The sequence below is a fragment of the Undibacterium paludis genome (assembly GCF_022568815.1).
GTDB lineage: Bacteria > Pseudomonadota > Gammaproteobacteria > Burkholderiales > Burkholderiaceae_D > Undibacterium.
This window is the reverse complement of record NZ_JAKZHX010000010.1, coordinates 57,196-114,615: the sequence shown is the minus strand read 5'-3', so window position 1 is coordinate 114,615 and position 57,420 is coordinate 57,196. Positions and strand designations below refer to the sequence as shown.

Here is a 57,420-nt window from a genome sequence, read left to right as displayed (position 1 = left end):
TGTGTTTTGCGGGCCGACGATACTGCCATAGAAAGCACCCACCCGCTTGCTGATGCTGGGTTCAATATGGCCGCCGCCTGTGATCTCCAATAGCTCTACTTGCAGCTTGTTGGAATGTTCACCCCACAGCATGCGTCTGGCGCTGGTGGGATTTGCCGTATCATCGTGCGGGAAAGTATGGACTGCTGGTGTGTCTGGTAATCGTGCGAGTTTGCTCCAGTACTCCGCGCTGTCTTCTGCACTGAGCACGCTGCCGCGTGAACGTGACCGGGCAAAGCGTATCTCGCCACCTGCATAGGGCATGACGGGGTCTTTGGTGCCGGCTACGAGCATGACGGAGAGCGGGGTCTCTGGCAGGCTACATTTGCTTAGTGCCGCCATGGCCGCACCGACGGTGGCGACACCAGCCAGCCTGGGGGCGATTTCGCCGGCCAGGCGCAAAGCCATCAAGCCGCCATTTGACATGCCCATGACATAGACCCTGGCCGGGTCCACATCGTGCTCTGCTATCGCTTTGTCGATCATGCTGCTGATCAGGGCGCTGTCATCGCTATTGGGGTTGCTTGATGCATCGCGCCTGCAATCATTCCATCCCTGGATACTGTCGCTTCCCTTGCTGCCATCCGGAGCCATGATGACGATTTGTTCCCGGTCAGCGATAGGCAGCCATAAAGACAAGGGGGCGGCCAGTCTCCCCTGTCCCAGCAGTTGTGCGGCAGTACCGCCATGGCCATGCAACAGGATGAGCAAAGCGTGTTTGCCGGGTAAAGGAGGCTGCGGCAGCGCCAGCAGGTAATGCCGCTGACCCTCGGGCCGTTCCAGGTAAACTGAACTGACGGTGGCCGCCAGAGCTGGTGTCGCAGCAAAGCTGACGCAAGCAGTCAGCATGAACAAAATACGATTCAACATGGCGGAACCTATGGAGTGATCGGGACCTGCAAGAGCGTGTTTTGCCAGCTCCTGCGATTGTATTGCTGACATGATAGCGCAAGCAGATACCTGCAATCCCGAAAGCAAGCAATATAACCACTCTGGCGTCGTACGACATGGTGAAAGAAGCACATGGTCTGCTTTTACTGACACTGCACAGAACTTGCAGAAATCTGCCCGCATAAAAAAGCCCCGCTTTTTGCGGGGCTTGGGTTCTGGTTTGCTTCAAATCATTAGTGCATCAAATCAATACATTAATAATCGCATTACCTATCCCTATCAAAGCTGCACCAGAGATCAAGCCGGCACAGATAGGTTCGCAGCCTTCTACCCAGAAATCATGGCCTTTGCTGCCGGGCGTACTGTTCTTGCGGCCCATCCACCAGAAAATGGCAGCGCCTATCCACATGGCCAGACAGGACTCTGGCGGCAGGATGACGCCCAGGCCAATGGAGACTGCAGACAGCGGGAAACGGCCCTTGGTGAAAATTCGGGCAACTTCGATCATGATGGCTGCAATGGCTGCCACGATGATGGCGGTAATCGCGGATGATGGCAGACTGCTGAAGCCTTTGGCGATCAGTTCCGCCACGCCTTTCCACTGCATTGCGCCAGGGAAGGCAAATTTGTCAGACACGATGGTGGCGGTAGAGCGCACGCCATTGGCATCTGGCGGCAAAAACAGCAGAAAGTACAGCGGTACACAAGCCAGCGCGCCAGAGAAAATGCCGATCAGGTGGCCTATTGCCTGCTGTCTCGGTTTTGCACCTAGCATATAGCCGGGCTTGATGTCAGAAAGCAGGTTGGATGCATTCGACGCCACTTCTGCCGTCATGCCGGCAGGGATCAGATTATTGGCCGGGTTGGCATTGTCGATGGCGCCCATGCTGAACTGGGTGATCTTGGACAGGGTGCTCGTTGGTGTCCACGAGGTCAGCGCCATCGCATTGGCGCAGATGATGGTCAGGATGAACACCAGGGGCAGGGTAATGATGGACATCAGCCAGGGCACGCCAAAGAATTCGTGGGTAGTCCAGGCCGCCAGTACACTGAAAATGGGGATGCCGATGTAGGAAATGATCAGCGGTACTTCGATATGATCAAGGATATTGCTACCCTTGTCGGCGACTTTATTCTTGTCTGCTTTTTTGAAGATACTGGTAAACAGCTCCGGCTTGGCCGCCAGGCTGATAAAGGACGCCACCACCATCATCGAGACAGCCCACCACAGACCCCACTGGTTGACGATTTCAGTGCGTGAGATAGGTACGATCTTGCCGCTGGGGGCGATACGTTCAATGATGTCGCCACGCTGTATCATCCATGGCGCCAAAAAGACGAAATTGATAATGGTACCGAGCATGATGCTGCTGGCTACCCGTATGCCCATCAGGCCACCAACGCCGAGCATGGCGGCATCGAGGGTAAAGCGCAGGCCCAGGGCGCGGAAATCAACACCAAGGATTTTGGGGATCAGCAAATCATATTTAACGGCGGCTGTGTAATAGTAATGATCGATGCGTTCCTGTAGATGCCAGGCTTCAGTCATGCTGGTCCATTTATCCATGCGCAGGATCTTGAACTGGATCAGCTTCATCCAGCCGTCACTGGTGATCATCTGGTAAAACGCCGTCCACATGGCGGTAAAAGCCATCAGGCGAGCCTTGTACATACCGCTGGCCGCTTCACCGGTATAGACCGCATCAAGCACCACGCCGCAGGCGCGACCTTCGGGGAAGGGGAGCTGGTCTTCATTGATGAAACGGCGTTTCATCGGGAAGGCCACCAGTACACCCAATACGGAGCAGATACTCATCCACACCACCAGGTGCCACCAGGTCACTACTGTGCCGCTGATGAGCATATAGGCAGACAGCGCCGTATTGAGCGGCATGGTCATGTAACCGGCTGCGGTGGCGATGGACTGGGTACAGTTGTTTTCCAGTATCGTGAAGTCTTTGGCCAGGCCCAGGTTGGCCAGCATCTTGAAAATACCGAAAGCCAGGATAACTGCAGTCAGACCTACACCGATGGTGATGCCAGTCTTGGCGCCGATGTACAGCGCAGTTGCAGACAATATGCCGCCGAGTAAAAAGCCGGTGAAGGCAGAGCGCAGGGTCAATTGCGCCATGTCACCCCGGTAAATATTGGCGAACCACCACTCGTCCTTCTGGGCGCGGGTCCAGGTCCGTATTTGCTCGTCGCTTAATTGTTGCAGCGCCATATTTTCTCCAACGCGGGTTATTTTGCTTGATGGTGATGCCAGCCCGTTTCAAATTGGCAAGATCATTGCAAATATGAAACTTAACGCTGGAAATATGAAAATTTTCTTTCAAGTGCGGCAGTATCCAAGCGGCGGAGGTTTTCTGTCAAGCGGACTGAAGGAAAAAAACTGCCTGCTATCGCGCCACTTGACTTGCGTCGTCCTGATCGACATGATCAGGACGACGTTTCTGGCCTGTAAATGCAGGCTATCAGTGTTTGTTCAACGCTAATGCTGTCTTGCGAACAGCGGCAGCGATGTCGTTGCTGATGTCGGGGTTCTGCACTGCCCTGGCAAGCGTGACGCCGCCAACCAATAGCGCTAGCAGGGCAATTGCTTCTTCACGTTTGGCGTCAGGCTGTCCGTCCAGGCCTGCAGCCACTGTCTCTATAATGGCTTGTAATTCTCTTTCATACGCTATCCGGGTTTCTTCTGTGGCCCGTGCCACTTCGGTCGATAGACTTTGCAATGCGCAACTGTCTGCCAAATCGCAAGTGCGACGCTCCCCAAGGTAAAAATCGATGAATGCCGTGCGCCAACCGCTCCCAAGTTGCTCGCGGGCCTGGCTTACCCCCAGTTTCAGGTCTTCGAGGCCAGCAACTACCGCCTCACGAAAAGCAACTGCCTTTGATTTGAAATGGGCATAGAAAGCCCCCGAGGTCACCTCTGCATCCTTGGCCAGCCCGTCGACACCAGAGCCACCAAATCCCCGGCTACGGAAGCCCCGGCCTGCGCTTTTGAGTATCTTTGCCTTGCTTTCTTCTTTTTGTCCCACCCGATGTGCCATGTAAAAAAACCTCGAGAATAAAAATAATATTTAAGACTTTACAAAATAACGATCGTTATGTGATGATGTGCTACATCACGACCGTTATATAACGCCCGTGATGCGGGAGTCAAGAGCTGGTCTCCGACTCGGCCATTCATTTTTATCAGGGAGTTAAGTTATGCCTATCTCAGTTCAAGTCACCACCGGTCTTCTCACTCAGGATGGGGAGCGTGAAGTGCTCCCTCTCGTCGCAGACGCGCTGTTGCGCGTGCATGGGTTGACTGGCAACAAATTCATGACGCCGAATGTCGTCGGTCATCTGGTCGTGAGCCCGGAGGCGCGCAGCTATGCTGGTGGCAAACTGCAGTCTCTGGCTGTTATCGAAGTCAAGGTTCCCGCAGTCACTTTCCCGAATGCTGACGTCAAGCAGGCTTTTATCAGCGAGGTCACGGACATCATAGACAGGCTCAAGAAGGGCACACATCCGCAAGAGAGGACGTATGTCAACGTGACTTATGCAGTTGATGGTACCTGGGGTATCGCGGGCAAGGCTTATTCCAATTCAGAGATGGGTGAGGCTGTGCAGCAAGGGTTTTATTGATGCAAATTGTTCAGGAGTAGACACATGCAACAATCAAATTACCTGTTTTTTACAACGCAATGCGAGCAGGCCCTGGATTTTTACACGCAATGTGGTCTGGGAAGTGTGACCGACATGCTGCGTCATGGTGAGGGCGGGATGTCGTTGAGGAACGAGGCCATGCGCGGCAAGATCATGCATGCGAGATTCGAGGGACCGGGTGTGCTTTTTTATGCTTCAGACAACGATGACGCGGAACCTATGCGAGGTTCTGCCCATATCCTGATGATGGATAGCCGTGAGCAGACCGACCAACTGTTTGCACTGATGAGCGAGGGAGCAAACGTGACTACGTCGCTGGCTGTGCAAATCTGGGGAGACTATTTTGGCAAGCTGACCGACCAGTTTGGCGTTCAGTGGATGTTCAACTGTGCTGCCTGAGTGGGGTGTTGTCGAAGTGGATAAACCCTGAGGAGTAATAAAAAACCCCGCAACTTGCGTTGCGGGGTTTTGTGCAGTGCGACTCTGAATGAGTAGCGGTACGGCTATTACATCATGCCGCCCATGCCACCCATACCGCCCATGCCACCCATATCACCGCCGCCCATTGCTGGCTTGTCTTCAGCCAGTTCAGCAACCAGTGCGTCAGTAGTCAGGATCAGGCCAGCAACAGACGCTGCATTTTGCAATGCAGAGCGTGTTACTTTAGCTGGGTCCAGGATACCCATTTCTATCATGTCGCCATATGTGTCATTGGCAGCATTGAAGCCGTAGTTGCCTTTGCCATTCAGGATGGCGTTCACAACAACGCTAGGTTCGCCACCAGCGTTAGCAACGATTTCACGCAGAGGTGCTTCGATTGCTTTCAACACCAGCTTGATACCGGCTTCCTGATCAGCATTGTCGCCTTTGATTGCGCCAGCAGCTTCACGTGCGCGCAGCAGGGCAACGCCACCGCCAGGAACAACACCTTCTTCAACCGCAGCGCGGGTAGCGTGCAGGGCATCTTCAACGCGTGCTTTTTTCTCTTTCATTTCAACTTCAGTTGCAGCACCAACCTTGATGACAGCAACACCGCCTGCCAGTTTGGCAACGCGTTCTTGCAGTTTTTCGCGGTCGTAGTCAGAAGTTGCTTCTTCGATTTGCGCGCGGATTTGTTTAACGCGTGCTTCAATGCCAACAGCCTGGCCAGCGCCGTCGATAACGGTGGTGTTTTCTTTACCGATTTCGATGCGTTTAGCTTGGCCCAGATCAGCCAGAGTTGCTTTTTCCAGTGTCAGGCCAACTTCTTCAGCAATCACTTGACCACCGGTCAGGATGGCGATGTCTTCCAGCATGGCTTTGCGACGGTCGCCGAAGCCTGGAGCCTTGACAGCGGCAGTTTTCAGGATGCCACGGATGTTGTTGACAACCAGGGTTGCCAGCGCTTCGCCATCTACATCTTCAGCGATGATCAGCAGTGGGCGGCCGGATTTTGCAACTTGTTCCAGTACTGGCAGCAGGTCACGGATGTTCGAGATTTTTTTGTCGAACAACAGGATGAACGGGTTTTCCAGGATAACGGCTTGTTTGTCCGGATTGTTGATGAAGTATGGGGACAGATAGCCACGGTCAAACTGCATACCTTCAACGATGTCGAGTTCGTTGTTCAAGGACTTGCCGTCTTCAACAGTGATTACGCCTTCTTTGCCGACTTTGTCCATCGCGTTGGCGATGATTTCACCGATGTCAGCATCAGAGTTGGCAGAAATGGAGCCAACCTGGGCGATTTCTTTGGAAGTGGTTGTTGGCTTGGACAGGGTTTTGATTTCTGCAACCAGAGCAGTCACTGCCTTGTCGATACCGCGTTTCAGGTCAGTCGGGTTGAAACCGGCTGCAACGTATTTGAAGCCTTCGCGAACGATAGCCTGTGCCAGCACAGTTGCTGTCGTAGTACCGTCACCGGCGTTGTCAGAAGTTTTGGACGCCACTTCTTTCACGAGCTGCGCGCCCATGTTTTCCAGTTTGTCTTTCAGTTCGATTTCTTTAGCTACGGATACACCGTCTTTAGTGACTGTAGGTGCGCCGAAAGAGCGTTCCAGAACTACGTTACGGCCTTTAGGGCCCAGGGTTACTTTGACTGCGTTTGCCAGGACATTGACGCCATTGACGATCTTCGCACGTGCGTCATCGCCAAAAATTACTTGTTTAGCTGCCATATTAATTCTCCGAATTCTTTAATTGATATCGTGGATGCGATTACTTCTGTACGATCGCGAAGATGTCTTCTTCACGCATCACCAGAACTTCGTTGCCGTCAACCTTGACAGCTTGACCAGAATATTTACCGAACAAAACGCGGTCGCCAACTTTAACGTCCAGGGCGCGCACAGTGCCATTGTCCAGCAACTTGCCAGGACCAACTGCCAGTACTTCGCCTTGATCTGGCTTTTCAGCAGCAGCGTCAGGCAGAACGATACCGGATGCGGTTTTTGTTTCTTGATCCAGGCGTTTCACGATCAGGCGATCATGCAGAGGACGAAGGTTCATACTAGCTCCTTTAAATTTGCGAGTAATTACTATTGGAATTCAATCAAGCTGGGGAAAGACTTTGTTAGCACTCTCTCCCAACGAGTGCTAAGTATATGGGCGAGGGTAAGGCTTTTCAAGAGCTAAAAATTGGATAAACTAATATTTCTTTAATAATCAATGGCTTGTAAATTAATTTTGCCGATGATTGCAATGATTTTCGTGGCTGTAACCAGTCAGAGTGACAAAAATAAATACAAGTTACCGTCTTGATGAAATTATTTTGGTTGCTGATAGTGCAATTTTTTTGCGTCTTCTTGTATGGATATCCGATCGCTTCCATGGCGATGACAGCGTGTGTAGTGAATGCTCAGAATCAAATCATGGGGGGGCCAGTACCCGCGCAAGCTATGGTGAAGACAATCAGGCAATTGCGGTTGAACTGTGTTTGCCTGCATAAATCCTGGCAGTGCTTCATCTGTGAAGATCTGTTCGAAGAATAATTTGGTTAATTGACCAAATTATTCTTGCACCTTATCAGCTGTCGGGATAATATTGGTTGATCGACCAAATAATGGAAATTTGAATTGACAGTCCTGAATAAAAAGCCCCGACATGAACGCTTCCTCAATTGCTTTGCCTGACAATGTCAGGCGTCCACATGTCGTGCTGCTGACCGGCGCCATCGGTAGCGGCAAATCATGTGCTGCGGCCTGTTTTGCGGCAAAAGGTGTGCCGGTTATTGATGTCGACGTGGTTGCCAGGGCAATCCATCAAGACCCGCAACATCCCGCGATGGCACAGATTGCACAGGAGTTGCCCCAACTGCTTGCTGGTGATGGTCGCCTGCAACGTGGTATCTTGCGCACGGTACTGGTCAATGACGCACCTGCCAATCGCCGTTTGCAGTGTCTGCTGAAACCTCATGTGCTGGCAGCGATGCAGCGGTGGACGACTCAGCAAACCGCAGCCTATGTGATCTGGGAGTCAGCCCTGTTGCCTGATGAAGCTGGCGGCTTCATGTACGATAGCGCTTTGCTGGTGCATGCCGATGCTGAAATTCGCCTGCAACGTGTTCGACGGCGCAATCCCGGCTGGACGGAGACGGAAATCAGGCAGGTTTTCAAAATGCAAGCTACGGCAGATGAGTACAGGAGGCATGCCAATGCCCTGATCATCAACCATGCTGGCTCCACCGAACTGGAACAGGCGGTCTTGCAGCAACACCTTACTTATATGTCGCACTGGAGCACATTATGAAAAAAATCGCATTCTCTGGCACGCTGGACCCGATCACCAATGGTCATTTATGGGTGATACAAGAGGCCCGCGCCCTGGCGGATGAAGTAGTGGTTTTTATTTCTGAAAACCCGGTCAAGAAGCCACAGTTTGATGCGATCGAACGCAAGGATATTATTGAGCGCAGCGTGGCTGAATGCGGCTGGGACAATGTCAGCGTTGTCATCGTCAAGGGCGATTACACAGCCCGTGCGGCCAAGCGCCATGGCATAGAATATCTGGTGCGCGGCATACGCAATACTGCAGACTTCGATTATGAAAACCTGATACAACAAACCAATGTCGATGTGCTGGGTGGCGCCAAGACCATCTTTGTGATGCCGCCGCGTGACCTCGGTTCGGTCAGTTCCAGCTTTGTGCGTGCCTTGCAGGGGCCGGTGGGCTGGCACTGGACAGTCAAAAAATTCATGCCTGTGCCAGCTTATATTGCCTGGATCAAAAGCTGGTTGCGCACCGACTGGGAAAAACTGTGGGCAGGTGAGCCGGCAGTTGACAAGGCCAGGCTGCAGCACTGGTTTGATTACCTGACGGGCGAACAGTCTTACGGCGCCGCCCGCCGTCCCTATCACAATCTTGATCATCTGGTGCATGGCCTCAGTGAGATTGCTGCGTGGGCCAGCAATACCGGTGCTGCCAGCCAGGACGTGGCGACGCTCAAAAAGGCTTTCTGGTTTCATGATGCCGTGTACGGCACCAGCCAGGCTGATCATGCTGCGCTATCCAATGAAGAGCAAAGCGCCAGGCTGTGGCTGAGTGCGGGTCTGGGTACGCAGGATGTACAGGGTGCACAGGACGTTGCCGACCTGATTCGCGTGACCGATCATTTCCAGTGTGCCAGCTTGCATCATCCGTTGAAGGATGCCATGCTCAGCGTTGATCTGGCCATACTGGGTCAGGCTACTGATACCTATGACGCTTATGCCAGGGCTGTGCGCAGTGAATATGGCGAGGTGGATGATGTCGCCTACAGCAATGGCAGGGGCAGGGTGCTCAGTTATTTTGAAGCCCAGGCAGAGGCGGGCAAGCTGTATGCCGATAACTGGTTTTCTGATCTGTACACCAGCCAGGCACTGGAAAATATCAGGCGTGAAAAAGCAAAAATCTGAACATTGCTACGCAGTTTTCAGGCAGGGGGGCAGGCCCTGCCTGCAGGCTGAATAAATGTGATTTTTTGTGAATGAGCAACATTTCTTTTTCAAAACCGCCAAAATAGAGTCTGAAGATAAACGTTCTGCACATGCTGTCGAAATGGCAAGCGCAGGCGGACTTGTCCTATCTGCTGCCCTGGCCGGCGCAGGACAGGACGCGCGGAGGCAAAAGTGTGGATTTATCGTTTGGGCTTGCTGCTTGCGGGCTGGTTTTATCTGGCAGTTTCTTTTGCCGCTCCCGGCATGTCGGTCACGTTTCTCAATCCAGGTAAATCGGACGAGGTCTATTGGGTCACTGCTACCAATTGCATGACGGCTGCAGCACGCAGCCTGGGTGTGCAACTTGATGTCATGTATGCCGAACGTGACCACCTGAAAACCGTTGAATTTGCCAGGCAGATTGCCGCACGGCCCAAGGCTGGACGGCCCGACTATGTGATCCTGTCAAATGACTATGGTGTTGGCGCTGAGGTCTTGCGAATACTGGATGCAGCGCAAATCAAGACTTTCTTTGCCTATAGCGGCATCATCGACAAGGTCGAAAGGCAGATGCTGGGGCAACCACGACAGTCATACAAGGGCTGGCTTGGCGGCCTGGAGCCCAGGGCGGAGGATGCGGGTTACCTGACTGCACGCGCCTTGATACAGCGAGGCATGACAGAAAAACTAGTGGGCAGTGACGGTAAATTGCATATGCTGGCGGTAGCTGGCGACCGGTCTACCACGACGTCGTACAAACGCAATGAAGGTATGCGCCGCGCCGTGGCAGAGGCAAAAAATGTCGTTATAGACCAAGTGATATATGGTGACTGGAAGCGGAGCAAGGCACAGGAGCAAAGCACCTGGCTATACCAGCGTTATCCCGGCACAAGGTTGATCTGGGCTGGCAATGACCTGATGGCTTTTGGCGCCATGGAAAGCTGGCGCACCCGTGGCGGCAAACCTGGTCGCGATGCTTTCTTCAGTGGCATCAATACTTCAAACGAAGCTTTGACCTCGCTGGTGTCGGGCGAGCTGAGCGCTCTGGCTGGCGGTCATTTTGTGGCAGGAGCATTCAGCCTGGTAATGTTGTACGACTATCATCACGGCAAGGATTTTTCCGATGAGGGGCTGGAACTGGAAAGACCGATGTTTATACTCTTCAGTGTTGAAGAAGCACAGCGATTCCAGCAGCTTTTTGGTAATTTGAATTTCACGCAAATTGATTTTAAAAAATTCAGCAAGGCCATCAATCCGGCAATCAAAAAATATGATTTCAGTTTTCGTCAATTGCTGAAGTAAGCACACCGGAATCAGCGGATCGAGAGCTGTAAATAGAAACAAGCAGAGTTGCCTACATGAGCGATACACCTTTACAGCCCATTGCCAGTTTGTTGATACATCGAGTCTTCAAATGGGTGATCCTGTGTGTGGTACTGGTCAGCAGCCTGCAGGCCTGGTTCAATTACCGCGCCATCGAAGATAATTTCGATATGGCGATCAATGATGTGGCGCAGGCACATTTGCCGCTGTTGTCAGTCACGCTCTGGGACATAGAACTGCAAACCATACAAAAGCAGATACGCCTGATATTGAAAAATACGTCGATAGCCTACGTCAACATACGGGCCAGTACTGGTCAGCAATTCAATGGCGGCGATGTCAAGCGTGCAGTGGGTGGCCAGCGCATGGTGTTTGATATACCGGCCCCGGCTGACCCCGGCAGGTCGCTTGGTTCGGTCGAGTTTGTCATTGACAAAAGCGTATTGCGGCGTGAATTGCTGCGCAGTTTTATTGTCGTCCTGGCAGAAACCCTGGTGCTGTCGGTTTTCATTTATGTGGCCGTGGTGGCGATACTGCGGCATTATCTCGAAAAACCCATGCGTCAGCTGGCTGATTTTGTCAAGAATCTGCAAGCCGACCAGTTATCGACCAAGCTGGAACTCAAGCGTCGACCGGCAAATTCTTATAATGAAATTGACCTGGTCGTTGATGGTTTTCGCACCATGCAGGACAGCCTGCAAAAACACATTACCAATCAGGATGCACTGGTGGCAGAGCGCACCAGTCAGCTGGAAGAAGCAATGCGCGCCCTCAAGCAACTGGCGATCACCGATGGTCTGACCGGTTGCTACAACCGCCTGTTGTTCAATGAACGCATGCCAGGTGAAATGCAGAGGGCGATTCGTTATCAGCGACATTTATCGGTATTGTTTTGCGATATCGATAATTTCAAGTCTGTCAATGACCTATATGGACATGCTATAGGCGACAAGGTATTGATCGCCTTTGCCCAAAGCCTGAAAAATGCCTTGCGCAGCGAGGTTGACTGGGTAGTGCGTTATGGTGGAGAGGAGTTCATCCTGATCCTGCCGGAAACGGCCTTTACCGCTGCCGTTGAAGTGGCAGAGCGTATCCGGCAGCAGGTCGAGCAGCATTTGTCCGTCAGCCTGGCTGAGGGGCAGGTACTGCATGTCACGGCGAGCTTTGGGGTGGCAGAACTGAGGGCGGCAGACAGCATGGAAAGCCTGGTCCAGCGGGCAGATCAATGGTTGTATTTTGCCAAGTCGCATGGCCGTAACCAGGTGCAACCCAATGCGGCCTCAAGTGCTGCCCTTGATTTGCATCAGAGCGCTTCTGGCTTTGTTGACCAGGGTGGCTGACAAGCGCGCCAGGCGCGGCGTCTGCACCTTCCAGTGATGCCAGTACAGGGCTACGTCAACTGCATATGCCGGCATCAGCCTGACCAGCGGGTTTTGTTCTTCCAGTGTCGCCAGCATGAGCTCGGGTATTACGCCCCAGCCCAGTCCCAGCAGGATGGCGCGGTTATAGGGCGTGGTGGCCGGTACATAGTGGGTCGAATAGGCCTGCTCTGTCAGGCCGAAATGTTCCAGCAATATCTGTGACTGCAACTTGTCCTTGCGGTTGAAGGTCAGCACGGGGGCCAGTCTTGCCGCTTCGCGTGTCATGCCCTGCGGGAACCAGCGGTCGCAATAGGCCTGGCTGGCTACCAGTTGATACCGCATGACGCCCAGGGACACTGCCTGGCAGCCACGCATGGCTTGCGGTTCGGCAGAGATGCAGCCCAGCACCATGCCGCTTTCCAGCAGGTCATGGGTATGATCCTGATCATCAATCGCCACATCGAGCAGGATGTTTTCTGCGATCAGAAAGTCAGACAGGGCTGGCAGCAGCCAGCTGTCCAGGCTGTCGGCATTGACTGCCAGTGCGATGCGTATGGCGGCGCTTTGCTGACCAGAGAATTCACTCTGCAAATCCTGCTCAAGCTCGGCAACCCGACGCAGATGCTGCACCAGCTTTTGCCCGGCACTGGTAGCGCGGCAAGGGCGGCTGCGTACCAGGAGGGTGGTGCCAAGTTCCATTTCCAGTGCCTTGATGCGCTGTGAAACGGCAGAACTGGTCAGTGTCAATGCCTGCGCAGCCAGCTCCAGGCTGCCGCAGTCGATGACGCTGAGAAAGGCTTCACACTGGCGGCTGTCTAGTCGTGATTGCATTTTTCTATGGTTATATCTTGAATCCGTGGTGTTCTCAGTGCAGACCTCTAAACACGGCGCTGCAAAGGAATTCAGGTGCGTTTATTAAATTAAGAAATTTTAATGAATTCGGAAATATTTTAAATTCACTTCATATTAAACCTTTTCTTGCCCAAAATCCCTGCATCAACAAACAGGAGGCGGATGATGTTGGCTTTTATACTCAAGGGCATGGGCATGAGCGCGGGTTTGATCATGGCAATCGGTTCGCAGAATGCGCATGTCTTGCGCATGGGATTGCGCAGGCAACATGTGGCGCTGACGGTGATGATCTGTGTCGTCTGCGAAATGCTGCTGATACTGGCCGGGGTGGCAGGCGTGGGTGGCATCATTCAAAGCCAGCCCTTCTTGCTCTCCATGGCGCGTTGGGGTGGGGCGGCATTCCTGATCTGGTATGGCGTGCGGTCCTTGCGCGCTGCCGCCAGCCAGCAAAGCCTGGTGGCAGAAACCGGGGGCGCGGGCCTGACGGCGGGCAAGGCGGCTTTGGCTGTGCTGGGCGTGACCTTGCTTAACCCCCACGTCTATCTGGATACGGTGGTCCTGCTGGGGGCGATAGGCGGACAGCAGGCGGGTGATGGCAAGTACTGGTTTGCCATGGGTGCTGGCCTGAATGCGCTGATCTGGTTTGTGGCCCTGGGTTTTGGTGCGCGCCTGCTGGCTCCCTTGTTTGCCAGGCCAAAAGCCTGGCGCATACTTGATAGCCTGATTGGTGTGGTGATGCTGTTGCTTGCTGTGAACTTGCTGTTGGGTTAGTGTTTTGTTAAGTTTCGATGTGTTCATTTGTTGAAAAACCGGATTTGTGATAAGTTCGCTGCATGAAAAAGTCCTGGCGTCTGCTGATTGCTTGCTGCTTACTGGTACTGCTGCCCTTGCAGGGCTTTGCCGTGGCCAGCGGTTTTGGCTGCGCCATGGGCATGTCGGGCAAGCTGGCAGCCATGCAATCTGCCGTTGCTGACAACCCGCATTGCCAGAACATGGATGGCAAAGGCGCTACTGCGGACGCGCTGGTCAAGCAAGGTAAAGTCCACGATCACTGTAAGTCTGCTTCCCCTTGTTGCATGGGCATGGCACTGATGCCTGCAGCGCAATTACCCGTATTCACACCTGTGCACAATGATGTGCAGGTCCTGCCCGTACTGTTACCCGCCTCGGTATCAGCCAGCACGCTTGAACGCCCACCCAGGTATTCCCACACCTGAACAGGCGACGGCATGACGTTTCATGCCACTTGCCATCGTAAATACCAATGATCTTTTTGACCTCCCTATTGAGCGGGGTCACAGGTTTTCACGTGAGGACATCATGTTGCATCTTTCTTATCGATATCTGTTGCCGGCCATGCTGGTACTGACTGGCTGCGCTAGCGCAGATATTGAACAAAGTACACAAAATATCAACCGCGACTATGGCGGTTTTACCCAGGGCCAGCTCAAGCTGGCCGGCCAGGCCGGCCAGCGTGTCGATATGCAGGCCAGGGCCAATGGTTTATTGCATCAGGCTTTATCACAAGACGATGCGGTACAACTGGCCCTGCTCAACAGCCCGGCCCTGCAAGCCTTGCTGGCCAGCCATCAGGCGAACATGGCCAATGCAGCGCAGGGTGGACGCATCAGCAATCCCTTGTTTAACTTCGAGCGCAGCCGCCAGACCGGTGAGCTTGAAATAGGCCGCATGCTGAGCATGGGCTTGCTTGATATCCTGAGCCTGCCACAGCGGCAGAAAATGGCACAACATGATATTGCGCAGGCGCAGACGCAACTGAGCATGGATGTCATAGAACGCGTCAGTCAGGTGCGCATGGCCTGGGTCAAGGCCGTGGCGGCCCGGCAAAGCATGGTGTATGCACAGCAGGTGATGGAGGCTGCTGACGCCAGCGCAGAACTGGCAGGGCGCATGCGCAAGGCGGGCAATTTCAATACGCTGCAGGAAGCGCGCCAGCAGGCGTTTCATGCAGATGCCGTAGCCCAGTTCAATCTGGCCAGTCATACCAGCCTGGCTACACGTGAAGAGCTGGTGCGCCTGCTGGGGCTCAATGATGAACAGGAAAAAAAACTGACGCTGCCAGAACGCCTGCCGGATTTGCCAGCTGCGCCGCGCCCGGCGCAGGATGTGGCTACGCTGGCGACAAAAAACCGTCTCGACATACGTCTGGCGCAGCAAGAGTTTGATGCCGCTGCCGCTCGCCAGGGCCTGAACCTGGTCAGCAGCTTTACCGATATCGAGCTTGGCGTCAGGCGTAATACCATTTTTGATGATGCTGGCAAGGCTGAAATCAAACGCGGTGTGGAAGTCAGCATCAGATTGCCGGTATTCGATTGGGGCGATGCCAGGCGCACCGCCATGAATGCCAGCACCCTGGCAGCCAGCTACCGATTGCAGGAGACTGTCAACAATGCCGGCTCACACCTGCGTGTCAGCTACTCGGCCTACAGGACCATGTATGACATCGCCAGACAATACCGTGATGAGGTCGTGCCGTTGCGCAAGCGTATCTCGGCAGAGAATCAGCTACGTTACAACGGCATGTTCATCAGCGTGTTTGAACTGCTGGCGGACACGCGTGAACAAATCAACAGCGTAATGGCCGCCATCAATGCCGAACAACAATTCTGGCTGACTGATGCTGCCTTGCAGGCCGAACTGGTCGGCAAACCATCTGTGACCACTGTGACAGGCGTCAAATCATCTGCCACACCGGAAGCTGCGCATTGAATGCGGCTTGATGTCGCTACAAGACCAAGAGGATTACCATGAACAACAGAAGAAATTTTTTCAAGATGGCTGGCATCGCTGGCGGAGCACTTGCGGCTGCCAGTGTCAGTAAAGTCGCTTTGGCTGGTTTGCCGGAAGAAGTCACGCAAGTCAGCCCGGACACCATGCCACCATTACAACCAAAGAATGGCCGTCCGTATAACCCGGTTGTCACCCTCAACGGCTGGACCCTGCCATGGCGCATGAATAATGGCGTCAAGGAATTCCATCTGGTGGCCGAACCCGTTGTGCGTGAAATGGCTCCCGGCATGAAGGCTCACCTGTGGGGTTATAACGGCCAAAGCCCTGGCCCAACCATAGAAGTGGTGGAAGGCGACAGGGTGCGCATTTTTGTCACTAACCGCCTGCCAGAACATACCAGCATGCACTGGCATGGACAACGCCTGCCCAATGGCATGGATGGTGTGTCAGGTCTGACGCAGCCATCGATACAGCCGGGCAAGACCTTTGTCTATGAATTTGTGGCACGTCGCCCCGGCACTTTCATGTATCACCCGCATGCCGATGAAATGACGCAGATGGCCATGGGCATGATGGGATCATGGGTTACACATCCCAAAAATAAACATCCGCAGATAGATGAAGTGGACAGGGATTTTATTTTCCTGCTCAGTGCTTATGACATAGAGCCCGGTGCATTCAAGCCTAACATCATGACCATGACGGAATTTAATCTGTGGACATGGAACAGCCGTGTTTTCCCCGGCATTGATACCCTGAATGTACGCAAGAACGACAGGGTCAGGATACGTGTGGGCAATCTGACGATGACCAATCACCCCATCCATATTCATGGTCATGAATTCACCGTGACCGGCACGGATGGCGGCCCCATGCCGAGGACTGCTCGCTGGCCCGAGGTGACCACGGACATCGCCGTAGGCCAGATGCGTCAGGTGGAGTTTGTGGCGGATGAAGAGGGGGACTGGTCCTTCCATTGTCACAAGAGTCATCACACCATGAATGCCATGGGACACACTGTGCCAACGATGATAGGGGTGGACCACAAGGACGTGGCAGACAAGATCAGCAAGCTCGTTCCTTCCTACATGACCATGGGTGACAAGGGCATGGCTGATATGGGGGCGATGGAAATGCCCCTGCCTGACAACACCCTGCCCATGATGACGGGCGAGGGGCCGTTTGGCGGGCTGGAAATGGGCGGCATGTTCAGCGTCGTCAAAGTGCGCAAGGACCAAAAGCCGGGTGACTATAAAGACCCGGGCTGGTTCCGTCACCCCAAGGGAACTGTCGCGTATGAATATGATGGCCCCGTGGCTGATGCACCACGTCAGCCTGCTGATCCACACGCAGGGGTGAGACAGGGCACACATGCCGCACCAGAGGTAGAAGTGCAGGTACGCAAGCCACAAGGTCATGGCGGACATTAAAAGAGTATGGCCGCAGGCAATGGAAATCTCCAAAGTCAATGCACAAAAGGCGGAGCATTGTGCCTCGCCTTTTGTGTTTGCTTGATCGCTTGGTTGATAGTCTCAACAGAGATTTCAGTTGATCGTGATAGGTACGCTGGCAGTTGCCTTTCTTCCCAGATTGTCAGTCACGGTAATAAGCATGGTGTAGCTGCCTTTTACAGGGCTGGCCCAGCTGGTTGCAATGCTCAGCCCACTCATTGAAAACCCCAGGCCAAGAGGCGCACCCGTGATAGAGATGGAAATCGAGGTCGCACCTGGTGCGTTGATAGTGATGCTGCCCGTGAGCGCCTTGCCTGCAGTCCCTGTCATTGCGGGGGCGTTGATGCTCAAGCCTGATGCTACAACGCTGATGCTGATGACCGCCTGACCGCTCAAGCCCGTCTTGCTGTCTTTGGCAAGTACTGTGACAGCATAATTTCCTGCAACAGGACTAGCCCAGCTGATCATGCCAGAGCTGCTGATAGTCAGTCCGGCTGGCGCGCCAGTCAGTGTATAGGTGACGGGATTCGATGACTTGACAGCTACTGTGTATGACAGCGCAGTGCCAACCGTCCCATTGACCGTCGCCGCAGTCACGACAGGGGCCGGTTGCTGAGCAATTACAACGGTATATACGGCTTTGCCCGTCAAACCTGTCTTGCTGTCCGTTGCATTGACTGTGACTGAATATGTGCCAAGAACAGGGGAGGCCCAGCTTACAGTTCCTGTAGCGCTTATCGTCATTCCAGTTGGCGCACCTGTCAGGCTATATGTCATTGCGTTGGCAGATGTTGCTGTTACGTTGAAAGTCAATGCTGTTGCCGCCACGCCATTGATCGTTGCCGCAGTAACGACTGGAGGTGTTGCAGCAGCAATCACAACGGTAAAGACAGCTTTGCTGCTCAATCCGGTTTTTGTGTCGAGTGCAGTCGCCGTTACTGAGTAAGTTCCTGCAATTGGAGTTGGCCAGGATACAGCACCCGCAGAAGTAGCCGTCATGCCGCTTGGTGCGCCAGTGATGCTATAGGTCAGCGGATTGGTGGAAGTTGCCGTTATATTGAAGGTAAGTGCCGTACCTGCTTTTCCATTGATGGTGGTGGCAGAAATCGCTGGTGGCACAGGAGCCGAAATAACGATCGTATAAGTGCCTTTACCGCTCAGCCCCGTTTTTGCATCCAGCGCAGTAACGACCACCGTGTATGTACCTGCTACAGGCGTGGCCCAGCTGACAATGCCGCTGCTGTTGATGCTCATGCCAGCCGGGTTGCCACTCAAGGTATAGGTGAGTGGATTATCTGCGGTTGCCGATACGGTAAAACTCAATGCAGTCCCAACTTGCCCACTGATGCCTGCCGATGTCACGGTTGGTGCTGTCGCAATGACTGTGCCACCTAATGTGCTTAATAAACTGGTGACATTGGGTGTACCAAGACCGGTCAGTTGGTCATGTCCGGTTTTTGCAACGCAGCTTGCGCAAGTGCCATTGCTACCTTTGGCGATGTCGGCAAAACTGCTGGCATAACTGCCAGGCGTTGTCGCAATTTTGTTATACAGGACCGCATGCGGTGCACCCAAAACAGATTTTCCTGCCTGAGCCAAAGTCGCATTGGCGATGGCAATCACCCCGGCCCATTGTGGCGTGGACAAGCTGGTGCCACCTGCACTGACCCAGTTTACAACGCTACTTCCCGGCGTCATGACGGCGACATATTGCCCGGTGTTTGGGTCAGCATTCATTGATACGTCAGCCACGGTTCTGCGCACAGGCGTGCCCACACCCGGCACGGTATTGTTCTGATAGCTTGGTGTCGCCGTGTATGCGCTAACGCCACCTCCGGTATTTGACCAGGCTACCTCCGTGCGAGTTGTCCCCGAGTAGGTGAGACTGGTGCCACCAACTGCAACGACATTGGGAGAAACTGCCGGCCACTCGACAGCTGGACCGTTATCACCAGTTGCAGCCAGATAAGTCATTTTGGCGGTAGTGAATGTACTTTCCAATCCAGCTGTCCAGCTACCTTCGTTTGAACCAAAACTCATGGAGACTACGCCAGGTCCCATTGCATTGGCCAGCTTGATTCCTCCTACCATGTTATTCATGGAAGAGTCCGCAGCTTCAATCAAAATGATACGGGCCAATGGTGCGGTGGCATGCGCCCATTGCACGTCAAGCGCGATTTCCGTAGCCCAGCCAGAATCGAATGCTGGCGTGCTACTGGTCATGCCACCTGCACTGGTGCTGTAGACGACAGAAAACTCACACGTGCTGCCTGATGCAGCTGGTAAAGGTAAAGCTGTACTTGCAGGTATGCTCTTTACCGTGCATGCTGGCAGACCAAATTTTTGATTAAAAGCATTCAGCTCTGCAACAATATTGGGATCGTGATTTGCGTTAACAATATAAATCGTCTGACCTGCACCAAGCTGTGCAGTCTGGCTTGCTGTCAGGCCACTGGTACTTGCCGGAAGCGCAGGGAGACTGTATGCAGCACGGATTTGCGCAGGTGTGTAGGTTGAAACGACAGAGGTACCAGCCATAGGTTGAGCATTCTCACCGGCTGGTGGTGGTGCAAGCTGTGGTCGTGGCAAGGAACGTATTGCTCCTACTGTCAAACCACGTCCGCGCACGCCTTGCAGTTCTCTCGGTATGGCCAGAGCCGCCGCTGGCAGGCGAGCTGATCTGCTACTGTCGATGCTGTCTGTATCTGCTGGGGCATCAAGCAAGACAGGTGCCAGATGAAAGGTTGGAATGACAGCTTGCGCAGCGATATCAGGTGGTAATACAGGTAGTGTGGCCTCCAGGGTTGTGATGCCTGTTGCTGTCGGCGCCGGCGGCAAGGCTGTGCTTGACTGGCTGAGTTGGGTATTGTCACCACCACATGCCGCAAGCATTGTTGCAGTAGTGAAAGAAATCATCCAGGCAAAAAGCCGGTGTGATGTGGACTTGGTTTTTGTTTTGATGATCACGAAAGCACTCCAATGTATGTAGAGGGCTGTGATTCTGTAGTTCATATTTTTGCTGAAATCAAAAAGACAATTCAGCATGAACCAGCAACCCCGCTACCATGGCGCGTCAGCGCTACAGGCCGGTGGCTTTGCGTCCCCGTTTTTCAACGGGTTTGCCCTCAAAAATTTTTTTATCGAAAACTGCAATCACAGGTTAGTGGGAAATTTTTGTATTGAAAAGGGCTGAAATGTCAGGGATTGTGGAATCGATGGCACTTAAATATTGAATGATTTCAGAGTGATAATGGAATGAGATTTTCTGTCTGAAAATACTTTTCAAGGATGCATGTAAAAAGAAGAAGAGTTTAAATTTGTAAAACAATTTCACATAAATGCGTTGCTGTGTCAGCATCGCGGCTTCTTTTTTTAGCGCTTGATTTTGATATGTTTGAAAGCCATTAAAAAAGATCACGCACATTCAATTATCCGGGCTATTCATGAATAAATTATTTGCTTTCCGTTGCAGTGCCTTATTGTTTTTCCTGATGACTTCTGGCGTCAGTGCCCATGCTGAAAAAGTCAGTCTTGACGATTGTAATCTCTTGCTGGCCAAACCGGTTCGCGCAGATCTTCAGGCCTTGTTGAACAAAAACCGCAGACTGGCGGCAGAGGGTAATGCAGATGCAAAAAAACTGCTGGCGGCAGAAGCAAGTAATCGCCTGGCCTGCTTTGAAGAAAAGCTGACAGAAAATTCCGGCTGGGCAGTCACGATGACTTCGACAGATGGCAGCAGCGAAACATTATCGACACCAGGCATACCAAATATCAAGAAGAATCCTGAGGCATTTGCGGCATTGAAAGATGCGGTGAAATACACCCATGACGCCGGTGCTGGTGATCCCGCCTATCGCGACATGTCGGCGCAAATCGTGTTGCGTTACCTGAGTACACTTCCTGAATCGCTGGAGACTGCTTACGAAGATATCGCCGGCGCCAATCACCTTGAATGTGTACTCAAGCGCAAGTTTGGCAAGCGTGACACGAAATTTGTCTGCGCATCCCAGCGCAGCAGCCTGGCGCAACTGAGCGTGAAACTGCCTGCCGATCGCCGTGCAGCGCTGGATGCCAGGGCGCAGCAATGGGCTGAAAATCTTTCTGCCAAATAGTTGTTTCCTTGTGTTTTTGCTAAAGTAGTATTGAGGCTTACCGACCCAAAAAATGAAGTGTGTGTTGACGTACAGACAGTGGAATAAATCAGCGGCAGGCTTGTCAGATGTAAAAAAAGAGGGCTCAGTCAACAGATTGCAGGTTAAAACGTTAAGAGACAATGGACGCACCCATAGCGCTTAGCGAAAACTGCCAGAGTAGAAGTTATGCTTTATATATTTTTAACTTGACTTCAACTTAGCTTCAATTCAGACAGTTAAAAAAAGGAGTAAAAAATGAAAATCGCCACAGTTAAAACAATCCTGCTGACAGCTGGTAGTTGCCTGAGCTTGCTTTTGGCCGGGCAAACACAGGCGCAGAATGTTGGCGTATCCGTACAATTCGGGCAACCTGGTTTTTACGGGCAAGTCAATATAGGCGAGTTTCCGCAGCCGCAAGTGATTTACCGTGAACCTCGCATCGTTGAAAGGGTGCGCGTTGTCCAGGAGCCGCTTTATCTGGTTGTGCCGCCCGGCCACAGAAACAAGTGGGAAAAACACTGCTACCGCTACGATGCCTGCGGCCGTCCCGTCTATTTCGTGCAAGAGAACTGGTATAACACCCAGGTCGTCCCGCGCTATCGTGATGGACGTTATCGCGAAGATCATGATTATCGACGCGACGGCTATGAACGCTCAAATGGCGAACGTCATGGCCATGGTCACGGTCATGGCAAGGATGATTGATTTACATTAAGAGGTTGTTGCGAAATTACGATGGCTAGGCTAACGCGCTATGGAAGCACCCCTTGCAAGGGGTGCCCGTTACGTCGGCAGACAATATATTGTCTGAAACCCCGACTACACCGTCGCCGACGCAGGCAGTACTTTAGTACCGGGTTTTACGTTCGGGAGGCGCAACAACGCCAGGTTAATTTTGCAACAGCCTCTAAGAAATTCGTGTCATGCAAAGGGGGAGGCTCTGCGCGCCCTTTTGCTATAGGAATTTTTCTCGCCAGGCAGGTATGGCCTTGCTCCAGAAAGTAGCGATGTCGTCAACACTGTCATCCATCTTCAGACCAAGAAACCTGGCTGCCGGTAGCAGAGCTTCATGCAGGATGTCGACTCCATCGCGGTCAAAAGCCAGAGCCCCGGTTTGCTTGGACAGTTTTTCGCCATGGGCATTGGTGACGACAGGCACATGCAGATAGGTTGGTGTTGGCAATCCCAACAGCTTTTGCAGGTATATTTGCCGTGCAGTGGAGTCGATCAGATCGGCGCCGCGCACCACGTCGGTGATGCCCTGGGCGGCATCGTCGACGACGACAGCCAGTTGATAGGCCCAAAAACCATCAGCGCGCTTCAATACAAAATCCCCCACTTCCTGCGCCAGGTTCTGGCTTAGTTTTCCGCACAAGCGATCAGTGAATGCAATGACCTGATCCGGTACTTGCAAGCGCCAGGCGCGTGCGACCTTGCCGGGGGCGATGCCTTGACGGCAGGTACCGGGGTAAACCTGGCTGGCGGCTTCACCCATGCGCAGACGCGAATCAGCGATTTCCTTGCGCGAACAGGCGCAGGGATAGACATTATTCCCAAGTTTCTGCAAAGCGGTCTCATACAGGGCCTGGCGCTGGCTTTGCCAGGTGACTTCGCCGTCCCATTGCATGCCGCAGCGCTCCAAGGATTGCAGGATGTGCTGGTCGGCGCCTTTGACATTGCGGTCAAAATCAAGATCTTCCATGCGCAATAACCAGATGCCGTCATGTGCTTTGGCATCGAGGTAACTGGCCATGGCAGCGACCAGCGAACCCATGTGCAGCGGGCCGGTTGGAGAGGGCGCGAAACGTCCGGTATAAATTTGATGTTTTGTTTTATGCCTTGTCATGCCTGACATTCTTCAGTTATCACTCAGTTACCCAGCAGCATGCGCTGTACAACAGGATCATTCAGTTTTTGCAAAAACCAGTGCAGTGCCTTGCCCTTGTTGGCGCTGCGCCAGACCACGCGATTATCACCCGAAGGGCGGCTGGCGACAGTCTGTTTTTCTATCAGGGCGCCGCTGCGCAAATGTGGCAGGGCCATGCGGCGCGGCAAATGGCCGCAACCCAGGCCGGCCAGTTGTGCTGCCAGCTTGGCTTGCATGGTCGGGACGGTCAGGGTGTCCTGGCCTATCAACAGCCCGGCAGTCATCGATGGCAGGGTCAGGCCGGTGTCGCCAATGGCGATGGCCCTGTGTACCTGCAGGACTTCCGGGTTCAGGGGTTCGGTGACCTTGGCCAGAGGATGTTGTGGCGCTACGGCAAACACCCAGTCCACATTGCCAAGCAGGCGGGTCTGGAATTCACCGCGCATGCGTATGGCGTCTGGCCCGTCAAAGGCTGCCCCTATGGCCAGGTCGGCACGACCCTGGACCATGCTTTCCCACACGCCGGACAATATCTCCTGGGTGATGCGTATGCGGGTGCCACAGCCCTGTAACTCAAATTCCTTGATCAGGGGGATCAGGTCATCAAACTGTATGATGCCGTCGAGTACGATGCGCAGATCGGCTTCCCAACCGGTGGCAGCACGTTTCACCCGGTTTTCCAGCTCTTGGGCGGCATTGAGCAGGTTGCGGCCCTGTGCCAGCAATTCTTCACCGGCGATAGTCAGTTTGGCCCTGTGACCGCGCCTGTCGTAGAGCAGCACATCAAGGTCTTCTTCCAGCTTGCGTATGCTGTAGGTGATGGCTGACGGCACTTTGTCGAGCGCCGCTGCCGCTGCCGCAAAGCTGCCCTTGCGGTCTATGGCGTCAAGGATTTGCAGTGCTTCCAGAGTCAGGTTCACGATTGTTCAATTAATTTGAATGAGTTGTCGGAAATTTTACCCTTATCCCAATCTTTTTGCTCATATATAGTACGTACATCGACTGACCATGTAGGTCAGGAAATTTGAAGGAATAAAAATGATTGCTATCAGACCATCACAAGAACGCGGCTATGCCGAGCACGGCTGGCTGAAGTCTTATCACAGCTTTTCTTTTGCAGAATATTATGATCCAGAGCATATGGGCTTTGGTCCGCTGCGTGTCATCAATGATGACTGGATTGCGCCTGCCATGGGTTTTGGCACCCACCCTCACCAGAACATGGAAATCATCACCTATGTCCTGGAAGGGGCGATTGCGCACAAAGACAGCATGGGTAATGGCAGCACCATACGTCCGGGCAATGTGCAGTACATGAGTGCCGGCACTGGTGTGCGCCATTCCGAGTTCAATCCGGCCAATACCGAGCACACGCGTTTGCTGCAAATCTGGATACAGCCGGATCAATTGGGTGGCGAGCCCCTGTACGGTGAAAAAGAGTTCAGCCGTGAAGAAAAACAGGGGCGCCTGCGCCTGGTGGTATCGGGTGATGGCGCTGAATCATCGATACGGATACGTCAGGATGCACGTCTCTATGTCGGCCTGTTTGATGCAGGCCAGCGGGCAGAAATGACCCTGGATAAAAATCGCCTGAGCTATGTACATATAGCCCGTGGTGAGCTGACTGTAAATGGTCAGTCCCTGAAAGAGGGGGACGCCCTGATGCTGGCGGCAGAAGAAAAACTGGTGCTGGAGCAGGGCAATCAGGCAGAAGTGCTGGTATTTGATCTGCCACATTGATCTACTGTTTTGATTGAAGACTGGCATCAGCCAGTCTTCAGAATGAAATTTAATCTTCCAAACCTGGAGTAATGACATGACTAAAGTTGCTATCGTTTACCATTCCGGCTACGGCCACACGACCAAGGCTGCCGAAGCCGTACAGACCGGTGTTGGCATGGGCGGCGCAGAAGTTGAGATGATCAAGATTGATGCAGAAGGCAATATTACTGACGCACAATGGGCCAGCCTGGCAGCAGCCGATGCCATCGTCTTTGGTTCGCCAACCTATATGGGTACAGTATCCTGGCAGTTCAAGAAATTTGCCGATGCCTCATCCAAGCCCTGGTACAGCCAGGTCTGGAAAGACAAGATTGCCGCAGGCTTTACCAATTCTGCATCGATGAACGGCGATAAACTGTCGACCCTGCATTATCTGTTCACCCTGTCACAACAGCATTCCATGATCTGGGTAGGCACGGGCCTGATGCCTGCAAATAGCAAGGCAGCGCAACGCAATGATATTAACTATGTCGCCAGTTTCGCTGGTTTGATGACGCAATCACCTTCTGATTCCACTCCGGAAGAAGGTCCTTTGCCAGGCGACCTGGAAACAGCAAAGCTGTTTGGCAAGCGGATTGCAGAAGTTACTAAGAAGTTTAAGTGAACTGAAACTGAAATAATACAGCCCACCAGGTCACAGATTTGATGGGCTTTTTTTATGTGAGTATGCTTAAAAACATCGATATGCAATCACGATGAATCTGAATTAATTCTTGAAATAGCTCACCAGGAAAGCCTTTGGATTCCAGCTAAAAACACTCTGGAATGACGACTTTGAGTATGTGATTAATTGACCAATACCCTATTGCATAAGCAACTCAAAGAACACGAAAGAACCCGAATTTACTACAGCTTCTCCTTCAAAAACTGCAACAGGCGCGGTGCGAGATATCCAGAATCCGTCCCGGGAATTTTGATGGGCTCAGAAGCCCAATAGTGCCCCGCATTCTTCAATACCACAGAACTCACAGAATATCCCGCCTGCTTCAAGGCATGCATGAATGCAATCGACTGTCCTTGTGGATCAACAAACTTGTCCTTCGCGCCCCAGCTCAACAAAAACTGCGTTTGATTGTTGTCCCGCGTCACATAAGACAGTGGAGACGCTTCAAAATAGATTTTGCGGTTATCAATCAGGCTGCTGCCCAGAAAACCTTGTGCAATATTATTGTCAGGGAAGTAGCGATTTGAATGCTCCCATTTTGAAGTCAAATCATAGCTGCCATAAATACCTATGCAAACCTTGACCCTGGTAGTGGGACTCATGCCATCCGAGAATGGTGGCTGATCGCCAGCCAGTGCCACCAGTGTTGCGAGCTGGGCTCCGGCAGAATCGCCCATCAGGCCCATGTGTTCCGGATCAAGCTGGTAGGTCTCTGCCTGTTGCCGCAAGAATTGCACGGCTGCGCGCACATCATGTACTGCAGTTGGATAAAGATTGTTCTTGTCTTTGACCAGGCGGTAATTAACGGCAAAAACGGCATAACCGTTTTTTGCCAGATACGGCCCCCAATGCTTGTACAGACTGGCATCAGCAAAGCGCCAGTCGCCGCCATGGACAGCGATCACTACCGGATATTTGCCATTTCCCCTGGGTTTGTATAAGTCACCAGTCAGGGTTTCATCACCCACATGCTGATAAATGATGTCGCGCTGGACTTCATATTCTTGTGCTGGCATGGCCGCATGTGCCGAAGCTGTCATCAATAAAACCAGACTGACGCAGGACAAGGCAAGTCTGCTGACATCATTGATCAAGTGACACAATAGAGTGTGCACCTTGAACAGGGCGTGTGAGCGGCATAACCGGAAGAGAATTTCCATTTTGTATTCCATGCAAATTGAGGATATGTACTGGTATATGTGTTGTCTCACAGAACCAGACAGAACAGAACCAGTATGCCGCGTCAGCAAGAGCAGGTGACAGGAATTGTGACCAAGCATGCATCTGCCGTGACGAATTGCATGATGGGGAAATGGCGTACATTAAAAAACCGCCTGAGCAGGCAGGCGGTTTGATACATCAGGCAGGCTTGCGCTGATTTATTTGCATTCACCTTCTGCGACCATGTGTACCAATTCCCAGCCATGGCCATCGATATCGTGGAAGCCATGTCCATACATGAATCCATGGTCTATCGGCTCTTTAGGTACGGTGGCGCCCGCAGCCTTTGCCCTGGCGACGAGGTTGTCTACCTGTTCGCGGCTGTCGCAGGAAAGGCAGTTCAGCACTTCAGTACGTTCACGTGCATCGCTGATGGGTTTGTTGGTAAAGCCGGCGAAGAATTCTTCGACCAGCAGCATGACGAACAGGTTTTCACCGAGTATCATGCAGGCGCCCTTGTCATTGGTAAATTTAGGCTCAAAACTATAACCGAGACTGCTCCAGAATTCTTTGGAACGCGGCAGGTCTTTTACAGACAGGTTTACAAAAATTTGCTTGTGCATGTTGTCTTCCTTTAATTTGTTGTACTGGTAGGGGTGGGGGCAGCGCATTGTGCCGCCTTATTGGCATTGGGCTTAAGGTGTCATCGCACAGCAATTCCAGCCATGGCCATCAATGTCATAGAAACCCTGTGCGTACATGAAACCGTGGTCTTCTGCTTCATCAGGCACGGTGGCGCCTGCGGCCCTGGCTTTGGCGATCAGGCTGTCCACATGTTCACGGTTGTCACAAGAGACGGCATGCAGGACCTCGACACGCTCATGGGCGTCACAGACAGGTTTGTGGGCGAAACTGGCAAACAGCTCCTCAACCAGCAACATGACCAGGATGTTTTCACTGAAGATGATACAGGCGGCCTTGTCACTGGAAAATTTGGGGTCAAAGCTGTAACCAAGGCTGCTCCAGAATTGTTTGGAGCGGGCCAGGTCTTTCACGGGCAGGTTTACAAAGATTTGCTTGTGCATGTTGTCATCCTTTAATGTGCGCTTGGAATTGCCGCCGTCGCAGGCAGGTCCAGCGTGCGTACGGGGCGCACTTCTATGCTGCCATGCTGGGCGGGCGGGATTTTTGAAGCCAGGTGTATGGCTTCATTCAAATCTCGCGCATCGATCAGGTAAAAGCCGGCCAGCAATTCCTTGGTTTCGGCAAAGGGTCCGTCGGTGACCGACAATTGCCCGTTCCTGACCCTGACGGTGGTGGCCGTGTGCACCGGGTGCAGGGGTTCTGCTGCCAGCATGTGACCGCTGTCCATCAGACCCTGGGCATAGGCGGCGCACTTTTCATCGGGGCAGGCATTCCAGTGTTCATTGTCGAGATAAACCAGGCAAAGGTATTTCATGTTGGCTCCAGGCGGACTTGAATGTTGATGTCAATATTGGTCAATATTGGTCAATATTGGTCAATATTAAACCGGAAGAGGTTCACCATTGATGATCCAGGGTGTGCCATATTTGTCGACCAGCATGCCCCAGCTCTTGGCCCAGAATGCACCCTGCATGGGCATGGTGATCTGCCCGCCATCGGCCAGTGCATTGAATATCTTCTGGGCTTCTTCCACCGTGTCATAGTTGAGCGTGAAAGACACACCCTTGATGCCTTCATAGGCTTGCTGTTGTGGGCAGTCGCCAGCGAAAATCAGTCCGCCGCCAGGCAATTCCAGACGGGCATGCAGGATGCGGTGGGCAGATTCTGCCGGTATCATCGCCGCCATGGGCGATTCTGCGCCGCTCATCATGATGGTGATCTTGCCGCCCAGGGTTCTTTCATAAAAACGCATGGCTTCTTTGGTGTTACCGTCAAAAGCCAGGTAAGGGATAGGATGCAGCATGGTATTTCCTTTCGGTTGATTTTATGTAACAGGTTAGTGGCGTTTATCATCTCCACATCCCATAGTCGAATGGCCAGACAACAAATCGACATGACGTCAAAAATATTTTTAAAAAAATTCAAAAATCTTTTATTCGGTCTTTAATCCGGTCTTTAATTTGGTCTTTAATTCGGCATTCAACTCAGCCAGCTTACGTTCCATGAACCGCTGCTCCGGTTCTTGTTTACACAGGCCCAGGGCGCGTTCATAAGACAATTTTGCCTGTAGTAAATTATTGCTGCGTCTGCATAGATCAGCCCTGGCGGCATGGGCAAGATGGTAGCCCTGCATCTCTTCTTTTTCCAGCAAGACATCAATGAGTCGCAAGCCGTGCTGCAAACCGCCATCGCACATGGAGATGGCAATTGCCCGGTTCAATTCAATGACCGGGCTTGGTTCTATCCTCAACAGTGCGTCATACAGGCCGACAATTTGTGGCCAGTCAGTGGCGGCATAAGTTGCTGCTTCGGCATGGACGGCAGAGATGGCTGCCTGCAGGGTATAGGCGGCAAAGCGGCCCGAGCGCAGGGCGCTTTCCACCATGGCCGAGCCTTGTTGTATCAGTGCCTGGTCCCAAAGCTGACGGTCTTGCTGTTCCAGCGAAATCAGTTCACCTGCTGCACTGGTACGCGCCGGGCGGCGCGATTCATGCAGCAACATCAGCGCCAGCAAGCCTGTCACTTCAGGCTCCGGCAATAATTGTTGCAGCAATTGTGTCAGCCTGATTGCTTCAGCGGCGAGATCGTGCCGCAAAGCCGCCTGTCCTGCCGAGCTGGAATAGCCTTCGTTAAAGACCAGGTAAATCACCTTGAGCACGCTGTGCAGACGCGCTGGCAATTCTTCTTTAGCGGGGACCTGGTAGGGTATTCTTGCATCACGTATTTTTGCCTTGGCCCTGACGATGCGTTGCGCCAGGGTAGGGGCAGGTATCAGGAAGGCATGGGCAATCTCTTCGGTATTGAGCCCGCAGACTTCGCGCAAAGTCAGGGCGACCTGGGCATCGGCGGCCAGTGCCGGATGGCAGCAGGTGAAGATCAGACGCAACCTGTCGTCCTCCATGAGGATAGCGTCATCTGTTGTGACGTTCTCATCGACCAGTGATTCAAGCGTATCAATATGCTCGTCAAGCGGGTCAAAGCGCTTTTGCCTGCGTAGATGGTCTATGGCCTTGAAGCGCCCGGCGGACACCAGCCAGGTGTAGTGATTGTCAGGCAGTCCCTTGGATGGCCACTGTTCAAGCGCTGCCTTGAAGGCTTCATGCAGGGCTTCTTCCGCCTGGTCAAAATCCCCCAGCAGATGCACCAGTGTTGCGAACACCCGGCGCGACTCTTGCTGATAGACATGCCTGATGTGCTGATTTATTTCGTTGTTTGAATTCATCACTCTGCAAACTGGGTAAGCGGGTGTGCTTCGCGGCAGGCTTGTAAAAAAACAGATCAGTGATTCTAGCTCACCCCAGGCTGGTCCTGCTTAAAAACATTAATGTAAAGTAAATTTTTTGATGATGCCGGCAGGAAATACATCATTCCTGTATTGCGCATGGTGCATGATGTTTTTAGGACGAGTGTGCTTTTTTTACCACTATCAAGGCGTCATCCTGTTTGACTGCTCAGGTTTTTGCTTGTGCACATGAAACGGTCCCATGGCGATGGCCCTCGTTGCTGTCTGTGTCTGAGACAGATCATTTTTCCTGCTTTTTCAGCATACAGAAAGTTTCTGAAAATCAAATTTTGTGCCAGAAACTTAGATTAAAAATTCTACCAAATCTCATAGACGGTGTTGTCGGACTTTCATTAATGTAGTTAAAGCGACATTTCAAAATGACAAGACTGAATTTTAACGCATTGACTTGCATCAATGGAGACATCAAACGATGAGCATGGCCCCAAACATGTATACCGACCGCATCGCCAAACTGGTGCAGTTATCCCGTGAACGTCATGTATTCAGCTTCACCCGCTTTGACTGGGTGGACGACATCAGCGAAAGCGACTGGTGGGTCAGCCCTGAATTGCTGACGATTTATGGCACACCCTATTATGAACAGGCCAGTGAACAGCAGCGCAAGCTGCTGAGCAAATGGGAATGCATTAATCTTTTCAGCCTGAATGTGACCGGGGAGCAGGAACTGATTGCAGGCGTGGCTGAACTCTTGCATACACCCTTGCTGAAAGAGGCCAATGACTACCTGCATCACTTCATCGACGAAGAAAACCAGCACATGTGGTACTTCGCCAAATTCTGTGAAAACTATGCAGGCAAGATTTACGGCAACAAGAAGCTGCAGCTGACCGAGCTCAAGCTTGATCCCAGACTGGCCGTTCTGGTGCGCTTTGCGCAGATTTTCATCTTCGAAGAAGTCGGCCATTACTACAACCTGAAAATTGCTCTTGATGAGCGTGTCCACCCCTTCATACGCGAAATCAATGAAGCGCATCGTAATGACGAATCGCGTCATATCACGTTTGGCCGTGCATTGTTGGCCAGGCTCGCCGATGGCATCACGACCGACTATGCACCAGAAGTGCTGCAGCAGGTCTCGACCCATTTGCGCAAATACGTGCAGGTCACCATCGAATCCCTGTACAACCCGGCCATGTACCGCGACGCTGGCTTTGCCAGCGGCATGGCAGTCCGCAGCGCCTTGCTCAGTGACCGCAACCGGCAAGAATTTCATTCACGCGAGTTGCTGAAAAAAGTCCTGGCGCTGCTGGCAGATACCCATTTATTAAAAGAGGAGACAAGTTTTGAACCCGCTTATCAGTCTTGACAAGATCAATGAAATCAAACAGTGGCTGCTGTCGAAGAAAAAATACCTGAACGATATTCCACTTGATCTTGACCTGATCGAAAACGACGTCGTCGATTCCCTGAGTTTTGTGGAATACGTGCTCATTATCGAAGAAATCAGCGGCAGGGAAGTCGTGGTCGACGACACTGTGCTCGACAAGGTCAGGACGCTGGACAGGGTGCAACTGCATTACCTGCAATAAGTTGCAGTGGCACTGCCGGCATCACAAAAGACAATGCAAGATACAACATAAGATACAACACAAGAAAATTAAGGAAACCATGATGGAACACCAACTGAATGACTATCGCTATGGCGACTTGCTGGAACTGACCAAGCGTTACCGCAACGAGACAAAAAATATCGTCCTGACCGGCGCTACCGGTTTTCTCGGCAGTAATTTCCTGTTCTGGCGTTTGCGCCAGAGCGGCAAGATTTATGTATTGGTCAGGGGGGAATCGCAAGAGCATGCCAGGCAGCGCGTGCACGAGGCGCTGGCAGTATGTGCCTCGGCTTATAACCAGCCCATTCCCAAGGCTGACATCGACAGCAAGCTGGAATACATACTCGGTGACATGACCGAGACCATGTGCGCGATCAGTAAAAGCGATCTGGAAAAACTCATGGCTGCAGGCATCAGCGAATTCTGGCACTGTGCAGCCAGCCTGAAATTTGAAGATCGCCACAAGGAAGAAATCTACCACCACAACATCAATGGCACACAGAATGTAATGGACCTGGCACGCCGTGTCCATTGCAAACATTACCTGCACATTTCTACTGCCTACACGTCGGGTCGCATGGCCGGGGAAATACCTGAGAGCCTGCATGCCGTCGATATCGATTACAACAATTTCTACGAGAGTAGCAAGAACGAAGGCGAGCATGAGGTTGCCAGGTACTGCGATGCCAACGGGCTCGATTACCGCATCCTGCGTCCCGCCATCATCATGGGGCCGCTGGCTTCACGTCGCAGTGGTGGTACGCGCTTTGGCATCTACGGCCTGACACAGGAAATGTATCGTTTGCGTGATACTCTGAGCAAATTGCAGACACCTTTGCGCCTGATCGGCGATCTGTCTGCTGCCGGTAATCTGGTGCCGGTTGATCAATGCGTGTTCGACATGATCTACCTCAGCAATATTGGCTTTGGCGACCAGAAGGTCTACCACCTGACCAATTCCAGTGACCTCAATGTCAAGACCATGCTGGAAAAAATTGATACTGCACTTGGCATGAAAAGCATCAATTTCGTCCCTGAACGCGATACACCGGCTACCGCGATAGAAGAACTGTTTGACAGGCGCACGGTGTTTTATGGCGGCTACTACCGCACCATCAAGAACTTTGCCCGTAGCCTGCCCAGGCATGTGGGCTTGAGCTGGGCTGATTATGGCACTTACCTGACAGCCTTTATCAAAGAGCTTGATGAACAAAAGAACGGCACAACCTTCAACCGCACACAAGTTACAGCGAATGACGGCACGGAGTTGTGTGTGCTGACCCTGGGCAGCAGCGACAAGCCCGCGCTGGTGCTGGCCAATGCTTATGGCATGCCATCCGACTTTATGTTCCCGCTGGCACAACGTCTGTCTGACCAGTTTCACGTCATTACCTGGGAAAGCCGCTGGGTACCTGCCATTACCCACGACTTTGACCTGGAAAAATGCCACTCGCTGACCCATGCAACAGACATGGTGGCGATACTCGATCACTTTGGCATAGCCAAAGCGGCCATTGCCGGCTGGAGCAGCGGCGCCCAGGTTTGCCTGCGCAGCATGGCTGCTTTCCCCGAACGTATTTCGTCTGCGGTATTGCTCAATGGCGGGGTCTCCCTGCCAGCCTCTGACAAGATCATGATCACCGATTTTGAAAAGAACATACGCGCGCTCTTCCCCAAGATTGCGGCCAACTACCGCTTTGCCCAAAAGTATTGCGACCTGATTTATGGCGCCCATGCCACGTCGGAAGATGGTGAAGACCGCAAGATGATTTCGACCATCCTGACCAGTACCGATCCTTTCCTGCTGTATATGACCAGCGTGCCTTTCCGTACCCCGGAGTCGCTGTTCCGCTACGCCAATATGATGAATGGCCTGTTCAATGAAAGGGACGACGCCTGGACGGCGGATATCCCGCATCCGGTACTGGTGCATGTCGGCGGCAAAGACCTGGTCACCCATGCGGATGTCGGGCGCTTCCTGGTCGCTGGTCTGAAGCAGGGCGTATTGTCTTTTGATGAAAATGGTGACCACTTCTCGCATTTTTATGATGAAGACCTGGCGACCATGATCAGGCAATTCGTCGCGCAGCATCAGCACCAGTCTGCGGATGCATTGAGCGTGAACTGATTTCTCCCGGGTGATGATGGGGATGCCCTGTCCGGATTGGTGACAGGGTATTGCTGCAACGATGTCCATGCTAGAGAACTATGGCCTTGGCAATGGCCAGGGGGAGGGTTTTATATGAAGAAAGAACGGAAATTACTGGTCGCAGGCTTTCTTGACGCCGCCAGAAGTCAAGCTAACAGCAATGCCTTGTGGGTCGACGAGCAGGTATACACCTATGCGGAATTGCTGCTGCGGGTTGCCAGGATTACCCGTACACTGACACGTGAAAACAAGGATTGCAGTAAACAACGCTGCGCCCTGCTGGTTGACCGCAGTGTCACGGCCTATGCTTCTGTGCTCGGCAGTTTGCTGGCCGGTATGAGCTATGTGCCCTTGAATGCCAAATTTCCCGTGCAGCGGAATTTGCGCATGGTGGAATTGTCTTCATCCACATCCATCGTCGTTGACGAGCGTTCCATGGATGCAGCCAAAGACTTGTTGCAAGCCTACCCTGATCCGCTCACGGTGATCATGCCGGAGACCGAGATCTTGCCGGTATGGGCGGCCAGCGCCAGCCAGCACACTTATATTCTCAGGCGGCAGATGGCCGACGCAGACGTGGCCACGCTGGGATTGCCAGTGAAAGCCAATCCTGTTGCCTATATCCTGTTTACCTCAGGCAGTACAGGTTTGCCCAAAGGGGTGGCGGTAACGAACGACAATGCCAGTACCTATGTCGCCAGTATTATTGCCAGATACCAGCCGGGGCCGGGTGACCGTTTCACGCAGTTTTTTGACTTTACCTTTGATTTGTCCGTGCATGATGTTTTTGTCAGTCTGAGCGCAGGCGCCTGCTTGTACAGTGTGCCAGCCAAAGTGATGATGATGCCGCTCAAGTTTGTGCAGCAACATGAGTTAACGCACTGGTTTTCCGTGCCTTCCCTGGCTGCCTGTCTGAAACGCTATAACGCCTTGCGCCCGGATACGCTGCCCAGCCTGAGGTGCACGCTGTTTTGTGGTGAGGCACTGCCGACCAGCCTGGTGAAGGACTGGCGGCCGGCAGCCCCCAATTCCATCGTGGAAAATCTTTATGGACCGACCGAGGCAACCATCGCCTTTACCGTTTACCCCTACCCGGCAGATGACGCACGTATTGCAGCCTTGCCCGTCGTTCCCATAGGCCAGCCTTTGCCGGGGCAGGAAACCATCATCCTCAATGAGCAATTCCAGCCTGTTGCGGATGGTGAGATCGGCGAATTGTACCTGGGCGGGTCACAATTGGCCCAGTCGTATTGGGAAAATGCCGAGCTGACGCGTCAGCGCTTTCTCAATCTGCGTTTTGAAGGCAGGCTGGCACAGCGCTGGTATCGTACCGGTGACCTGGCTTGCATCGATGTGCATGCTGGTTTGCTGTATTGCGGTCGTATCGATAACCAGGTCAAGATTCGCGGTTACCGGGTAGAGGTCCAGGAAGTGGAAGCCGTGATACGCCGCCTGGGCGGCTCTGACCTGGTTGCCGTTGTTCCATGGCCCGTGGCGGACGATGGCAGTGTGCAGGGGCTGCTTGCCTATGGCTGTGGTTTTACCATATCATCAAGAGACATACTCAAGGCCTGTACTTTGCATCTGCCTGCCTATATGGTGCCGCAGGACGTGATTGAATTGCGCAAGATGCCATTCAATGCCAATGGCAAGATTGATTATCCTGCCCTGCAAAAACTGGCAAAAGACAGCAATGGACAGCAATTGGAAAAAGCCATACCGGGACCCTGATCTCTGAACCAGATAACAGGATACGAACCCGTCCTGCGTGGCGGGTTTTTTCATGGACAGGGCGTGACGTACAACAAGGAGGGAATGTGGCTGACAAACATGCATGCATATTTTGTGAAATACTGGACGGACGCAGCGCAGCAGCGGTGGTGTATCGCGACGAGCATTGTATTGCCATACTTGATGCCTTTCCATTGACGCGCGGACATTTGCTGGTCATTCCATCGCAACATCAGCAGCATATAGAAGAATTACCTGCAGAGACGGTGGCGCATCTGTTTGCCATGGGCAGCCGGTTCTCATCGGCGTTGCGCCTGGGTGGCGAGAGTGAAGCAACGGCTGTCTTGCTCAATAATGGCAAGGCAGCCAACCAGCATGTCGCCCATGTACACCTGCATGTCATCCCGCGTCGCAAGGGGGATACTGCCTTGATGGTGTGGCGCTATCTGACACGCTTCATCAATCCGTGGTCATATATAGGGCGTAACAAGCGACTGTCCCAGCAGGCAGCGCGCTGGCAGGCATTGATCAAGTCGGCTGCATAGCGAAAAAAAACGCCTGGCTATGCAGGCGTTTTTCATGAGTAATGCCGCGCCAATCTGGTGGCCTGGCAACTGGGCTATCAGGCTGCTTTTTTCTCGTCGCGCAATTCACGTCGCAAGATCTTGCCTACGTTGGACTTTGGCAGCTCGGTACGGAACTCGATGTACTTGGGTTTCTTGTACGAAGTCAGTTGTTCCTTGCAATAGCTCATCAGCATTTCATCAGTCAGTCGCTGGTCTTTCTTGACGACATACAGTTTGACGGCTTCACCTGAATTGGCATCTGGCACACCGATACAGGCGCACTCCAGCACACCGGGGTGGCCCGCCACCACACCTTCAATTTCATTTGGATATACATTGAAGCCGGATACCAGGATCATGTCCTTCTTGCGGTCAACAACGCGGATATAACCATTGGCTTCCATGATGCCGATATCGCCGGATTTGAAAAAACCATCTGGCGTCATGACCTTTTCGGTTTCATCGGGGCGGTTCCAGTAACCCGTCATGGTTTGTGGGCCGCGTATGGCGATTTCACCAGATTCACCGAGCGCCACCGGCTGGCCATGGTCGTCAAGAATGGCAATCTCTGTTGATGGCAGGGGCAGGCCTATGGTGCCGCTGAAATCACTGGTATCCGTAGGATTGCAGGTGGCAACAGGAGACGTCTCTGACATGCCATAGCCTTCGATGATGGGGCAACCTGTCACCTTTTTCCAGCGTTCGGCCACTGCGGGTTGTACAGCAGTGCCGCCGCCATTGCAGGCTTTCAGTAAAGAAAAATCGAGTTTGGCGAAATCAGTATTGTTGAGCAAACCGTTGTAGAGCGTATTGACGGCGGGCAGCATGCTGATCTTATGTGCCGAGAGTGTCTTGACCAGGCCGGGAATATCACGCGGATTGGGGATCAGGATATTCATGCCGCCCAGGCGTGCGCCCATCAGGTAGCAACTGGTCAGCGCAAAGATATGGTACAGGGGCAGGGCGCAGACGATGGTCATGGACTCTACCTTGGGCGCCCGGTTCAGCGCAGGTTGCGCCCATGCTTCGTTTTGCAGTACATTGGCCGTCACATTGCGATGTGTCAGTGTGGCGCCCTTGGATACACCTGTCGTACCGCCGGTATATTGCAGGAAGGCGACATCATCATGGGTAATCTTGACCGTCTGCAATTGCAGGCGTGCGCCTTCTGCTAATACCTGTTTGAAACTGATGGCTGTCGGGAGCGAGAATTCCGGCACCATTTTCTTGATATGGCGTACGGCGAAATTGACGACCAGGCCTTTGACGCCGCCCATCAGCTCGCCCATGCTGGTCACGATCACATGTTTGATCCTGGTTTTGCTCAATACCTGTTGCAGCGTGGTAGCGAAATTTTCCAGGATGATGATGGCTTCTGCCCCCGAATCATTGAGCTGATGTTCCAGTTCGCGCGGCGTATATAAGGGGTTGACATTGACTACCACATAGCCAGCTCGCAAGACTGCGGCGACTGCTACAGGGTATTGCAGGATGTTGGGCATCATGATGGCGACCCTCGCCCCTTTTTCCAGGCCCTTGCTTTGCAGCCAGGCTGCAAATTTTTTCGACAGGCCATCGACCTCGGCATAGCTCAGGTATTTGTCCATGCAGACATAGGCTTTACGGTCTGCATATTTCTGGAAAGATTCTTCCAGCAAGTGCACGAGTGAGCTGTATTGTTTGTAGTCGATTTCTGAGGGAACACCCTGGGGGTAGGATTGCAGCCAAAACTTTTCCATGCTTTACCTTTGTCTCTGGTTTTATAAAAATCGGGTCGCGCCAGGCATGATGTGCACACTGCATGCGCACACAATGCGCGCTGGCGGCATTCTGATATTTGCAAACTTATTATTATTTTCTGCCCATGCTAACGGGCAGGGGAATCGCAGGCAAGACTTAAAGCTGACATTTGAATAAGTCCACTAATCGATACATTTGTGGTTTCTCCTCCATCGTCCAGCTGTGAGAGAGATTGTTTTAAACAGCTGCCAGCAAGTCGCCGAGACAGGCTGGCGCTGTTGTTTTTTATGTGTTGATCCTGACGACCAGTTTGCCCCTGGCAACGGAGGCTTCCATCATTTCGTGCGCTGTGCGTATCTGTTCAAACTCAAACACGCCTGCTGGAGCGGCCTGGTAAGTGCCTTTTTCAGCAAGCTGTATGATCTCTTGAAAAGGGATGGCCGACAGCGGATATTCAGGTGTCCCCAGCATGAAGCTGGCAAAGAAACTCAGGTAGACATCGCAGGGCATGTCACGGATGGGATTGAAGTCGGCAATCGGCGCCGGACCTCCTAAGAAACCGGCCAGGCAGGCGCGGCCATATCGTTTAAGACTGCGCAGGCTATCAAGTATGCTGCTGTTGCCAATCAGGTCGAGCACAGCATCGAGGCCCTGTGGGTACAGGTCACGGATGTCCTGGGTAATCTGACCTCGCTCCAGTATGACTTGTCTTGCACCAAGGGATGTCAGCTGCTCTGCCTTCTCCGGTGAGCGGGTGGTGGCGATGATGCTGACACCGGCATTGGCTGCGATATTGATGGCGGCTTGCCCCAAGGCAGAACTGGCGCCACGTATCAACAATGTCTGCCCCGGCTGTATATCCAGGCTGCCATGCAGGCAGCTCCAGGCGGTGGCATAGGATTCGGGCAGGGCGGCCAGGCTTTCCCACGACATGCCGGTTTCCACGGCAACGACATTGCTGGCCGGGACACAAGTGTATTCGGCATAGCTGCCATTGATACTGCGCCCCATGCCGCCCATCAGGGCGAGCACTTTCTGGCCTTGCTGCCAGCGGCCGCTTGGGTCTTCGGCAACCACGCCAGTGCATTCTATGCCACTGACCCTGGCGACATCGCCCCAGCTCCCCTGGCGCATATAGAGTTCAGCACGGTTCAGGCCAAAGGCTTTTACCTGTATCAGCACCTGCCCGGGATTGGGGGCTGGTATTGGCAGCTCCTGTATATCCAGTTGCTCTGTACCGCCGTATTGCTTGATGATGATTGCTCGCATTAATTGACTCCTTCATGTGGTTGAAAAGTGAAGAGCAGTGTATTTTTTAAATATGTAGATTAAAATTACAAAATAATTACAATTAATGTAGATATTAATTACAAAGAAAATGAATGACCTGAGCCTGCAAGAACTGCTTTGTCTGAATGCGGTCGTGGAAGAAGGGAGTTTCCAGGCGGCGGCTGACAGATTGCATCGCACCCATCCCACGGTCTTCAATGCCATCAAGAACCTGGAAAGCCGCCTGGGCCTGCGCTTGCTTGATCGTAGTGGCTATCGCGTCAGCCTGACGACAGAAGGCAAGTCATTTCATCTCAAGGCCAGGCAGGTACTGGATAATGTCGCGGCCTTGCAAAAGCATGCGCAGTTCCTGGCGGCGGGGGAAGAGACGGAGCTACGTGTCGTCATCGGCGACCTGTGTCATCTGCCCGACATGCTGGCCAGGTTGAAACGATTCTTTGATGATTGCCCCGCCACACGCCTGCATTTACAGTTCGAGACACTGACCGGCCCGGTCGAGCGCCTGATGGATGGTGAGGCTGACCTGATCCTGCATCATATCGATGAGGCCGATGCGCGCATGGAATTCATCAGGCTGGGCAAGGTGAAACTGGTGCCGGTCGTGGCGCCAGGCTTTTTAAGATTTGCCATCCATGGTGCGATCACACCTGAACAGATGCGCGACTATGTGCAGTGCATCTTGCGTGACACCGCTACTCATACACAGCACCGCGAATATCATCTGATACCGGGCGCCCATAGCTGGACAGTCAGTGACCAGTTCATGAAAAAGGAACTGATCCTGCAAGGCATGGGCTGGGGCAACATGCCTTATCATCTGGTGCAGGATGAGCTTGCGGACGGCAGACTGCTGTCGATACGCGGCCGCTATTTCAAGGAGAGTCAATTGCGACTGGTGGCAGCCCGTCGCAGCGACGTCATGCACGGGCCGGTAGCGGGCCGCTTGTGGGAATACCTGCAATCCTGATTCTGGCGACGATGCCTGTTCAGGGCTATTGGCTGAGCACGATTTTCTGTGCCCTGGGGTCTCTGGCCGTCATGAAGCGGACGATGGATTCCACCGTCACCGTGTCTATCTGTCCGGCCATGCGCCGGTCAAAGGGATGGTCATCAAACGCCACATTGGCGCGGAACATGCGCGCACCCAGCCTGGTCAGTGCCGGAATGTTCAGGGTGTCTGGCTGATAGGATGCTGACTTCAGCCAGGCCTGTGCCTGGCTGCGGTTCTCTATCCTGAAATCATTTGCCTGGGCGGCAGCCAGCACTTCCAGCGCCCATTGATTGGAATTCTGATAGGTGGTGGAAAACGCATAGGACAGCATGTTATAGCGAGCTGCATGCAGGTTCTTTGCACGACCATCACCCATCACCTGCAGTATCCTGGCTTGCAGCTCAGGACTGGGGACAAGGATCAGGGTTTCAAAGGAGAACATGTCATCAAGGAAGAAGTTGCCCAGGCCTTCCCTGAACAGGTTGGAAGTGGCAGTGCCGCAATCATTGAGTTCATGCATGACCGACCAGCTGCCATCAGGCAGGTGCTCGACCAGCCCCAGATGGGAGTAGCGCAGCTTGTATTTCGACAGATCCTGCCCAACTCTGGCGATGATGGCGACATCAGGCTTGATATCGTCGAGCCTGAGTTTGGTCTTGTTGGCAAATTCCAGCGCCTGCATGACTTTGTTGGCGTCATGTGCAGTTTCATCGCATGGGCGCCCGGCAAATGCGGTACCGCTGAATGCCAGACCTGCGACCATGATGACCAGGAAAAGATGGTGGACTTTACCCTGTCTCATCAGGGCAGGTAGCAGGTTGGCTATCATGGATTTCCTGTTCAGACTTTATTGTGGTGCAACAGGGCAGAACCGATTTCATTTGGTATGAAGGCCAGGGCCTTGCCAGCGCTGACCAGCAGGTAACCGGTGGTCGTGGCGCTGACTTCAATGACCGCACCACTGACCAGGGCCAGTTTTTCCAGACCCTTACCCGATAATTTGATGGTGGTGCTGGCGGCTTCTGTCGAGCCTTTCAATACGATGGTGACGCCGTCTGCAGCGGTCTTGACCGTATCCACCACAACCTGGCCGGAGCCTGCCACCATGGACATGCTGCCCAGGACGACGATGCCTACACCCAGCGACAAGGCTTCCGAACCATTTGAGGTACCGCAGGACAGGCAGCCAGTGCCCGCCTGTGCAGCCAAAGGCAGGGTGCTTGCCGCAAAGAGTGCCGTGACCAGGGCGATTTTCTTGATTACCAACATGAAGTCTCCAGAGTTGAATAAAACTGAATCCACTTTACGATGAAATCACAAATCTGCAAGCAAGTTATAATTCGTCGCAGTTTTTTACAGGCAAAGTGGTAAAAGATAATACCATTTTACCCAAATGTTGGTTTTTAATTAAAAAACAAAAAGCCCGCATTCGGTTAGCAATACTTGTTGCCGAATGCGGGCTCTTGTCTGGCTAAGGCAGACTTACCAGATACTGACGCGTTTGTCCGGTGTCAGGTACATCTTGTCACCCGGTTTGACATCAAACGAAGAATAAAAATCAGGATGGTTGACCAGGCTGCCATTGACGCGGAATTCACCAGGCGAATGCGGGTCTACCTTGATCAGGGTCAGGGCGCGCTGTTCGCGTGATTTGCCACGTCTGGCCTGCGCCAGCCCCATGAACAGGCGTTGTTCGGCAGTCCAGCCATCAATCACCGGGGCTGGTTTGCCTTCCAGTGACAGTTTGTAGGCGCGCATGGCCATGACCAGTCCGGCATTGTCAGCAATGTTTTCACCCAGTGTCAGTTCGCCATTGAGGTAATTGCCGGGGACGGGGCTGTAACCATTGTATTGTTCGACCAGGATTTTGGTCTTGCTCTTGAATTTTTCTTTGTCCTCGGCAGTCCACCAGTTGCGCAGATTGCCGTCGCCATCATATTGTGAACCCTGATCATCAAAGGCATGGCTGATTTCATGGCCGATGGAAATGCCGAGTGCGCCGTAATTGAAGGCGTCTTCTGCATTCACGTCAAACAGCGGTGAGCGCAGGCGTGCAGCGGGGAAGACGATTTCGTTCATTTCGGGGCTGTAATAGGCATTCACGGTTTGTGGCGTCATATGCCATTCTTCACGGTCTATGGGTTTGCCCAGTTTGGCTACTTCCTTGGCATGGGCCAGGCTGCGTGCGCGCATGATATTGCCGACCAGGTCATCATTGCGTATGGTCAGGCTGGAGTAATCTTCCCACTTGCTGGGGTAGCCGATCTTGACACTGATCTTGGACAATTTGATCTGCGCCTGTTGCTTGGTCTCAGGGCTCATCCAGTCCAGGGTATCGATGCTTTGCTTGAAGGCCAGTAAGAAATATTTCACCATTTTCTCGGTGCGCTGTTTGACTTCCGGCGAAAAATATTTTTCCACATAAGACTTGCCGACAGCCTCACCAAGCACCTGGTCGACCAGTGCGATGCCGCGTTTGTCACGACTGCGGTTTTCCTTGGTGCCGGCGATGATATTGCCGTTGAAAGCAAAATCTTCATTGGCAAAATCGGTGGACAGCAGCGACGCATAGGAACGTATCAGGTGCCAGGTAAAATAAGACTTCCATATATCAAGCGAGAAATTATTGATATTGTCGTCAAAGCCCTTGATAAAGCTCGGCTGCTGCACGATCAGTTCTTTGACTTTACCGTACATTCCGGCGCCTTGCAGATAAACAGTCCAGTTGAAGGCGGGGGTAGTGCGGTTGAGTTCGTCAAGTGCAATCTTGTTATAGGTCTTGAGCGGGTTACGGTTTTCCACCGGCGCCCACTGTACTTTTGCCAGTTCTGTTTCCAGGGCGATGATGTTCTGTGCGTGCGTTTCAGCATTTTTCAGACCAGCCAGGGTCAGCATTTTTTCTATGTGCGCCTTGTATTTGGCGCGGATGTCGGCCATCTTGGCATCGTTCTGGTTCAGGTAATAATCACGGTTTGGCAAGCCCAGGCCACCTTGTGAGACGCCAACGGCATACTGGCTGGAGTCCTTGCTGTCCTGGTGAATGCTGACACGTACAGGCGTAGAAACACCAATCTTGTGAAAATGCGCAATCAGGCTGGGGATGGCGCGTTTGTTGGGCATTTCTGTTATCTGTCTCAACTCTGCTTTCAGTGCATTGACGCCGAGGGCATCGAGTTTTTTGACATCCATGAAGCTCAGGTAAAGATCGCCGATTTTCTGGGTGTCTGAACCGGTGACCTTCTTGTTGTCATTGGCGGCACTTTCAACCACGCTGCGCAATTGCTGTTGTACATCCTCGCGTGCCTTCATGAAGGTGCCCCAGTCAGATTTGTCTGCCGGTATCTCATTGGCTTTCAGCCAGCCACCCTGGGCATAACGATAGAAATCATCCTGGGCTCGCACGGTCTTGTCCATGTTTTCCGGCTGAATGCCAGAACCTGTGGCGCTGGCTGTGACGGCAGCCTGGGGGGCAGTGCTGTCGGCAGCATGGCTGACACTGGCCAGCAGGCTGAGGGTAAGAGTGCTGAGTAATAAACGTTTCATTGTAGTCCCTGAATTTTGATGTGTGGCATGCAAGGCAATGTGCCGTAGTGAATACGGCAATAGATGCCAGCATTTTGTCAGTATTGTAGAACTGAATAGACTGGAAACTGTGATTCAAGTTCCGGCAGGGCAGCTTAAAAACGGCAAAAGCGCATTTTGTACCAGACAAAATGCGCTTTCTGTAGCAAGAATGCAAGAGCGGGTAAATTAGCCAGCGGCTGCTTCGGTGACTACCGCGGTATCTGCTGTGCTTGATTCTTTCTTGCAGTGCGGACAGGATTTGCCGACGACATACCACGGCGACAGTTGCTCGCGTGGTGTGACGACGGCACGGCAGGCAAAGCACTGCTTGGTATCGGTGGCTTCCAGCTGCGGGTTCAATGCCGTGCGGTAATCAAACACAAAGCAGTCGCCATGGTAGTGATCACCGCCGACTTCTTCAAAGTATTTGAGGATGCCGCCTTCGAGCTGGTACACGCTGTCAAAGCCGACATTCTGCATGTGGATGGCGGCTTTTTCACAGCGTATGCCACCGGTGCAGAAGGTCACGACTGTCTTGTCATTCAAGGCATCGCGATTGGCTTCAATGACGGCCGGGAACTCGGTGAACTTGCTAATACGGTAATCGATAGTATTGTCAAAACTGCCTACATCGACTTCAAAATCATTGCGGGTATCGACCATGACCACGGGCTTGCCATTGTCATCATGACCCTGGTCCAGCCAGCGTTTCAGGGTATGGGCGTCAACAGCAGGAGCGCGGCCATCTTCAGGCTTGATCAGCGGCATGCGCATGGTGATGATTTCTGCCTTGAGCTTGACCAGCAGTTTGGTGAAAGGCTGGCGGTCAGAGAAACTTTCTTTGGCAACCACATCTGCAAAACGCGGGTCCTGATGCAGCCAGTCCATATAGGCGTCGATTTCATGACGCAACCCGGCCAGGAACATATTGATACCTTCCGGCGTCAGCAGGACCGTACCTTTCAGGTTCAGTTCTTTGCATTTGTCCAGAAACACCTGGCGTTTTTCAGCCGTGTCATTGAAAGTGATGAACTTGTAGGCAGAGATATTGACGTAAGGTTTATCGGGCGTTTGTAGTACAGCAGGCATGATGAAATTCAGTAAGTCATTGATTTGGCAGCATTATAAGCGATTTGCTCAGGTTTTTGCGACCAACAGCATCTCGATGTGGGGAATATCGTCTTCGAGGTAGATGTCAGAAACCCTCTCAAAACCGAAACTGCCATAGAATTTTTCAAGGTAGGCCTGAGCGCCAATGCGTATATTGGCAGCAGGGTAGAGCGCATGCAGAGCCTTGATGCCATTGGCAATTAAAGCTTTGCCAACACCGGTACCGCGCCAGTTCTTGCTGCTGATGACACGTCCAAGCGAGGCTTCATCAAAGCTGATACCGGCAGGGACGATGCGCAGGTAGGCCGCCACTTCGCCCTCTGCTGTCCAGGCAGTCAGGTGATGCGAAATGGGGTCTTTGCCATCCACGTCCTGATACACGCAATTTTGTTCAATCACAAATACGGCAGAACGCGCCTGGTAAATGGCATGCAGTTGCAAATTGCTTAATTCATCGAAGCTGGCGCATTGCCATTGTAAATTGTTTAAACCTTTGTCTGTACTCATGCCTGTTTCTGTCTGGTTGGTGTCAAACCAGATAGCTTACATCTGTCTGAACAAGTGTGCATAGACCCTGCTGACTTGCAGTTTGTCTTCACTGCCTTTGAGCTTCAGGGTGATCTTGCCGGTCTCATCCTTGTTGGCAATATGGATATGCAGGGTGTTGACCACTGTGCTTCGGTGGATTTGCCAGAAGATGCTGCTGTCGAGTTGCGGCAACAGCTCACGCAGGCTGCTGCGTATCAGGGATGAATGCTCTTTCGTGACGACGTTGATGTATTTGTCGGTTGCTTCAAAATACAGTACATCGTCAACATTGATCATGCGTATCTGGTTGCCGACGGCGGCGCGTATGATGCGCAGGCGTTCTGGTGACTGTGCGGCCTGGAAACTCGCAGGCTGGGAGGCCTGACCTGGCACCAGATGGCGCAGCTGTTCGAGTACACGTTCCAGTTCATTTGGTCTTTGCGGGCCGTCAGCCAGACGCGCCTGCAATCTTTGCACGGTTTTGCCCAGCCGCTCTTCGCTGATGGGTTTCAGCACATAGTCCGAGGCAGAGTGCTCGAATGCTTCGACGGCATATTCGTCGTAGGCAGTTACATACACGATCAGGGGAAAGGGCTTCTGGTCCGGCCATTCTTCCGCCAGTTCCTGTGCGACTTCCAGCCCGGTTTTGCCCGGCATCTTGATATCGAGGAAGAGAATGTCCGGTAATTGCACCAAGGCCTCCTGCACGGCCTGCACACCATTCTCGGCCAGGGCGCAGATGCCCAGGTCGGGCCAGAGTTTGCCCAGCATTTTTTGCAGGGTCAGGGCGAGTATGGGTTCATCTTCAGCGATCAGGGCGCGTTTGGTCGTCATGGCAATTATGGTAAAGGGATAATCAAATGGGCAATTGCGCCCTCAGGCTGGTTGGCGGTCAGGGTCAGGCTGGCGCCAGGGCCATACAGGGCCAGCAGGCGGTCACGGATATTGGCGTTGCCGACATGTTGACCGTCTGCACTGGCGACATGGGCATTATCGTAATTGAATGGCAGGCCCAGCCCGGTATCGATGATTTTTATATGCAGATGGCGCGTCTGTTTTTCTGTCAGGACTTCGGCGACGACATGAATACTGCCGCCTTCCATTTTCGGTTCCAGACCATGCTTGATGGCGTTCTCCACCAGGGGTTGCAAGAGCATGGGGGCGATGCTGGTCTGCTGCAATTCATCAGGCAGGTCCAGGGTATATTGCAGGCGTTTGCCCATGCGTATGGCCAGCAATTCCAGATAGGCCTGCATCAGGGCGAATTCCTGCTTCAGGCTGGTCTGTTCTGCGCGGGAAGAACTCAGGGTATTGCGCAGATAAACAATCAGTTGCGCCAGCATGTGCTGGGCACGGTCCGGGTCAATGGCGATCAGACCTTGCAGATTGGCCAGGGTATTGAACAGCATGTGTGGTTCAATCTGTGCCTGCAGCATTTGCAATTGTGCCTGCAGGGCCTGTTTCTCTATGGCGGCATTCTTGGCTTTTTCCGCCTCGGCCGCAGCCACCAGTTCAGACATCTTGATGCGATTCCAGAAAGACCAGGCAGCGACCAGGCTGACGATGCTGGTCATGATGACGAAATTGCTGATATGGTTCCAGCGGAAGTGAATAATGCTGCTGGTCGGGTAATTGAAGATGAAGGATGCCAGTATCAGGCCGCTGAAAAAGGCCAGCGGTGCAACCAGCACGCACATCAGGTAAAAGCCGATGAAGTGCGGCTCTTTGTCGCCCCAGATCAGGTATTTGACACCTTTGATCAGTGTGTAGGCAGAAAAGCCGATGAACATGGAAACCACCATGTTTTCCAGCAGGCCACCGCCGGTACGCAGTACATAGGTGACGGCAAAGCCGCAGGCAATATTGATGCCCATCAGGCGTGGCATGTCGGACAGTACCGTGCGGATACGGTTCTGCCATTTCTCCGATAGTTTTGAAAACAGGGTAGATTGCAGGTGCTGATAAGAATGTTTGATCATTTCCGGGGCCAGGTCACGGGAGGATATGCATAAGCTTAACGGGTTCAATGGGTCAGGTTACATGGTTTTAGGATAAAGCCCTGGTTTTATGTCGCCAGGGCTGCAAAACACGACGTCAACGGTTAAATGACACCTTTGCTTTTCAGTGAATTGATTTGCTCTTGCCCGTAGCCCAGCAGTTCGTTCAGCACGGTTTGTGTGTGCTGGCCCAGCAAGGGCGGTGCGCCGGGCGTGGTGGTGGGAGTCACTGACAGCTTCATCGGACTGGCCAGCAAGTCCACCTGGCCAGCGGCAGGATGGGGCACACTGATCTTCATGTTGCGCGCCACGACCTGCGGGTCGGCGAATACTTCATCGAGGCGGTTGATGGGGCCGCAGGGTACACCGGCTTCCTCCAGCAGGCTGATCCAGTCCTGTTTGCTTTTGCGCCTGACCATGTCTGCCAGGACAGGGACCAGGATGTCGCGATGTTCCACCCTGGCTGGGTTGGTGGCAAAACGGACATCATCGGCCAGCTCTGGCTGGCCGCCTATCTGCACAAACTTCCTGTACTGACCGTCATTGCCTGCCGCCACGATGATATGGCCGTCAGACGTGGCAAAGGTCTGGTAGGGCACGATATTCGGGTGGGCATTGCCCCAGCGTTTAGGCGCATTGCCGCTGGTCAGGTAGTTCATGTTCATGTTGGCCAGCATGGCCACCTGCACATCGAGCAGGGCCATGTCGATGTACTGGCCTTCTCCGGTCCTGTCCCTGTGCGTCAGGGCAGCCATGACGGCAATGGTGGAATACATGCCCGTCATCAGGTCGGCGATGGCGACACCGGCTTTTTGCGGACCGCCGCCAGGCAGGTCGTCACGCTCACCGGTCAGCGACATGAAGCCGCCCATGCCCTGCACGATAAAGTCATAACCGGCGCGGTGGGCATAGGGCCCATCCTGGCCAAAGCCGGTAATCGAGCAATACACCAGGTCAGGTTTGAGCAGTTTCAACGATGCGTAATCAAGGCCATATTTTTTCAACTGGCCTACCTTGTAGTTTTCCAGTACGACGTCAGACTTGGCAGCCAGTTCACGGATGATCTGCTGCCCTTCTGGTGTAGCAATATCGACGGTGATGGCCTGTTTGCCGCGATTGGCGGCCAGGTAATAGGCTGCTTCACTGGTGTTATTGCCGTCCTGGTCGCGCAGGTAAGGCGGCCCCCAGCTACGGGTATCATCGCCGCTGCCTGGCCGCTCCACCTTGATTACGTTTGCGCCAAGGTCAGCCAGGTTTTGTGCGCACCAGGGACCGGCCAGCACCCGCGTCAGGTCCAGTACGCGGATATGGCCCAGAGAGGTTTTTTGTTGCGGTGATATCGACATCTTCGATTATCCTTATTATTGTTTACTGTCTGGTTGTTATTTTTTTAAGGAGCGCAAGATGTGGCCCTATCCTAAAGTCATCGCCCATCGTGGCGCCGGTATCCTGGCGCCGGAAAATACCCTGGCTGCGATGCGTTGTGGACAAGAACACGGTTTTGCCGCCGTGGAATTTGATGTCATGTTATCAAAGGATGGCGTCCCTGTGCTGATGCATGACCCTGAATTTGGTCGCACCGTGACCGGCAGCGGCCGCGTCGCCGATACCCTGGCCGTGGATTTGCAGGCTATGGATGCTGGTGGATGGCTGGATGAGAAATTCAGGGGGGAACCTGTGCCGCTCTATGCTGACATCGTCAAATTTTGCCGCCAGCATGGCATCTGGATGAATGTGGAAATCAAACCCGTCCCCGGCGTGGAGGTGGAAACCGGTCGCGTCGTCGCTGAACTGACGCAGCAACTGTTTGCCGATGTGGCCGTGGTTGACACCTCGCATCTGCCGCTGTTTTCCTCATTTTCCAAGGCGGCGCTGATGGCCGCCAAACAGGCTGCACCGCATATAGCGCGTGGCTTTTTGATGGATAAAGTGACGTCTGACTGGAAGGTCAATTTGCAGGAACTGGCGGCAAAGGCTCTGCATACCAATCACAAGCACCTGACAGCTGGCACCGCCAGGGAAGTCAAGGACGCCGGCTATGGCTTGTTTTGTTATACCGTTAACACCCCGAAGCGGGCGACAGAAATACTGCATTGGGGTGTCGACGCCTTTTGTACAGACAGGCTGGACTTGATACCGGCTGATTTTTGATGCTAAAAAGATAATTTCAGCACCTGATGGAAATAATGCCAAAAAGTAACATTTAAAATTTCTTGACTCTGACGTTAGGTTAGACTTTAAGATAGGCCTTTCTAAAAGGGCAAGCAATGTTACTCAAGATTGGCGAACTGGCAAAGCGCATAGGTCTGACTGTCCGTGCGCTGCACCATTATGAAGAAATAGGTCTGGTGCAACCGTCTTCCCGGACAGCGGCCGGTTATCGTTTGTATAACAGGGATGATGTCGCCCGCCTGCATCGTGTGCAGGCACTGCGTGGCCTGGGGTTGTCGCTGGCAGAAACACGCGATATGCTCAATGGCGATGGGGCAGATTTGCGACAGTTGATACGCCAGCAGATGAGCGCCATCGACAGGCAGATTGCCGACGCTACGGATTTGCGTGAACGTCTGGCCGCGCTTGAAGTTAAACTGTCCGGTGAAAAAGAACCGGACATCGATGAATGGCTATCCACCCTGCGCCTGATGGCGACCCAGCGTCAGTATTTCAGTGCAGAAGAAATCGCCACCCTGCAGAAAAGTGTGACGCAAAGCGGCTTCAAGCAGCAATGGCCCAACCTGGTCGCTGCGGTCCGCAACCTGATGGAGAACCAGACACAGCCCGCAGATGCACAGGCCAAGAAGCTCGCGCGTGACTGGATAGACCTGTGCAAGAAAACCATGGGTGACGACCCGCGCTTTTTTGCCAAACTCAGCACCATGCACAGGACAGATTTTTCTGCCCAGGCCATCACCGGGGTTGATGGTGACTTGCTTGATTTTATTTTGCAGGCCCTGCATGAAATCCGTTGCGATATTTTTGCCCACTATCTTGATCAGGACGAATTGCTGCATTATCGCAAGCACGGCCAAAAGAACATGCAGGACTGGCTGAGCACCTTTGCCAATCTCCGGCAACTGATGGAGAACAAGACTGCTCCCGGCCATCCTGATACTCTCGCACTGATGCGTCACTGGCAGTGGCTTGTTACCGATACCTGGGGCGCGAACCCCGCCACGCACGAGAAGGTGCAGGCTGTCCACGACAAACATCCGGAGATGCTGGATGGCAGCGGCTTTACCGTCGACATGAGACATTTCGTCGAGCAGGGCATGCTGGCGCTGATGGTCAGCGATATGTCGGCAAATATTGTCCGCTAAGTGACTCCTGGCCCCGTTTCTGCAAATACTGCAAACTCTGCAAATCCCACGAATTCTCATTTTTTTTCATACTGGAGTAACTATGTATCCCGTAGTACTGAAGCAAGTCATGAAGACTTATCACCTCGATGCGGTCGATGTCCCCGCACTGGTTGATATCAACCTGCAATTGCGGGCCAATTGCTTTACTGTGATCTCTGGCCCTTCCGGCAGCGGCAAGACCACCTTGCTCAACCTCATCGGTTGCATAGACCGGGCTGACAGTGGTGAAGTCATTGTCGCTGAACAGGCCGTGCATACATTGTCTGATGATGCCTTGTCCGATTTCCGGGCACGTCACCTGGGCTTCATTTTCCAGAATTTTAATCTGCTGCCTGTCCTCAATACCTATGAAAACGTCGAATATCCGCTGATATTGGCCAAGGTGGCGGCAGGGGAGCGCAAGAAACGTGTGCTAGACCTGCTTGATGCTGTCGGTCTGGCAGACCGGGCGCAAAACCTGCCCGGTCAGTTGTCGGGCGGCCAGCGTCAGCGCGTGGCGATTGCCCGCGCGCTGGCAACAGAACCCAAGCTGGTACTGGCCGATGAACCAACCGCCAACCTTGACAGCCAGACGGGAGCCGCCATCATCAGCCTGATGCGCAAGATGCAGCGTGAGCGCCACGTCTCTTTCGTGTTCTCTTCGCATGACCCACAGGTACAGGCTGAGGCCGACGACACCGTGTTCATACGCGATGGCCGTATCATCAATGTGGAACGCAAGCTGGAACAAAAAGATGAACCCATGGAGTTAAGTGCATGAAAACTTTTTCGCTCGCCCTGCGCAATCTGCTCAGAAATCGCCGCCGTTCATTGACCACTTTGCTGGCCATGGTGGTGGGCCTGACAGCCATTCTGCTGTTTGGCGGTTACCGCTCGAATATCACCTATGGCATGGAAACCGGTTTTGTCGAAGCCAGTGGTCATTTGCAAATCCAGCGCCAGGGGTATTTTCTGGAAGGTGGTGACAACCCCACCGCCTATGGCATTGCCGACTACCAGCATATCATTGACCTCGTCAAGCAGGACAAGGAACTGGCCCCCATGCTGACTGTGGTGACACCGACGCTGCAACTCGGTGGCCTGGCCGGTAATTTTTCTGCCGGTGTGTCGCGTTCGGTACTGGCGACGGGTGTTGTCGTGCCTGAACGCAACCAGATGCTGAACTGGAATGACTACAGCATGCAAAGCTATGCCAAGCCCCTGCCTTTGAATGGCAGCAACCCCGATGCAGTCGTCATTGGTGAAGGCGTGGCGCGCAAGATCAAATTGTGCAAGGCCTTGCAGATACCTGACTGCAAACAGGATGACACGTCCGCTCCCCCCGCAGACAACAGTGCACAGGCTCCTGGTGATATTGCGGCATTGTCAGCGCTGGAGCAGGGTAATACCGTCAAGGAAGAGGGCACACGCATAGAAATGCTGGCGGCAACCTCACACGGTGCGCCCAATGTCGCCAGCCTCAGTGTCATCACCGCCAGGAACATGGGCATCAAGGCACTCGATGACGTGTACATGGCCATGCACCTGAGCCAGGCGCAAAAGCTGATCTATGGTAATGGTAAAGCGCAGGTAACGGCCATACAAATACAGTTGAAACATACCTGGCAGATACCGGCAGCGCGCGCCCGCCTGCAACAATTGCTTGATCAGAACGTCAAAGGGCAGGCCCTGGAACTGCTGGACTTCAAGGTGCTCAACCCCATGTACGGGCAGACAGTGCAATTCATGAACTCCATGTTCGGCTTTATCGCCATACTGATAGGCGTGATTGTCCTCTTCACCATTGGCAATACCATGAGCACTGCCGTGGTGGAACGTACAGTAGAAATTGGTACCTTGCGCGCCATGGGTTTGCGTCGTTCCGGTTTGCGCAGGCTGTTCCTGTGTGAAGGCGTCTTGCTGGGGGTAATCGGTGCAGTATGCGGCCTGCTTGGTTCACTGGTCATCGCCTACATGATCAATCACAGCGGCGCAGCGTGGACACCGCCCGGCTACTCCTATGCTTATCTGATACAGGTACGCGTATGGCAGGATATGCCTTTGCTGATAGGCAGCGTGATTGGTCTCATGCTGGTAGCGGTTATTTCTGCCTGGCTACCTGCCAACCGTGCATCAAGAATGATGATCGTCGACGCACTGCGCCATGTATAAGGAAATATCATGAAACATTTGAAAATATCTGTCATTTTCCTAGCCATGACCAGTTTGTTATTGGGAGCAGCTCAGGCAGCCCAGAGCCCGCAAGAGATACTGGCTGCCAGCGATGTGGTGCGCAACCCCGATTATCCGTTTGGCCTCACCAATACCCTGATCGAATACCGGGCTGGCAAGCAGACCGATACCAGCACCCTGTCCATTTACTCCAAGGCTGACTCCAACAGTGGCCAGTTCCGCAGCCTGATACGCTATGTCGCACCGGCCAGGGATGCCAACAAGCTGATACTCTTCAGCGGCAAGGACTTGTGGTTCTATGACCCCAGCAGCAAGGCCAGCATACGCATGTCGCCGCAGCAGCGCCTGCTGGGCCAGGCTTCGAATGGTGATGTGGTCACTGTCAATCTGGCCAAAGATTACCAGGCCGTGAGTGCGGTGGAAGAAGATACCCAGGACGGTGACCGCCAGACCAAACATTGCAACAAACTGAGCATGAATGCCAGCACGCCGGACGCCACCTATCATCACATCGACATGTGGATAGAAGCGGGCAATAATCATCCGGTCAAGGCGAAGTTTTATACAGAAAGTGGCAAACTGCTCAAGACGGCTTATTACCGCCGTTATGAAAAACAGTTAGGGATAGACAGACCGACAGAAACCGTCATCATTGATGGTCTGGACCCAAGCTGGGTAACAGTGATGCGTTATTCCAACCTGGTCAAGCGTGAAGTGCCTGATCAGTGGTTGCAGCGTGATTATTTGCCTCGCTTCAAGCCGGAACAACAATGAGTAACAAGCCATTTTCATTCAAGTCCGGTGTTTTTGCTTTCATGGGTTTGCTGACACTGAACGCCTATGCCCAGCAAGACCCTGATCTTGATGCATTGAAAGTCGCGGATCAGATGCCCAATACGGTTGAGCAGCCCAGCAACTGGCGTCTGTTTGTCGAAGCCGGGGCGGGCGCAAATCGCGCACGTCTTGGCGGCGCCAGCCAGCAATTCCAGCGCCTGTCGCTGGATCTGCAATATGATAATTCCTTTGCGCCAGGCTGGCGTGCCGTCCTGTCTGACCGCCTTGATGTGAACTGGCCGCCACAGGCAGCGGGCTTGCCACATGATATCAATACCATCAAGGAGGCTTACCTGAGCTGGCAGGTGCAGGCAGATCAGTTGCTGGACCTGGGCCGCATCAATGCGCGCAACGGCGTGGCGCTCGGTTATAACCCGACGGATTATTTTCGTACCTCCGCCTTGCGTTCTGTTGTGTCGGTGGACCCTGCCAGCCTCAAGGAAAACCGCCAGGGCAGCATCATGCTGCGCGGGCAAAAATTGTGGAACGGCGGCTCGCTGACGGCCTTGTACTCGCCCAAACTGGCTGATCAACGCAACTATTCCAGTTTTAATCCTGACGTAGCCGCCACCAATGCAGAAAACCGCTGGCTTCTGACCCTGAGCCAGCAAGTGAGGGATGGCATTACCCCACAAGTCTTGCTGTACAAGGCTGAGAATCAGCCTGTGCAAATCGGCCTGAACCTGACTGCCTTGCTCAATGATTCCACGGTCGTGTTTGCTGAATGGTCGGGCGGACGCAGCCAGTCCAGCTTTGTGCAAGCCATGCTGCAAGCCGGTGTCAATTATCCTGACGATGGCGCATTCCGCAATCACAGCGCGAGCGGCCTGACTTATACGACCAGTAACAAGATATCGGTAACAGCTGAATTCGAGTACAACGGTGGCGGCATGGACCAGGAAAAATGGAACAGCCTGGGGCAGACTTCACTACCAGCCTATGGCATCTATCGCCGTTATTTGCAAAATGTGCAAGAGACACCAGCCAAGCGCAGTATCTTTGTGTATGCAAGCTGGCAGGATGCGCTGATCAATCATCTGGACCTGGCTGCCATGAGCCGCTATGACATCGCAGATGCCAGCCGCATGTCGTGGCTGGAAGCCCGCTACCATCTGAAGCACACAGAGTTTGCCCTGCAATGGCAGCGCAATAGCGGCAAGAGCCTGAGCAATTACGGCGCAGCGCCACAGATGCAAAGCTGGCAACTGCTGGCGCGCTATTATTTCTAGCCTGTTACAAGACAGGGGTGGTGGTTACCAGCACTTACATCGATTACATCTTTTGCGGTCATCGGAAAAAGTGTCAGCTTCGTTATAGGTACATGGGCAGCGTGCTCATACCGACCCAAGAAGCCTACTTTTAACAAAGGAATACTCATGAAATCCATCAAGCTCGCCGCCGCCCTGGCTACTACCCTTGCCCTGACACTGATAGGTGGTTCTGCTTTCGCCCAGGACCCGGCGACACCGAATGTAGAGAAACGCCAGGACAGACAACAAAAACGTATCGCCAAGGGTGTTGAAAGTGGCGCTTTGACAGCCAAAGAAGCCAGCAATCTTGAAAAACGTGAAGCCAAGATAGAAAGTGATAAACAGGCCGCCAAGGCAGATGGCGTAGTAACACCGGCGGAGCGTGCCAAACTGGAGCACGAAGAAAACCGCGCCAGCAAGAAAATCCGTAATAAAAAACACAATGCAAGCGCAGCAACGACCACTAACTGAGTTAAAGAATCAGAGTGCAGCAGATAAATAAAACCGCCGATATAAATCGGCGGTTTTGTCTTGTGTGAAACATTGATCTGGACATCATTTTCGCACTTGCCACACTTGCCTGAATGGTATTTTTGCAACATTTTTAAACTGTTTTTCTCTCACAGCTTTTCTGACTTTCTCCTGCTGTTCTCTGTGTCTCTGTGGCTCTGTATTGAGAGGCCTTAAGGTTTTTCAGTCAAACTTGTCCGCTTACCATCACCCCACAAGCATATCTGGCTGAATTTATACCGTATAATCAGAAGTTAAACCCATTTTTCAGCTTAGAACCATCATTTATGAACTCGTCAGAAATCCGCGATAAATTCCTCAGCTTCTTTGAATCCAAGGGCCACACCCGCGTGCGCTCTTCCAGCCTGGTTCCTGGCAACGACCCTACCTTGCTGTTTACCAACTCCGGTATGGTGCAGTTTAAGGATGTATTCCTGGGCCAGGATAAACGTGCCTATACCCGTGCGACGACAGCGCAGCGTAGCGTACGCGCCGGCGGCAAGCATAATGACCTGGAAAACGTCGGTTACACGGCGCGTCACCACACCTTCTTTGAAATGCTGGGCAATTTCTCTTTCGGCGATTACTTCAAGAAAGATGCGATCCATTACGCCTGGGAATTGCTGACTACGGTCTATGGCTTGCCAAAAGACAAACTGACCGTCACCGTCTACCAGGAAGACGACGAAGCCTACGAAATCTGGAAAAACGAAATCGGCGTACCGGTAGAACGCATCATCCGCATCGGTGACAACAAGGGAGCACGTTACGCCTCTGACAATTTCTGGCAAATGGCAGATACGGGCCCATGCGGTCCTTGTACCGAGATTTTCTATGACCATGGCCCGGAAATCTGGGGTGGCCCTCCAGGTTCTCCAGATGAAGATGGCGACCGTTTCATTGAAATCTGGAACCTGGTGTTCATGCAGTTCAACAAGGATGAAGCAGGCGTCCTGCACCCGCTGCCCAAACCATGCGTCGATACCGGCATGGGTCTGGAGCGTCTGTCTGCGGTCTTGCAGCATGTGCATTCCAACTATGAGATCGATACCTTCCAAAACCTGATCAAGGCAGCAGCGCGTGAAACCGGCTGTACTGATCTGGAAAACAATTCCCTGCGCGTGATCGCCGACCATATCCGCTGCGCGGGCTTTTTGATCGTTGATGGTATCATCCCTGGCAACGAAGGCCGTGGCTATGTGCTGCGTCGCATTACCCGCCGTGCTCTGCGCCATGGTCACAAGCTGGGCCAAAGCCAGCCTTTCTTCTACAAACTGGTGGCTGACCTGGTCAAGGAAATGGGCGGTGCTTACCCTGAACTGGCAGAAGCCGCTGAGCGTGTCGCGCAAGTCATCAAACAGGAAGAAGAGCGCTTTGGCGAAACGCTGGAACACGGTATGAAGATTCTGGAAGCTGCCCTTGCCAAGGACAGCAAGAACCTGGATGGCAAAACCGCTTTCACCCTGTATGACACTTACGGCTTCCCGCTGGATCTGACAGCAGACATCTGCCGTGAGCGTGAAGTGGTGCTCGATGAAGCCGGTTTCAATGTGGCGATGGATGAGCAACGTACCAAAGCACGCGAAGGCGGCAAGTTCAAGATGGCTGCCGCCATTGAATACAGTGGCGACAAGACCAAATTTGTTGGCTATGACCAATTGCAAAACGAAGCCAAGATTGTTGCACTGTATGTGGATGGCAGTGCTGTCAATGAAATCAAGGCTGGTCAGAATGCCATTATCGTGCTTGACACTACGCCTTTCTATGCAGAATCCGGTGGCCAATGTGGCGATTCCGGCCTGCTGGT

53 protein-coding genes and 1 riboswitch (2 of these 54 cut by a window edge) are annotated in these 57,420 nt (G+C 53.0%); of the genes, 28 read left to right on the top strand and 25 right to left on the bottom strand.

All coding sequences use genetic code 11. The features are described from left to right. From LZ463_RS17875 to LZ463_RS17865, 3 genes are all read right to left on the bottom strand, one after another. Positions 1–981, bottom strand: the 5' portion of a protein-coding gene (locus tag LZ463_RS17875) for a CE1 family esterase (protein ID WP_241457175.1). Its footprint begins 66 nt before the window's first position; the window shows 981 of its 1,047 coding nt (coding positions 1–981); it begins with the start codon at positions 979–981; its stop codon lies off the left edge, out of view. Positions 982–1,171: 190 nt separating this feature from the next. Further along, positions 1,172–3,154 carry an OPT family oligopeptide transporter gene (locus tag LZ463_RS17870; RefSeq protein WP_241457174.1) on the bottom strand — a complete coding sequence of 661 codons (1,983 nt, stop codon included), beginning with the start codon at positions 3,152–3,154 and terminating at the stop codon, positions 1,172–1,174. Positions 3,155–3,404: 250 nt separating this feature from the next. Next, positions 3,405–3,980 (bottom strand): TetR/AcrR family transcriptional regulator, encoded by a 576-nt coding sequence (locus LZ463_RS17865; RefSeq protein WP_241457173.1) that lies wholly within the window; start codon positions 3,978–3,980, stop codon positions 3,405–3,407. Positions 3,981–4,140: 160 nt separating this feature from the next. Here LZ463_RS17865 and LZ463_RS17860 point away from each other — a divergent pair, with 160 nt between their 5' ends. Beyond that, positions 4,141–4,563, top strand: a complete 423-nt coding sequence (locus LZ463_RS17860; RefSeq protein WP_241457172.1) for a tautomerase family protein — start codon at positions 4,141–4,143, stop codon at positions 4,561–4,563. Between the two features lie 24 nt (positions 4,564–4,587). Next, positions 4,588–4,983, top strand: a complete 396-nt coding sequence (locus LZ463_RS17855) for a VOC family protein (protein WP_241457171.1) — start codon at positions 4,588–4,590, stop codon at positions 4,981–4,983. Positions 4,984–5,090: 107 nt separating this feature from the next. On the opposite strand, the gene groL is transcribed toward LZ463_RS17855, so the two are convergent. Together groL and groES are read right to left on the bottom strand one after the other, a co-directional pair. Then, a complete protein-coding gene (gene groL, locus LZ463_RS17850; RefSeq protein ID WP_241457170.1) occupies positions 5,091–6,740 on the bottom strand; it encodes a chaperonin GroEL in 1,650 nt (549 codons plus the stop codon). A 40-nt stretch (positions 6,741–6,780) separates the two neighbouring features. Next, on the bottom strand, positions 6,781–7,071 hold the full coding sequence (gene groES, locus LZ463_RS17845) for a co-chaperone GroES (RefSeq protein ID WP_241457169.1): 291 nt from the start codon (positions 7,069–7,071) through the stop codon (positions 6,781–6,783). Positions 7,072–7,665: 594 nt separating this feature from the next. On the opposite strand from groES, the gene coaE reads away from it, so the two are divergent. The 4 genes from coaE (at position 7,666) to LZ463_RS17825 (ending at position 12,139) form a co-directional block, all read left to right on the top strand. Further along, entirely contained in the window at positions 7,666–8,310 is a 645-nt protein-coding gene (coaE, locus tag LZ463_RS17840) for a dephospho-CoA kinase (protein ID WP_241457168.1), read from the top strand. Continuing rightward, the gene (coaD, locus tag LZ463_RS17835; RefSeq protein WP_241457167.1) at positions 8,307–9,455 is read left to right on the top strand and encodes a pantetheine-phosphate adenylyltransferase; all 1,149 of its coding nucleotides are present in this window, start codon (positions 8,307–8,309) and stop codon (positions 9,453–9,455) included. The genes coaE and coaD overlap by 4 nt, the downstream gene beginning before the upstream one ends. Positions 9,456–9,668: 213 nt before the next feature. Beyond that, positions 9,669–10,778, top strand: a complete 1,110-nt coding sequence (locus LZ463_RS17830) for an ABC transporter substrate-binding protein (protein ID WP_241457166.1) — start codon at positions 9,669–9,671, stop codon at positions 10,776–10,778. A gap of 56 nt (positions 10,779–10,834) precedes the next feature. Beyond that, positions 10,835–12,139, top strand: coding sequence for a sensor domain-containing diguanylate cyclase (locus tag LZ463_RS17825; RefSeq protein ID WP_241457165.1), 1,305 nt, complete (start codon positions 10,835–10,837; stop codon positions 12,137–12,139). Here LZ463_RS17825 and argP read toward each other — a convergent pair. Next, complete coding sequence (argP, locus tag LZ463_RS17820; protein WP_241457164.1) at positions 12,080–12,991, bottom strand: HTH-type transcriptional regulator ArgP; 912 nt, start codon at positions 12,989–12,991, stop codon at positions 12,080–12,082. The two genes, LZ463_RS17825 and argP, sit on opposite strands and share 60 nt — an antisense overlap. A gap of 183 nt (positions 12,992–13,174) precedes the next feature. On the opposite strand from argP, the gene LZ463_RS17815 reads away from it, so the two are divergent. The 4 genes from LZ463_RS17815 (at position 13,175) to LZ463_RS17800 (ending at position 17,193) form a co-directional block, all read left to right on the top strand. Then, positions 13,175–13,783, top strand: a complete 609-nt coding sequence (locus LZ463_RS17815) for a LysE/ArgO family amino acid transporter (protein ID WP_241457163.1) — start codon at positions 13,175–13,177, stop codon at positions 13,781–13,783. Between the two features lie 62 nt (positions 13,784–13,845). Next, entirely contained in the window at positions 13,846–14,229 is a 384-nt protein-coding gene (locus LZ463_RS17810; RefSeq protein ID WP_241457162.1) for a hypothetical protein, read from the top strand. 103 nt (positions 14,230–14,332) lie between these two features. Further along, positions 14,333–15,742, top strand: coding sequence for a TolC family protein (locus LZ463_RS17805; protein WP_241457161.1), 1,410 nt, complete (start codon positions 14,333–14,335; stop codon positions 15,740–15,742). A gap of 38 nt (positions 15,743–15,780) precedes the next feature. Next, positions 15,781–17,193 carry a multicopper oxidase family protein gene (locus LZ463_RS17800; RefSeq protein WP_241457160.1) on the top strand — a complete coding sequence of 471 codons (1,413 nt, stop codon included), beginning with the start codon at positions 15,781–15,783 and terminating at the stop codon, positions 17,191–17,193. A 114-nt stretch (positions 17,194–17,307) separates the two neighbouring features. On the opposite strand, the gene LZ463_RS17795 is transcribed toward LZ463_RS17800, so the two are convergent. Next, positions 17,308–20,181, bottom strand: coding sequence for a putative Ig domain-containing protein (locus LZ463_RS17795; RefSeq protein WP_241457159.1), 2,874 nt, complete (start codon positions 20,179–20,181; stop codon positions 17,308–17,310). Positions 20,182–20,261: 80 nt separating this feature from the next. Beyond that, positions 20,262–20,348, bottom strand: a riboswitch (cyclic di-GMP riboswitch). Between the two features lie 309 nt (positions 20,349–20,657). Here LZ463_RS17795 and LZ463_RS17790 point away from each other — a divergent pair. Beyond that, the gene (locus LZ463_RS17790) at positions 20,658–21,326 is read left to right on the top strand and encodes a hypothetical protein (protein ID WP_241457158.1); all 669 of its coding nucleotides are present in this window, start codon (positions 20,658–20,660) and stop codon (positions 21,324–21,326) included. A gap of 276 nt (positions 21,327–21,602) precedes the next feature. Next, positions 21,603–22,052, top strand: coding sequence for a hypothetical protein (locus LZ463_RS17785; RefSeq protein ID WP_241457157.1), 450 nt, complete (start codon positions 21,603–21,605; stop codon positions 22,050–22,052). A 250-nt stretch (positions 22,053–22,302) separates the two neighbouring features. On the opposite strand, the gene gluQRS is transcribed toward LZ463_RS17785, so the two are convergent. Continuing rightward, positions 22,303–23,193, bottom strand: coding sequence for a tRNA glutamyl-Q(34) synthetase GluQRS (gluQRS, locus tag LZ463_RS17780; RefSeq protein ID WP_241457156.1), 891 nt, complete (start codon positions 23,191–23,193; stop codon positions 22,303–22,305). Between the two features lie 23 nt (positions 23,194–23,216). After that, positions 23,217–24,134 carry a LysR family transcriptional regulator gene (locus LZ463_RS17775; protein WP_241457155.1) on the bottom strand — a complete coding sequence of 306 codons (918 nt, stop codon included), beginning with the start codon at positions 24,132–24,134 and terminating at the stop codon, positions 23,217–23,219. Between the two features lie 118 nt (positions 24,135–24,252). Between LZ463_RS17775 and LZ463_RS17770 the strand changes: the two genes are divergently transcribed. Then, the gene (locus LZ463_RS17770) at positions 24,253–24,954 is read left to right on the top strand and encodes a pirin family protein (RefSeq protein WP_241457154.1); all 702 of its coding nucleotides are present in this window, start codon (positions 24,253–24,255) and stop codon (positions 24,952–24,954) included. A gap of 76 nt (positions 24,955–25,030) precedes the next feature. Further along, positions 25,031–25,600, top strand: a complete 570-nt coding sequence (locus tag LZ463_RS17765; protein ID WP_241457153.1) for a flavodoxin family protein — start codon at positions 25,031–25,033, stop codon at positions 25,598–25,600. 242 nt (positions 25,601–25,842) lie between these two features. Here LZ463_RS17765 and LZ463_RS17760 read toward each other — a convergent pair whose 3' ends face one another. From LZ463_RS17760 to LZ463_RS17735, 6 genes are all read right to left on the bottom strand, one after another. After that, positions 25,843–26,820: an alpha/beta hydrolase gene (locus LZ463_RS17760; protein ID WP_241457152.1), complete on the bottom strand. Its 978-nt coding sequence runs from the start codon at positions 26,818–26,820 to the stop codon at positions 25,843–25,845. Between the two features lie 219 nt (positions 26,821–27,039). After that, positions 27,040–27,444 (bottom strand): VOC family protein, encoded by a 405-nt coding sequence (locus LZ463_RS17755; protein WP_241457151.1) that lies wholly within the window; start codon positions 27,442–27,444, stop codon positions 27,040–27,042. Positions 27,445–27,516: 72 nt separating this feature from the next. Then, entirely contained in the window at positions 27,517–27,906 is a 390-nt protein-coding gene (locus LZ463_RS17750) for a VOC family protein (RefSeq protein ID WP_241457150.1), read from the bottom strand. A gap of 11 nt (positions 27,907–27,917) precedes the next feature. Continuing rightward, positions 27,918–28,280 carry a YciI family protein gene (locus LZ463_RS17745; RefSeq protein WP_241457149.1) on the bottom strand — a complete coding sequence of 121 codons (363 nt, stop codon included), beginning with the start codon at positions 28,278–28,280 and terminating at the stop codon, positions 27,918–27,920. Positions 28,281–28,346: 66 nt separating this feature from the next. After that, the gene (locus LZ463_RS17740; protein ID WP_241457148.1) at positions 28,347–28,769 is read right to left on the bottom strand and encodes a VOC family protein; all 423 of its coding nucleotides are present in this window, start codon (positions 28,767–28,769) and stop codon (positions 28,347–28,349) included. 129 nt (positions 28,770–28,898) lie between these two features. After that, positions 28,899–30,188, bottom strand: coding sequence for an RNA polymerase sigma factor (locus LZ463_RS17735; RefSeq protein WP_241457147.1), 1,290 nt, complete (start codon positions 30,186–30,188; stop codon positions 28,899–28,901). A 493-nt stretch (positions 30,189–30,681) separates the two neighbouring features. Between LZ463_RS17735 and LZ463_RS17730 the strand changes: the two genes are divergently transcribed. From LZ463_RS17730 to LZ463_RS17710, 5 genes are all read left to right on the top strand, one after another. Then, a complete protein-coding gene (locus tag LZ463_RS17730) occupies positions 30,682–31,578 on the top strand; it encodes a diiron oxygenase (RefSeq protein ID WP_241457146.1) in 897 nt (298 codons plus the stop codon). Further along, a complete protein-coding gene (locus LZ463_RS17725) occupies positions 31,556–31,801 on the top strand; it encodes a hypothetical protein (RefSeq protein ID WP_241457145.1) in 246 nt (81 codons plus the stop codon). Before LZ463_RS17730 ends, LZ463_RS17725 begins: the two co-directional genes overlap by 23 nt. Positions 31,802–31,880: 79 nt before the next feature. After that, positions 31,881–33,950: an alpha/beta fold hydrolase gene (locus tag LZ463_RS17720; RefSeq protein ID WP_241457144.1), complete on the top strand. Its 2,070-nt coding sequence runs from the start codon at positions 31,881–31,883 to the stop codon at positions 33,948–33,950. Between the two features lie 114 nt (positions 33,951–34,064). After that, positions 34,065–35,702, top strand: a complete 1,638-nt coding sequence (locus LZ463_RS17715; RefSeq protein WP_241457143.1) for an amino acid adenylation domain-containing protein — start codon at positions 34,065–34,067, stop codon at positions 35,700–35,702. A gap of 86 nt (positions 35,703–35,788) precedes the next feature. Then, entirely contained in the window at positions 35,789–36,247 is a 459-nt protein-coding gene (locus tag LZ463_RS17710; RefSeq protein ID WP_241457142.1) for an HIT family protein, read from the top strand. A gap of 77 nt (positions 36,248–36,324) precedes the next feature. Here LZ463_RS17710 and LZ463_RS17705 read toward each other — a convergent pair whose 3' ends face one another. Together LZ463_RS17705 and LZ463_RS17700 are read right to left on the bottom strand one after the other, a co-directional pair. After that, a complete protein-coding gene (locus LZ463_RS17705) occupies positions 36,325–38,007 on the bottom strand; it encodes a long-chain-fatty-acid--CoA ligase (protein WP_241457141.1) in 1,683 nt (560 codons plus the stop codon). Between the two features lie 286 nt (positions 38,008–38,293). Continuing rightward, positions 38,294–39,277, bottom strand: a complete 984-nt coding sequence (locus LZ463_RS17700; RefSeq protein WP_241457140.1) for a zinc-binding dehydrogenase — start codon at positions 39,275–39,277, stop codon at positions 38,294–38,296. Positions 39,278–39,386: 109 nt separating this feature from the next. Between LZ463_RS17700 and LZ463_RS17695 the strand changes: the two genes are divergently transcribed. After that, on the top strand, positions 39,387–40,265 hold the full coding sequence (locus LZ463_RS17695) for a LysR family transcriptional regulator (protein WP_241457139.1): 879 nt from the start codon (positions 39,387–39,389) through the stop codon (positions 40,263–40,265). 25 nt (positions 40,266–40,290) lie between these two features. Here LZ463_RS17695 and LZ463_RS17690 read toward each other — a convergent pair whose 3' ends face one another. The 8 genes from LZ463_RS17690 to LZ463_RS17655 form a co-directional block, all read right to left on the bottom strand. Continuing rightward, positions 40,291–41,118, bottom strand: coding sequence for a DUF2145 domain-containing protein (locus tag LZ463_RS17690; protein WP_241457138.1), 828 nt, complete (start codon positions 41,116–41,118; stop codon positions 40,291–40,293). A gap of 11 nt (positions 41,119–41,129) precedes the next feature. Further along, a complete protein-coding gene (locus LZ463_RS17685) occupies positions 41,130–41,558 on the bottom strand; it encodes a hypothetical protein (RefSeq protein WP_241457137.1) in 429 nt (142 codons plus the stop codon). 213 nt (positions 41,559–41,771) lie between these two features. After that, positions 41,772–43,832 carry a M13 family metallopeptidase gene (locus LZ463_RS17680; protein ID WP_241457136.1) on the bottom strand — a complete coding sequence of 687 codons (2,061 nt, stop codon included), beginning with the start codon at positions 43,830–43,832 and terminating at the stop codon, positions 41,772–41,774. A 207-nt stretch (positions 43,833–44,039) separates the two neighbouring features. Further along, positions 44,040–44,942 (bottom strand): sulfurtransferase, encoded by a 903-nt coding sequence (locus LZ463_RS17675; protein WP_241457135.1) that lies wholly within the window; start codon positions 44,940–44,942, stop codon positions 44,040–44,042. Between the two features lie 48 nt (positions 44,943–44,990). Next, on the bottom strand, positions 44,991–45,470 hold the full coding sequence (locus LZ463_RS17670) for a GNAT family N-acetyltransferase (protein WP_241457134.1): 480 nt from the start codon (positions 45,468–45,470) through the stop codon (positions 44,991–44,993). Between the two features lie 36 nt (positions 45,471–45,506). Further along, the gene (locus LZ463_RS17665; RefSeq protein ID WP_241457133.1) at positions 45,507–46,325 is read right to left on the bottom strand and encodes a LytR/AlgR family response regulator transcription factor; all 819 of its coding nucleotides are present in this window, start codon (positions 46,323–46,325) and stop codon (positions 45,507–45,509) included. 5 nt (positions 46,326–46,330) lie between these two features. Continuing rightward, positions 46,331–47,470, bottom strand: a complete 1,140-nt coding sequence (locus LZ463_RS17660; RefSeq protein WP_241457132.1) for a sensor histidine kinase — start codon at positions 47,468–47,470, stop codon at positions 46,331–46,333. A gap of 122 nt (positions 47,471–47,592) precedes the next feature. After that, the gene (locus LZ463_RS17655) at positions 47,593–48,834 is read right to left on the bottom strand and encodes a CaiB/BaiF CoA transferase family protein (protein ID WP_241457131.1); all 1,242 of its coding nucleotides are present in this window, start codon (positions 48,832–48,834) and stop codon (positions 47,593–47,595) included. Between the two features lie 58 nt (positions 48,835–48,892). Between LZ463_RS17655 and ugpQ the strand changes: the two genes are divergently transcribed. From ugpQ to alaS, 8 genes are all read left to right on the top strand, one after another. Next, positions 48,893–49,639: a glycerophosphodiester phosphodiesterase gene (ugpQ, locus tag LZ463_RS17650; RefSeq protein ID WP_241457130.1), complete on the top strand. Its 747-nt coding sequence runs from the start codon at positions 48,893–48,895 to the stop codon at positions 49,637–49,639. A gap of 116 nt (positions 49,640–49,755) precedes the next feature. Then, positions 49,756–50,805, top strand: coding sequence for a MerR family transcriptional regulator (locus tag LZ463_RS17645; RefSeq protein WP_241457129.1), 1,050 nt, complete (start codon positions 49,756–49,758; stop codon positions 50,803–50,805). 82 nt (positions 50,806–50,887) lie between these two features. Next, positions 50,888–51,607, top strand: coding sequence for an ABC transporter ATP-binding protein (locus LZ463_RS17640; RefSeq protein ID WP_241457128.1), 720 nt, complete (start codon positions 50,888–50,890; stop codon positions 51,605–51,607). Continuing rightward, positions 51,604–52,998 carry an ABC transporter permease gene (locus LZ463_RS17635; protein WP_241457127.1) on the top strand — a complete coding sequence of 465 codons (1,395 nt, stop codon included), beginning with the start codon at positions 51,604–51,606 and terminating at the stop codon, positions 52,996–52,998. Before LZ463_RS17640 ends, LZ463_RS17635 begins: the two co-directional genes overlap by 4 nt. 9 nt (positions 52,999–53,007) lie before the next feature. Then, on the top strand, positions 53,008–53,793 hold the full coding sequence (locus tag LZ463_RS17630; protein WP_241457126.1) for an outer membrane lipoprotein-sorting protein: 786 nt from the start codon (positions 53,008–53,010) through the stop codon (positions 53,791–53,793). Further along, positions 53,790–55,082, top strand: a complete 1,293-nt coding sequence (locus LZ463_RS17625) for a hypothetical protein (protein ID WP_241457125.1) — start codon at positions 53,790–53,792, stop codon at positions 55,080–55,082. Before LZ463_RS17630 ends, LZ463_RS17625 begins: the two co-directional genes overlap by 4 nt. A 147-nt stretch (positions 55,083–55,229) precedes the next feature. After that, positions 55,230–55,574 carry a hypothetical protein gene (locus LZ463_RS17620; protein WP_241457124.1) on the top strand — a complete coding sequence of 115 codons (345 nt, stop codon included), beginning with the start codon at positions 55,230–55,232 and terminating at the stop codon, positions 55,572–55,574. Between the two features lie 326 nt (positions 55,575–55,900). Beyond that, positions 55,901–57,420 carry the 5' portion of an alanine--tRNA ligase gene (gene alaS / locus LZ463_RS17615; RefSeq protein WP_241457123.1) on the top strand. Its footprint extends 1,093 nt past the window's final position, so the window shows 1,520 of its 2,613 coding nt (coding positions 1–1,520); it begins with the start codon at positions 55,901–55,903; the stop codon falls past the right edge of the window.

What these genes read in the sequence shown, in the direction of transcription:
- LZ463_RS17720 (WP_241457144.1), top strand. Translation starts at nt 31,881, where the DNA reads ATGATGGAACACCAACTGAATGACTATCGCTATGGCGACTTGCTGGAA.
- LZ463_RS17715 (WP_241457143.1), top strand. Translation starts at nt 34,065, where the DNA reads ATGAAGAAAGAACGGAAATTACTGGTCGCAGGCTTTCTTGACGCCGCC.
- LZ463_RS17635 (WP_241457127.1), top strand. Translation starts at nt 51,604, where the DNA reads ATGAAAACTTTTTCGCTCGCCCTGCGCAATCTGCTCAGAAATCGCCGC.
- LZ463_RS17655 (WP_241457131.1), bottom strand. Translation starts at nt 48,834, where the DNA reads ATGTCGATATCACCGCAACAAAAAACCTCTCTGGGCCATATCCGCGTA.
- LZ463_RS17630 (WP_241457126.1), top strand. Translation starts at nt 53,008, where the DNA reads ATGAAACATTTGAAAATATCTGTCATTTTCCTAGCCATGACCAGTTTG.
- LZ463_RS17805 (WP_241457161.1), top strand. Translation starts at nt 14,333, where the DNA reads ATGTTGCATCTTTCTTATCGATATCTGTTGCCGGCCATGCTGGTACTG.
- groL (WP_241457170.1), bottom strand. Translation starts at nt 6,740, where the DNA reads ATGGCAGCTAAACAAGTAATTTTTGGCGATGACGCACGTGCGAAGATC.
- coaD (WP_241457167.1), top strand. Translation starts at nt 8,307, where the DNA reads ATGAAAAAAATCGCATTCTCTGGCACGCTGGACCCGATCACCAATGGT.
- LZ463_RS17865 (WP_241457173.1), bottom strand. Translation starts at nt 3,980, where the DNA reads ATGGCACATCGGGTGGGACAAAAAGAAGAAAGCAAGGCAAAGATACTC.
- LZ463_RS17690 (WP_241457138.1), bottom strand. Translation starts at nt 41,118, where the DNA reads ATGATAGCCAACCTGCTACCTGCCCTGATGAGACAGGGTAAAGTCCAC.
- LZ463_RS17815 (WP_241457163.1), top strand. Translation starts at nt 13,175, where the DNA reads ATGATGTTGGCTTTTATACTCAAGGGCATGGGCATGAGCGCGGGTTTG.
- LZ463_RS17870 (WP_241457174.1), bottom strand. Translation starts at nt 3,154, where the DNA reads ATGGCGCTGCAACAATTAAGCGACGAGCAAATACGGACCTGGACCCGC.
- coaE (WP_241457168.1), top strand. Translation starts at nt 7,666, where the DNA reads ATGAACGCTTCCTCAATTGCTTTGCCTGACAATGTCAGGCGTCCACAT.
- LZ463_RS17700 (WP_241457140.1), bottom strand. Translation starts at nt 39,277, where the DNA reads ATGCGAGCAATCATCATCAAGCAATACGGCGGTACAGAGCAACTGGAT.
- LZ463_RS17745 (WP_241457149.1), bottom strand. Translation starts at nt 28,280, where the DNA reads ATGAAATACCTTTGCCTGGTTTATCTCGACAATGAACACTGGAATGCC.
- LZ463_RS17855 (WP_241457171.1), top strand. Translation starts at nt 4,588, where the DNA reads ATGCAACAATCAAATTACCTGTTTTTTACAACGCAATGCGAGCAGGCC.
- LZ463_RS17685 (WP_241457137.1), bottom strand. Translation starts at nt 41,558, where the DNA reads ATGTTGGTAATCAAGAAAATCGCCCTGGTCACGGCACTCTTTGCGGCA.
- LZ463_RS17785 (WP_241457157.1), top strand. Translation starts at nt 21,603, where the DNA reads ATGAAAATCGCCACAGTTAAAACAATCCTGCTGACAGCTGGTAGTTGC.
- LZ463_RS17695 (WP_241457139.1), top strand. Translation starts at nt 39,387, where the DNA reads ATGAATGACCTGAGCCTGCAAGAACTGCTTTGTCTGAATGCGGTCGTG.
- LZ463_RS17645 (WP_241457129.1), top strand. Translation starts at nt 49,756, where the DNA reads ATGTTACTCAAGATTGGCGAACTGGCAAAGCGCATAGGTCTGACTGTC.
- LZ463_RS17665 (WP_241457133.1), bottom strand. Translation starts at nt 46,325, where the DNA reads ATGACGACCAAACGCGCCCTGATCGCTGAAGATGAACCCATACTCGCC.
- LZ463_RS17760 (WP_241457152.1), bottom strand. Translation starts at nt 26,820, where the DNA reads ATGGAAATTCTCTTCCGGTTATGCCGCTCACACGCCCTGTTCAAGGTG.
- LZ463_RS17765 (WP_241457153.1), top strand. Translation starts at nt 25,031, where the DNA reads ATGACTAAAGTTGCTATCGTTTACCATTCCGGCTACGGCCACACGACC.
- LZ463_RS17735 (WP_241457147.1), bottom strand. Translation starts at nt 30,188, where the DNA reads ATGAATTCAAACAACGAAATAAATCAGCACATCAGGCATGTCTATCAG.
- LZ463_RS17770 (WP_241457154.1), top strand. Translation starts at nt 24,253, where the DNA reads ATGATTGCTATCAGACCATCACAAGAACGCGGCTATGCCGAGCACGGC.
- LZ463_RS17705 (WP_241457141.1), bottom strand. Translation starts at nt 38,007, where the DNA reads ATGGAAAAGTTTTGGCTGCAATCCTACCCCCAGGGTGTTCCCTCAGAA.
- LZ463_RS17825 (WP_241457165.1), top strand. Translation starts at nt 10,835, where the DNA reads ATGAGCGATACACCTTTACAGCCCATTGCCAGTTTGTTGATACATCGA.
- LZ463_RS17740 (WP_241457148.1), bottom strand. Translation starts at nt 28,769, where the DNA reads ATGCTGCATCCTATCCCTTACCTGGCTTTTGACGGTAACACCAAAGAA.
- LZ463_RS17660 (WP_241457132.1), bottom strand. Translation starts at nt 47,470, where the DNA reads ATGATCAAACATTCTTATCAGCACCTGCAATCTACCCTGTTTTCAAAA.
- LZ463_RS17640 (WP_241457128.1), top strand. Translation starts at nt 50,888, where the DNA reads ATGTATCCCGTAGTACTGAAGCAAGTCATGAAGACTTATCACCTCGAT.
- LZ463_RS17620 (WP_241457124.1), top strand. Translation starts at nt 55,230, where the DNA reads ATGAAATCCATCAAGCTCGCCGCCGCCCTGGCTACTACCCTTGCCCTG.
- groES (WP_241457169.1), bottom strand. Translation starts at nt 7,071, where the DNA reads ATGAACCTTCGTCCTCTGCATGATCGCCTGATCGTGAAACGCCTGGAT.
- LZ463_RS17800 (WP_241457160.1), top strand. Translation starts at nt 15,781, where the DNA reads ATGAACAACAGAAGAAATTTTTTCAAGATGGCTGGCATCGCTGGCGGA.
- ugpQ (WP_241457130.1), top strand. Translation starts at nt 48,893, where the DNA reads ATGTGGCCCTATCCTAAAGTCATCGCCCATCGTGGCGCCGGTATCCTG.
- LZ463_RS17810 (WP_241457162.1), top strand. Translation starts at nt 13,846, where the DNA reads ATGAAAAAGTCCTGGCGTCTGCTGATTGCTTGCTGCTTACTGGTACTG.
- LZ463_RS17755 (WP_241457151.1), bottom strand. Translation starts at nt 27,444, where the DNA reads ATGCACAAGCAAATTTTTGTAAACCTGTCTGTAAAAGACCTGCCGCGT.
- argP (WP_241457164.1), bottom strand. Translation starts at nt 12,991, where the DNA reads ATGCAATCACGACTAGACAGCCGCCAGTGTGAAGCCTTTCTCAGCGTC.
- gluQRS (WP_241457156.1), bottom strand. Translation starts at nt 23,193, where the DNA reads ATGACAAGGCATAAAACAAAACATCAAATTTATACCGGACGTTTCGCG.
- LZ463_RS17860 (WP_241457172.1), top strand. Translation starts at nt 4,141, where the DNA reads ATGCCTATCTCAGTTCAAGTCACCACCGGTCTTCTCACTCAGGATGGG.
- LZ463_RS17625 (WP_241457125.1), top strand. Translation starts at nt 53,790, where the DNA reads ATGAGTAACAAGCCATTTTCATTCAAGTCCGGTGTTTTTGCTTTCATG.
- LZ463_RS17670 (WP_241457134.1), bottom strand. Translation starts at nt 45,470, where the DNA reads ATGAGTACAGACAAAGGTTTAAACAATTTACAATGGCAATGCGCCAGC.
- LZ463_RS17680 (WP_241457136.1), bottom strand. Translation starts at nt 43,832, where the DNA reads ATGAAACGTTTATTACTCAGCACTCTTACCCTCAGCCTGCTGGCCAGT.
- LZ463_RS17675 (WP_241457135.1), bottom strand. Translation starts at nt 44,942, where the DNA reads ATGCCTGCTGTACTACAAACGCCCGATAAACCTTACGTCAATATCTCT.
- LZ463_RS17750 (WP_241457150.1), bottom strand. Translation starts at nt 27,906, where the DNA reads ATGCACAAGCAAATCTTTGTAAACCTGCCCGTGAAAGACCTGGCCCGC.
- LZ463_RS17730 (WP_241457146.1), top strand. Translation starts at nt 30,682, where the DNA reads ATGAGCATGGCCCCAAACATGTATACCGACCGCATCGCCAAACTGGTG.
- LZ463_RS17790 (WP_241457158.1), top strand. Translation starts at nt 20,658, where the DNA reads ATGAATAAATTATTTGCTTTCCGTTGCAGTGCCTTATTGTTTTTCCTG.